This is a genomic window from Gordonibacter pamelaeae (assembly GCF_003340385.1).
Lineage (GTDB): Bacteria > Actinomycetota > Coriobacteriia > Coriobacteriales > Eggerthellaceae > Gordonibacter > Gordonibacter pamelaeae.
The window spans coordinates 226,922-283,002 of record NZ_PPTS01000005.1; the positions used below are offsets into that span (position 1 = coordinate 226,922).

Sequence of the window (56,081 nt, forward strand, 5' to 3'; positions counted from 1 at the left end):
CGCTCTCGTGCGGCTGCGGCGTCGTGCTCTTGAGCACCTGCTTCTGCGTAGCCTCCCCGGGCGTGCTCGCGTGGATCCGCGGGCTGGCCATCGCGGACGCCGTGTTCATCGTGCTCGAGGCGCTCTCGGCGGCAGCATGCGCGGTGACGGTGAACGCCGCGAGCGCCGGCCGGCCGTTCGACGCGCTGCTTGCGGGGGAGCAGTCCTGCGTGTTTTGGCTCGGCTTCGTAGGATGCGGTATACTGGCGCCTCTGGCTATCGAAGCATCTGCGTTGGCCGCCCGACGCAGCCATCGGAGCAGCGTCGTCGCCGTGTTGGCGGTGCTCGTCCTGGTCGGTGGCCTGAGCCTGCGGTTCGTGCTCGTGAACGCCGGCGTCCAAACCGCAGTGTGAGAAACGACGGGACCGATGGCAACGAAGGACATACCCCCCTTTACCTTGAGCGACCAGAGCGACCTGCCGTTGTGGGTGCAGCTGCGCGACCGTATGGCGTACCTCATAAACTCGGGGTTCTACCAGCCGGGCGAGAAGCTGCCCACCGTGCGCAAATACGCCGCCAACCTGCATATAGCCTACAACACGGTGAGCAAGGCCTACATGGGCCTGGAGCGCGACGGCTACGTGACCACGGTTCGCGGCAGCGGCGTGTTCGTGAGCGACCCGGGCGCGTTCCCCCGGGAGGGCGGCCAGGCGGACCTGCTGGTCGAGGAGTTCGTGAAAAGCTGCCTTGAAGAGGGGATGGCCTACGACGACATTCCCAAGCTCGTGTCGAAGCACATACGGAAGATGAAGAGGGAGCATGAAGAGAAGTAGCAAAGAGCGCATCGCGCGGGACGAGCGGGACTCCTATCGCCGTTCGGAGATGGAGTTCGGCGTCGCCGCCGACGCCTATCGTTCCGATCCCAGCAGGAAGGCCACGCGCAACGGGGCCGTGATGGTGACGGTGGTGCTCGCGCTGGCCGCCTTCCTCGCGGTGCTGGCGCTGTGGTACGCGGTTGCGGGCGGCTTGAGCCTTGTCGGCATCGCCGTCGCGCTCATCGTGGGACTCGGGGTGCTGTCCTCGGTCCACGTGTGCCTCGAATGGGAGCGTGCGGTGATCATGCGCCTGGGCCGGTTCAACCGCCTGGCGGGCCCCGGCATCTTCTTCAGCATCCCGCTCATCGAGTTCAGCACGCTGCGCGTCGACCAGCGCACGACGGCCACCCCCTTCGGGGCGGAGGAGGCGCTGACCAGCGACCTGGTGCCGCTCGACGTGGATGCCGTGCTGTTCTGGATGATATGGGACCCCGAGAAGGCCTGCATGGAGGTGGAGGACTGCCGCTTCGCCGTGGCGCTGACCGCCCAGACGGCGCTGCGCGACGCCATCGGTCGCGCGTCGGTGTCCAACGTGGTGATGCGGCGCCACCAGCTTGACCAGGAGCTGCAGGAGGCGGTGGAGGCGAAGGTCACCGATTGGGGCATCGCGGTGCTCTCGGTGGAGATCCGCGACATCATCATCCCGAAGGAGCTGCAGGGGGTCATGTCCCTCGAGGCCCAGGCCGAATGCCGCAAGAACGCGCGCATCACGCTCATGGAGGCCGAGCGCGACGTGTCCGCCATCTTGCAGGAGGTCGCGGAAACCTACTCCCACGACGAGATAGCGCTCTCGCTGCGCAAGATCCACCTGGTGTACGAGGGCATGCAGGACAACGAGGGAACCGTCGTGGTGCCGAGCGCCTACAGCGAGGGCTTCACGCTCGACCCGAACAAGGACGCCCCGAAGGCTAACGGAAACCCCGCGACTTAGTTATACCTAAAATAGTATAAAGACAGCAAAAATTGTCGTGCGACACTCTTGATTGTCGCACGACAATTTTCCATAATAGGCGACAGAGGGATCGGCCGATTTCCTGCAAACACGCATCCGAGCGATCGCTGCGCCCACGCCCCCTTCCCAGGAGGCGGTGCGCCCGAGAGGCTTGGGCGAGGCGTGCGCCATCGCGGCGCGCGCCGCTAAGCGGACGCCTGCAGAGGGCAGGCGTATGGGAAGAGGAGGCTTGAGTATGGGGCTTGAATCTTTGTATCTGTTCACTATGCTGGGGGGTATGGCCGCCGGCGCGTACGCGTTCGACGCCGGTCTGCGCCGCACGCGCGAGGGCAGCCGTCCCTGGCTGGTTCCCCTGGTCGTCGTGGCGCTGTTCGCCGTGGGCATGATTGCGGCAACCACGCACGTGCACAGCATCCCGCGTGCGGTCGAATCGGTGTTCGGCGGCACGGTCAACTTCGGGTCCGGCATGATCCAGGAGGTCGCCGTTGCCGGATGCTTCTTCGTGCTGGCGATCATCGACCTGGTGGTCACGCTGGTTCGGAAGGGCAGCCCCTACGCGCTGCGCGTGGTGGGCGCCGTGGTGGGCGTGATTTGCCTGGTCATGATGGGCGTTGCCTATATCGATGTCTACGGGAACCCTGTCTGGTGCAACGCGCCGGCGACCATCCTCGCGTTCGTCGCGGGCGACCTGGCCATGGGCCTGGCGCTGTTCGCCCTGCTGGCCTCGGCAGACTACGCGGGCAAGCCGCTGCGCTTGGCGGCCTACATCGTGAACGCCGTGCTGGCCGTGGGCCTCGTGCTGGAGGCCGTCGCGTTCTCGGGCGAGGGCTTCAGCCCGATCACCCAGATCGCGGGACTCGTTATCGCACCGGTCGTCTCCGTCGTGCTCGTGGCGCTGTCGTCGAAGATCAACAACAAGAAGGCGCTTGCGATTGCCATCTGCGTCGCCTCGATCGTCGGCGTCGCCATCGCGCGCTACGCGTTTTACGCAACCTGCACGGTGGCGTAGGGAAGCAAAGGGGGATTCATCGTGAGCATTCAATCCAAGAACATTTCTCGTCGCGGCTTTCTGGGGGCCTCGGCGGCGGTGGCGGCGAGCGCTGCCCTGCTGTCGGCCACGGGCTGCTCCGCGGAGGCGAGCCTCGACGCCGCCGACAAGCACGAGCTGCCCGTCGACCCGGCTGAAGGCGGCGAGTGGGTGGCGGCCGCGTGCTGGCACAACTGCGGCGGGCGCTGCATGAACAAGGTCATGGTCAAGGACGGCGCCGTCGTGCGCCAGAAGACCGACGACACGCACGAGGACTCGCCGGACTACCCGCAGCAGCGCGGCTGCGTGCGCGGCAAGGCCCAGCAACAGCAGTGCTTCGGGGCGGATCGCCTGAAATACCCCATGAAGCGCAAGAGCTGGTCGCCAGAGAACCCGAACGGCGAGCTGCGCGGCAAAGACGAATGGGAGCGCATCAGCTGGGACGAGGCCATCGACTATATCGCCGACCAGTTCAAGACCATCAAGGAGAAGTACGGCAACCAGGCCTTCCTCATCGGCAGCTACGGCTCGCGCTATGCGTTCTCTCCGCTTCTGGCTTATGGCGGGCACACCTCCGTGGCGGACTCCACGTCCCACGGCGCCTACCTGCTGAACACGGCCGACACCATCGGTATCCCGAAAACCGATGCGGGCGTGTGCAACGACCGCACCGACATGTTGAATGCGGAGACCATCGTTTTCTACGCGTCCAACCCTGCCTGGTCGGCCGCCGGCACGCCGAGCTACCACTACATCCGCGCCAAGGAGGCGGGCGTCAAGTTCATCACGGTCGACCCCATCTACACGGCGTCGGCCCAGATTCTCGACGCATACTGGATACCCGTCCGCACCGGTACGGACACGGCGTTCATGCTGGGCGTGGCCTCCGAGATGCTGCGCCTGGACAAAGAGGAGGGCAACGTCGTCGACTGGGACTTCCTGGACAAGTGCACGGTGGGCTTCGATGCCGACCACAAGCCGGCCGACCTCAAGGAGGACGTGAACTTCCTCGACTACCTGAACGGCGTCTACGACGGCGAACCCAAGACGGCCGAGTGGGCCTCGAAGATCTGCGGCGTGCCGGTGGAGAAGATCACCTACTTCGCGCGCGAGATCGGCAAGGAGCATGACGTGTGGATGCTCCACAACTTCGCCGCCGCCCGCTGCAACGGGTCCGAGAACGTGCCCCAGCTGTTCATGACGCTGTCTGCCATGGGTGGCCACTACGGCAAGCCGGGCAACTGCTCCGCCAACAACTACCATGCCAACGCCGGCAATGGCGGCCCGGCACTGGTGAAGGCCGGCTCTTCCGGCCTGCCGAGCCTCAAGAACCCCATCGAGGGCGTCATCCCCGGCCCGCAGGTGTGGGAGGCGTGCTTCACGGGCAAGTACCGCAACGTGGGCGACTGGTACAGCGGCAAGGGCGCCCAGGCAGGCGTCGACGAGACGTGCGACATCCACTGCATCATCCACGACGAGAACGCCTACCTGCAGACCGGCCCCAACATGAAGCGCGGCATCGAGGCGCATCGCAAGATGGACTTCGTGCTGTCGAAGGCCCAGTTCCTCACCACCCAGGCGCTCTACTCCGACATCGTGCTGCCCGTGACGACGCAGTGGGAGGTTCCCGGCGGCCTCGCTTCCTCGAACCGCGAGTTCCTTTTCTGTTTCTCCCAGGTCACGGAGCCGCTGTACGAGGCCAAGACCGATGCCCAGATCAACACGCTCATCATGGAGGCGCTGGGGCTCGACCCGTCAACCGTCTACCCCATCAGCGAGAAGCAGGCGTTCTTCAACCAGATCGCCGGTGCCACGGTGATAAAGGAGGACGGCTCGGGCAAGTACGAGCCTCTCGTCACCATCACCGATGCCGACCTGAAGGAGTGGGGCGTTTCCGGCAAGCCGCAGACGGGCCGCGTGGGCCTCAAGGAGTTCATCGACAACGGCGGCTACCAGGTGGAGCGCAAGCTGGGCGATGCCTACAGCTCGTTCATCGGCTATGCCGACTACATCAAAGACCCCGCCGCCAACCCGCTGAAGACCAAGAGCGGCAAGCTGGAGATCACCTGCCAGGCCAAGGCGGACCTGTTCAACAGCATCGGTCTCATCGACCAGGAGTACCAGCCGTATCCCGAGTACCTCGTGCCCACCGTGGGCTACGAGACCACGTTCAAGGATGGCAAGATCGACGGCGAGGCAGGCGAGTACCCGTACCTCATGTTCAACCCGCACTACTTCAGACGCTCCCACAGCGTGTTCAACAACTGCCCATGGTTGCGTGAGGCGTGGGCGAACCCGGTGTTCCTGAACGCGAGCGACGCGGAGGCGAAGGGCATCGCGGACGGCGACACCGTGCGCGTATGGACGAAGTACGGCGAGGTGCTGCGCAAGGCCTGCTGCATGGAGAACATGCGGCCCGGCGAGGTGGGCATTCCCCACGGCGCCTGGGTACGCGTTGACGAGGAGACGGGCATCGACCACGGCGGTGCGGACAACTACCTCATTGGCAACGATATTTCCGGCGGCGGTTTGACCAGTTACAACAACAATAACTGCAACTTCGAGAAGTACGAGGGCACACCGCTGGAAGACGACTGCGACACTGACAAGCGCATCATCGAGCTTGGCTAGGGAAGGAGGAGCAACCATGGCTGTTGGATTTTACCTTGATATGACGCGCTGCATCGGCTGCCGCGCGTGCCAGGTGGCCTGCAAGGACAAGAACCGGCTCGAGGTGGGCACGCTGTACCGCGAAGTGCACAGCTACACGGTGGGGACGTTCCCCGAGGTGGACGGCTACAGCTACTCGTTCGGCTGCAACCATTGCGAGGAGCCTATCTGCTTGAAGAACTGCCCGACGGGGGCCATCTACCGGGCGCCCGACGGGACGGTCGTGCAGGACCAGAGCAAGTGCATCGGGTGCCGCATGTGCGTCATGTCGTGCCCGTACGGCCAGCCGAAGTACTTCCCAGACGAGGGCGTGTCCGGCAAGTGCGACGGCTGCTACGGCCTGCGCGAGGCCGGCGGCGAGCCGGCGTGCGTGGCGGGATGCCCCAACCGCGCGCTCAAGTTCGGCGAGATGGACGAGCTGCGCGCCGAGTTCGGCCCCGACCTGAACGAGGGCAGCATCGCCGTGCTGCCGTCCCCGGACGAGACGCACCCGAACATCCTCATCAAGGCGAAGGACTGTGCCCAAGATGCAGGATACCGGGAGCTTACCTGGTAACCTACCCCCTTTCTTGCCGCGTCGCAGATCCCTCCCTGCGGCGCGGCAACCATGTTTGCCGGAGCACCCGCCAACCTGCCCGCGGGCTGCCACGAGAGACGGGAGACCGCTATGCCGAACGAGGAGCGCGAGAGCGCGATAGCGATGGGGCTGGCCCGTCGCACGTACCTGTACCGCCTGTTCCATGTGGTGTTCGGAAGCCGCCCGACCGGCGAGGGCGTCGCGAAGGTGCTCGGCGGCGAGACGCCGGCCCTGCTCGGCTCTGTGGGCGAGGCGCTGGCCCGGGACGGCTTCGCCGATCTGGCGGGCCGGACGCTCGGCCCGTCCGGGCGCAGCCTTGCCGCCTGCGCCGAAGACGCCCGTGCCTGGGCCGAGCGGGCGCAGGGCGAAACGGCCGACCCGGAGCGCGCCGAGGCTCTCGCCGCGCGCCTGCGCGCCTCCTACGACCGGCTGTTCCAGGTGCCCGGCGAGCATTACGTGCATCCCTGGGAATCGCCGTACACGGGCAAGGAGTCCGTGGTGTTCCAAGAGAGCACGCTCGACGTCCGGTCGTTCTACCATGCGGCAGGCTTCAAGCTGCGAGCGGAGAAGCGATTCCCCGACGACCACATCGCTGCTATGATGGACTACCTGGGCGCTTTGAGCCAGCGTGCGTACGAGGCGTTCGCCGACGGCCGCGACGACGAGGCGGCCCGGACGCTCGCGACGCAGCGGCAGTTCGTCGACCGGCACCTGCTGAACTGGGTCGACCAATTCGCAGCCAAGGTCATCGAGCACGATGCGCAGGGGTGCTATGGTGTACTCGCGGGCGGCATGGCGGCGTTCGCCGCGCTCGACCGCGTGCTGTCCGAGCAGGTCGAGGCAGAGCTGGCCGAGCCGGAGTAGGCGGGGCCGATCGAGTCGGCCGCCCGCGCAGCAGGGCCGACGTTTCTACAGGAGGGTACCGTGGATCTTCAGGGCTACAGGCAGGCGTTCGACGAGGCGGAGCGCGACTTCGAGGCTGCGGTGGAGGAGTACGGCCTGGCGTTCGAGCGCGAGGAGGCCTCCCCGCGCGAGGCGCGCGTGCGCACGGCGGCATCGTGCGGGTGCCGCTGCGAGAACGGCGCCTCGTCGTTGTGGCGCAACTGGATATCGCCTGCGTGCCTGGCCTGCCGCACCGGCGACGAGACGGCCACGTTCTTCGTCGATTTGCGGTGCGTCAAGAAGTGCTACTTCTGCTTCAACCCGAACCAGGACCACTACGAGCACTTCCTCTCCCATGAGCGCGACATCGTGGCGGAGCTCGAGCAGGCGCATGCCATGGGCGCGCGGTTCCGCTGCCTGGCCATCACGGGCGGCGAGCCGCTGCTGCACCCCGAGCAGGTGAACGCCTTTCTCCGGCATGCCGGCCAACTTTACCCGGACGCCCACACGCGCCTGTACACGTGCGGCGACCTGCTTGACGAGCGCAGCCTGCAGGAGCTTGCCGAAAGCGGCCTGGACGAGATCCGCTTCAGCATCAAGCCGCCCGACGCGGGCGACGGCCAGGACCGCGTGTACGAGCTCATGGAGCAGGCGGTGGGCACGATCCCGGCCGTGGTGGTGGAGGTGCCCGTGATACCGGGCTCGCTCGGGCAGATGAAGGACCTGCTGGTGCGGTCGGATGCCCTCGGCATCAGCGGGGTTAACCTGCTGGAGTTCTGCTTTCCGCTGCACAACGCCGCAGAGTTCGCGAAACGCGGCTTCCAGCTGCGCAAGCATCCCTTCAAGTACCTCTACAACTACTGGTACGGCGGCGGGGTGCCGGTGGCCGGCAGCGAGGCCGAGGCCTTGGAGCTGCTGGCGTTCGCCGAGCGCGAGGGCCTGCGGCTGGGAATCCACTACTGCAGCTCGGACAACAAGAACACCGGCCAGATATACCAGCAGAACAAGGCGTTCTTCGCGGACCCGGCGCTGCGGGATGCCCACCCGTGGATGCGCGCGGACGAGGGCGACCGGTTCCTGAAGTGTGCGAAGGCCTTCGGGGAGGATGCGCGCCGGGCGAGGGAATGGGCCGAGGGCGCCGGCGTGGCCTGCGGCTACGACCCGGACGTGCCGAGCCTCGCGCTTGCGGACGACGACGCCGCGGCGCTGGAGGAGGCCTGCCCGTCCATCGTCCTGGCCGAGAGCGTGAACGTGGTGGAGGAGCGCGAGCCGGACGGCGCGCCCGGGCCGGGACGCGCCGGCGCGCGCCCCGAACTCTACCTGCGGGAGGTGGCCGTCGAGCCTAGAGCTTGACGTGCCCGAACGTGACGATGGAATAGATGAGCCCGGCAATGCCCAGCGCCACCACCACGGCCACGATGACCTTGTCGGAGGTCTTGGCGAACAGCTTCGCCTTGGGGTCGTGCTGGCGCACGCCCACGATGTAGAGCGGCAGGCCGACGGCGTACACGATGCACGCCACCATGAGGTAGTTCAGCCCGGCGGCGTAGATGAGCCACAGGCCGTAGAGCGAGCCGGCCGCGCCGGTGAACACCGCCATGTTCCGGCTGGCGAAGATGCCCTTAGGGTACTCTTTCTTGATGGCGATCTTGAACAGGAAGAGCGTGCAGAACAGATAGCACGGCAGCGCCATGACGCTGGTGATGCTGATCATGGTGGTCCAGGCGTTGCTGCCGATGAAGAACGAGACAACGAGCACGATCTGCACGATGATGGTGGTCCACAAAAGCGCGGTGGAGGGCGAGCCCTTCTTGTTCTCCTTCACGAACGCCTTGGGGAAGATGCCGCTCTTCGAGGCGGCCAACGGCATCTCGCCCAGCATGAGCATCCACACGAGCCAGGAGCTCAGCACCGATACGATGACGCCGGCGTTCACCAGGATCTCGCCCCATTTCCCGAACTTGTCCAGCATGATGGCGGCCATGGACGGGTCGGCCATGGCGCCGACGTCGGCCTGCGAGTACACGCCGAGCGGCAGCAGCGACACGATGATGTAGAGCGCGAGCGTGACCAGAAAGCCGATGGTCGTGGCCTTGCGCACGGCGGCCTGCGACTTCGCCTTGCCGGACACCACGACGGCGCCCTCGATCCCCAGGAAGAGCCACAGCGTGACGAGCATGGTGGCCTGCACCTGCGGCATGACGTTGTCCCAGCTGAACGTCAGGTCGACGGCGCCCTTCATGCCCCAGAAGCCCTCCATGAACACCGAGAACTTGAACACGGTGGCCACGGCGATGATGAAGATGGCCACGGGCAGCAGCTTGCCGATGGTGCCGATGATGTTCAGGAAGCTCGTGGACTTCGCCCCCTGCAGGGCCAGCAGGTACATGATCCACGTGATGATGGAGCCGCCGATGATGGACGGGATGTTGTTGCCGCCCGAGAAGTCGGGCACGAAGTAGTTGAGCGTGGCCATGACCAGCACCGAGTACGCCACGAGGGCGAAACAGTTGCAGATCCAGTAGCCGTAGGCCACGAAGAAGCCGATGAGCTTGCCGAAGCCCTTCTCGGCGTACGTGTACAGGCCGTTCGTGAGCTCCGGGCGCGCGGCCGAGAGGATGCGGAACGTGTTCGCGATGAACCAGATGCCGATGCCCGTGACCACCCAGGCGATGATGATGGCTCCAGCGGAGGCGTCCGCGGCCATGTTCTGGGGGAGGTTGTAGATGCCTCCGCCGATCATGGCGCTGATGACGATGCCGACGAGGCCGATCAGCCCTACCTTCTTAGAGCTGTCGGATGCCTTGGCGGCGCTTCCGCTGGAACCGGTCGAGGTATTGTCTGCCATGATTCCAGTCCTTGTCATGAGAGGCGCGCCCGCTGGGAGGCGGGCGCGCGGCGATCTTCGTTGCGGCGGGGGCAACGGGCGCCCGCCGTCATGCGATAGGGGAGCTCCGCGCTACTTCGCGAGGTTCGTGAGCGACTCGAAGTCCATTTCCTTCAGCCAGTCGGAGAGGTTCAGGTCGTTCAGCGAGGTGAAGCCCGTGGTGGGCACGGCGTTGCGGGCAAGCGTGACGTAGGGGCCCACGGTGATGGCGTTGCCGATCTCGCCCGGCTTCATCATGCGGTGCGCGAAGCCCACGTACGTGCGGTCGAACAGCACGTTGGAGTCGCGGCCGCACTCCACCACGGACCAGACGATCTCCTTGCGGTGCTGCTCGAGGAAGGCCATCATGTCGTCCTCGTTGTCGTTCTCGGTCCATACACCGGCGTCCTCGATGAACAGGTCGGCCGAGAAGTCGCGGTCGGCGGACAGCGAGATGGCGATGAACGACCAGATGCCGTAGGCCTCGCCGGCCTTGAGCGGGCGGTCCTCCTTCGGTCGGTAGGCGGTGACGCCCTTGTTGGCGCAGATGGTGTGCGCGCCGGGGATGGGGTGGTAGCGGCGGTTGTTCTCGGTGCCGAACAGCTCGATGCCGGCATCCAGCAGAGGCGCGGCGTCGAACACCTTGAGCTCGGAGCCGTCGAACTGCTTCTCGGTGAACAGCGGCTGGCTCTTGCCCGACGTGATGTCGTCGTGGCGAGCCAGGTCGTAGCCCCATACCTGTCCGGCCATGCCGCAGAACGAGGAGGCCGTGAGCATGTTGATCTGGCCGATGTAGGCGTCGGCCGTCTCCGCCTTGTCGTAGGTGACGATGGTGTCGATGAGCGCGTCGTTGGTCTTCTCCACCGTGCCGGCCGACACCTTCAGCACGGACACGTAGCCGTTGCCGTAGGCGCCCGGCATGCCGTAGCCGTCGCAGTAATCGTCATAAGGGCTGATGGCCGTCTTGTCGATGTGCGGCGCGCGCATGCTCGCGTGGTAGTTCGCCTCGCGGGCGATGGTGCGGTTGCGGCGTTCCTCGATGTTCTTCATGAACGGTTCTCCTTTCGCAGGTGTTCGATTCAGCGCCGATTGTAGGGCCCGAGCCGCGCGTTTGATTTCGCATAACGGTTCCGAAAGGGAGCCGTGCCTTTCCCGATGGCGGCCCGTTGGGGAGGTGAAACGGAGGCGTTTCCAAAAGCGTCCCGCCCATCCATTGGCGTCCCGTCCTGCCCACCCATGGGCACCCCCCCCCTTTTTTTTCCTTTTTTGGCATCCCGCCCCGCCTCTTCCCTTGACCGATGGGCGCGAGCTTGTTATATTACGAATGTAATATAACAAGTGTTATGTGAAGGAGGCGGCCATGCCGGAGCAGCGGGTGACCAGGGAGGCAGTGCTCGACGCGGCGCTTGCCGTCGTGCGCGAGCAGGGCGAGGCGGCGCTGAGCGCGCGGTCGGTGGCGCAGCGGGCGGGATGCTCGGTGCAGCCGATCTACAGCCTGTTCGGCGACATGGGGGAGCTGGTGCGGCAGCTGTACGGCCACGCCCGCGCCTGGGTCGCGGCGTACAACCGCGAGCACGAGCACGACGGGTGCAACGCCTTCGAGTCCAACGGCCTCGCGCACCTGCGGCTCGCGCGCGAGGAGCGGCCGCTGTTCCACTTCCTGTACCTGTCGCCCCATATGGAGGCGACGGGCTTCAAGGAGGTGTACGAGAGCGTCGCCGTCGACGGCGTGCAGGCGTGCATCGAGGAGCTGGGGAACCTGTCGCCCGAGGCGGCGCGCGAGCTGTACCTCGACATGATCGTCTACGTGCACGGCATGGCCGCGATGCTGGCCACGGGCGCGCAGCTCTCCGACGAGGAGCTGCGCGAGCGCATGGACCGCGCGTTCCGAGGCTTCGTCGCGCTGGTGCGCGCATGAGCGCCCGGGATGGCGGCGGGCCGAATATCCGCGAGCAGACGATCCGTGCAGATGTTTCACGTGAAACATCTGCGGATACGGAACGAATGTTTTATATGAAGCATACGGACGGGGATACGGGGGAGCCCGGCCGGGAGCCCGGCCGCGTCGCGCTGTCTGGCAGTGCGGGGGAGGCCGGTCGTGCAGCGGCGTCCGCGGCGCGCGAGCGGCGCGAGCGGGGCCAGAGGCGGCAGCGGGCGCGGCGGTTGCTGCTGCTTGCGACGTTCCTGCTGTTCCCCATCATCATCTTCTACTTCTCGCCGGTGCTCATCATCGAAGGGGCGCTCTCGGGCGTCGTGGCGGCCAGCATGCTCGTGTTCGGCCTGCAGTTCCTGACGGCCATCGTGCTGCGCCGCGCGTGGTGCGGGTGGCTGTGCGCGGCGGGCGGGCTGCAGGAGCTTGCCGCCACCGCGGTGGGCAAGCCGTCGAGGCCGGCGTGGCTCAAGCGCGTGAAGTACGTCATCTGGGTGCCGTGGGTGCTCTCCATCGCCGCGTGCGCCTGGGTGGCGGGCGGCTTCACGGTGGTGGACCCGCTGTACGGCATCCCGGGCGGCGTATCGATGAACAACCCGTTGGGCCTGCCCATCTACTTCGGCATCGTGGCGCTGTTCTTCGTCCCGAACCTGTTCCTCGGCCGGCGCGCCATGTGCCACGGAATCTGCTGGATGGCGCCGTTCATGGTGCTGGGCGAGAAGCTGGGCGCGGCTTTGCGCCTGCCGCAGCTGCACGTGGGCGCCGAGGCCGACCGCTGCATCGGCTGCGGGAAGTGCGACCGCGCCTGCCCGATGAGCCTGCCGGTGGAGCGCCTCCTGCGCGCGGGGGCGATCGAGGACGCCGAGTGCATCCAGTGCGCCGCCTGCGCCGACGCCTGCCCGAAGGACGTGCTGAAGTTGCGGATGAGCCGCGTGCGGTGAACGGGCGGCCAGCACTGTGTTCCGCGATGCGGCGCAGCTAGCCCGGCAGATCGACAAGGGCGTAGGTGTCGATGCTCTGTCGCTGGTGCAGAACGCGGTACACGGTGAGCGTCGTGTCGTCGAAACGGTAGTACACGGTGTAGGGGTTCGCGTGCACGGTGCGGCACTCCTTGGCGTCCAGGCCCTCCATGCGGAAGCGGCCGCCGGCGTCGGGCAGGGCGCGCGCACGCTCGACGGCCGCGTCGATGCACTGGACGGCTGCGAGCGCGGCAGGCGGATTGCCGCATTCGACCCCCAGGTAGATGGCGATGGACTCGCGGTCGAGATGGGCGCGGGGCCTCCAGGCGAGGTCGAGCATGGCTAGCTCGCGCTCGGCTGGTAGTCGAGCCCCCAGAGGGCGAATATCTCGCGCATCTTCGCGTCTGACTCCGCGGCGGGCACGGCCTCGGGACGGTAGCGCTCCTCGATCTCGGCCTCGCGCAGGGCCAGGTAGACGCGGTTGCGGCGCTCGGCCGTCTCGTAGGCGCCGCTGTCCATGAGCACGTAGGACGCCGTGCCGTTCTTCGTGAGCACGACCGGCTCCTGGGTGGCGGTCGCCTGCGTGCACACGTCGTTGAGCTGCGTGCGCAGGTCGGTGATGGGCCTGATGATGGGAAGCGGCGCGGCAAGGGCTGGCATAATGCTCCTTTCGTCATGCTTAATTCAGTACATAATATCATCTATAATAAAGTATTTGAAGAGACGGAAACAATCGGCGGTTATTCTCGCTTGACCCTCACGCAACGTGAGGGTGTAGGCTATCGGTGCGATCGCGAAAGGAAGGAGGCGCCCATGGAGCGCGAGCGGGCGGAGCGCGGCTACACGGTGCACGAGCTGGCGGCGTTGTCGGGGTGCACGGTGCGCACGCTGCACCATTACGACGAGCTGGGGCTGGTGCGGGCCGGGCGCGCGGCGAACGGGTGCCGTCGCTACGGACCCGCCGAGGTGGACCGGCTGCAGCAGGTGCTGCTGTACCGCGAGGCCGAGATGCCGCTGGCGGACATCAAGCGGCTGCTGGACGACCCGGCGTTCGACGCGCGCGAAGCGCTGGCCGGGCATCTGCGCGAGCTGCACGCGCGCAAGGAGCGCCTTGACAGATTGATCGCGAGCGTGGAGAAGACGCTCGCCAGCATGGAAGGAGATGACCCGATGAAGGACGAGGAGAAGTTCGAGGCGTTCAAGCAAGGCCTCGTGGACGAGAACGAGAAGAAGTACGGCAAGGAGGTGCGCGAGCGCTGGGGGGACGATGCCGCCGACGCGAGCAACGCGAAGCTTATGGGCATGACCGAAGAGCAGTACCGCGCCACGCAGAAGCTGGAGCGGGAGATCAGGGACGCCCTCGTGGCGGCGATGGAGACGGGCGACCCGGCAAGCGAGGAAGCGCACCGTGCGGCCGACCTGCACCGCCAGTGGCTGTGCCGTTTCTGGAAGGACGGCACGTACTCGAAGGCCGCGCATGCGGGCCTCGCCGAGATGTACGTGGCCGACGAGCGCTTCAAGGCCTACTACGAGGCATGGGCCCCCGGCGCCGCCGAGTTCCTCCGCGACGCCATCAAGGCTTTCTAAGGCAACTGCGGCCCATTCGTTGCTTGTGCCTGCAGGCTGGCCATCCTACACTGCTGTCCATGAGCAGATTCGCAACGTCCATGAAGTCCTCGTTGCGCGCTCCGGCGCGGCGCCTCGTCGCCTGGGTGCGCGCGCCGTTCGCCAGCCTGTACCGGGTTGCGGCGGCGGTCCTCGCCGCAGGGGCGGTGTGCCTCGCGCTGCCACCTTGGGTTGGCTTGCTGCTGTTCGCCCCGGTGGCGGCCGTCGTCGGGGTTAAGGTCGCGCATGCCGTGCGCGCCGTTGCCTCGCTGTGCTACGTGGGTGTGGCGGAGAACCGCGAGGGGCATCCCTCGCTCGACGTGCGCCGCGACCTGCTGCAGCGATCCCGTGCGCTCGGCGCGGCCTCGGTCGCTGCGGGCGTGGCCGTGCTGCTTGCCGTGCGGGCGGCCTTGGCCGTGTTCCCGGGTCTTGCCGAGGACGGCGTGCTCGCTCCCTACCTGGCGTTCACGGCGGTGCTGCTGGGCGGCTTCCTGCTGTTCTACACCCTGGCGCTGCGGTTCGACTCCTCAGTGCTGCGCGGCCTCACCAGCATCGCCGTCACGCTGCCGGTGTTCTTCATCGTGGTGGCGGTGGCCAGCATCCTGCTGTCGTGGGCCATGGACGTGCTCGCAGGGCTGGGCGTGCCGGCCGAGGGCCTGCTGCAGGGCGGCTTCGCCTGGCTCTACGAGATGCAGCGACTCCTGGGCGCGGCCGTCGGCTACTTCCTTAGGCAGGACACCCTCATCGTCGGCGTGTCCATCGTGGCGGCGGCGCTGCTGTTGCTGCTGTACACCTACTCGGTGCCGCTCTATTGGCTGCGCAGCGTGTCGCGCTGGCTCAAGGGCATCGGCGTGGCCGCGGCGGCGTTCGGTGCGGCGGTCATCGTGTTCGCGGGCGTGTGGCTGGCAGACGTGCAGCATCTGGCCGAGCAGGGGGCGGCGGGGCACCTGGGCGCGGGCCTCGACGCCGGCGTGGCCAGCAGCCAGGCGCAGGCCATCGCGCAGTACCGCTCGGACGACCTCGTTGCGCTCATCAAGGCGTTCGTGCTGCCCTACACGGTGGGCGTGTTCGTGGCGAACGGCGTGGTGGCCTGGCGCAAGGGCCGCGCCAAGCAGACGGCCGACGGCATCCTCGACGGCTTTGCCGCCGCGGGACATGTGGACGAGGCGGCGCTTTCCGGGCAGCGCAAGCGCTACCTCTACTGCGGCGGCAGTCCCACGCTTTGGGATATCGCCCTGCGCTCCATCGGCCACGATGTGCCCCTTCCGCACCCCTTCGCCCCGCGCAAGCTCACGCTCAAGGAGCGCCTGACCGGCGTGTTGGAGGACCCGCCGCCCGAGAGGGCGCCCGACCCGCCACCAGAGCGGCCGCCCGACCAGCCGGCCGAGCAGCCAGCCGACCCGTCGCTTTCGTCCGCTTCTTCCGGCCTGCCAGACGAAGTCGGCATGCACGCCGACTTCAAGGCCGATCATGCCGAGGGCCGCACCAAGAGGAACGAACCAAGGCGGGCTCTGCGGTAGCACAGTTTTTACCAGATTTCTGCAAAAGGAGGAGTTCGAGGGACGATTGTACGCCTCGACGGCATCGCGGTGCCTTCCGTTGGCGTCGTTTTCCCTGATCGCGAAAAGGCCGACGATGCAAAAGTCCCCGCAAGCGCTCCAAGCATGTATAAAACTGGTAAAAACTGTGCAGAAAGGTCCGTGGGAGGGGGCGCCCGAGCTCGAAGAAGCTGCGCAGGCTGTCTGCTCCCGGCATGCCGGCGCCGTGTGATGTGTTTCTTGTCTGACGGGACGGCAACGCGCCCGTCCCGCCTCGCGCCCCGCCGTTGCCGTTTTGTATAGTGGCCCCATGAAGAAATCCGAAGCGCTCAAAACCCTGGGGCTGGCCGACGGCGCCACCGACGACGAGGTCAAGCAGGCCCACCGCAAGCTGGTGATCGCGCATCACCCGGACAAGTTCGCCCTGGACTCGCCGGAGCGCGCCGAGGCCGAGGAGCTCACGAAGCGCATCAACGAGGCCCGCGACGTGCTGCTGAACCGCTCGTGGACCCCCGAGTTCGACCCCCGCCGCGACCCGCGTCCCTATGCCAACAACCCCTACGCGCATCCCGGCCGTCCCGGCTCGTCCGCTGCGCCCGGCCAGGACCCGTTCGCCGGCTGGCCCTTCGCGGGAGGCCAGGGCTCGCCGTTCGGCCAGGGAACGGGCACGGGCCCCGCGCCCGGCCGCACCACCTACGTATGGACGTCCTGGGACGGCACCCGCACGGCTACCGGCGGCCCCGGCGCCGGCGGGCCCTTCGACCCGTTCGACCCCTTCGCGCCCTTCCGCGCCGCCGAGCCGCGCAAGACCCCGCAGCAGGTGCTGGCCGAGGCCGTGCGCTCGCTGCGCAGCGAGGCGCTGGCCGTGGCGGGCAAGGCGGCCGTGCTCGCCGTGGCCGCGCTGCTGGGCTCGGTGGCAACCGGCCTGTTCTTCTACGTGATGATATCGCTCGTCTGGGGCCTGTGGAAGCGGCTGGGCAGCTGCCTCATCGGCTTCATCGTCCCCATCGCGCTTCTGGGCGCCCCCTTCGTGTTCCTCATCGCGCCGCGCCAGGGCGCTGTGACCGTCGGCCTGGTCGTCTTCTTCCTCGCGGCCGTGCTGTTCGACGTGAAGAACCTGCGCAACGCCCTGCGCGCCTACCGCGCCGCCAAACGTGCCGCCCGGGCGTAGCGCCTCCCCTCCACGACCTCGTGCTATACTAACCGCTTCCAGGTAACGTTCGCAGGAAGGGTCCGGTTGAAGAAAGCGCTGCTGCTCGTCCTCGGCATTGTCGCGGTGTGCTTCCTCATCGCGAACGCCGACTACCTGGCGAGCTTCCTCGCCACGCTCCAGACCGGCGCGCTCGTGCCGCTCGTGGTGGCGTGCGCGCTCATGCTGGCCCGCCACTTGGTGCAGGCAGCCTCCTACGATGCGGCCTTCGAGGCCGTGGGCCATAAGACCGGCTTCTGGCACAACGTCGTGCTCATCTTCTCGCTCGTGTTCATCAACACGTTCTGCCTGTTCTCGGGCGCCACGGGCGTGGCGTTCATCATCGACGACGCGCACCGGAGGGGCTGCGACGCGGGCCAGTCCACCTCGGGGGCCATCCTCTCGCAGATCGGCTACTTCGCCGCCATCCTCGTGATCTCGGTCATCGGCTTCGTCACCATGCTCGTGTCCGGCTCCATGAACACGCTCTTCCTCGTGGGGGGCCTCGCGCTCGCGGCGGTGCTGGCCGTGCTGTCCAGCATGTTCGTGGCGGGCTACCGCAAGCCGCGCATCCTGTTCCGGCTGTTCTTGGGCCTCGAGTCGCTCATCAACAAGGCGCTCGGCCTGCTGAAAAGGCACCTCAAGCCCGGATGGGGCCGCAAGACGGCCGGCTCGTTCATCTCGTCGGCGTCCATCCTGGCGAAGAACCCCCAGGGCACGCTCGTCACCGTGGCCTATGCGTCGTTCTCCGCCATCCTCAACATGGCGTGCCTCGTGGCCATCGGCTACGCGTTCGGCTTCACCCACGTCACCGCGCTCGTGGCGGCGTTCGCCGTGGCGGCCATCTCGGTGATACTCAGCCCCACGCCGCAGGGCGTGGGCGTGGTGGAGGCCGCCATCGCGGCCATCCTCACGGCGCATGGGTGCTCGCTCGCCACGGCCACGGCCATCGCGCTCGTGTACCGCGGCATCATGTTCTGGATGCCCTTCTGCATCGGCGCCGTGCTGCTGTCCCAATCCGGCTTCTTCGCCGACAAGAAGAACCCCTCCGAAGAGCAGCGCGCGAAGGACCTCGCTTGGATATCCGGCACGCTCGTGCTGCTGGTGGGCCTGGTGAACCTGGGCTTGGCCCTCATCCCCAAGTCGTTCGAGCCGTTCACCGTGCTCACGGAGTGGGTAAACATCGGCGGCGTGCTCATCGGCCCGGCGCTCATCGTGGGAAGCGCGGTGCTCGTCGTGCTGGCGGTGGGCCTCATCTTGCGCTTCCGCACGGCGTGGGCGCTCACCATCGGCGCGCTCGTGCTGCTGGCCGGCGCCGAGTTCCTTTACGTGAACACGTGGCAGGTGGCCGTGGCCGCCGTCGTGCTGGTGGTGTGGCTGTTCTGGAAGCGCTCCGCGTTCGACCGGCCCGTGGTGCTCAAGGGCGACGCCGCGCGCATCGCCCGCGAGTTCGGCGAGAACGTGGCCCGGTTCCGCCGTTGGCGCGCCGAGCGCCGCGCCCGCCGCGACGCCGCGGCCGGCGCGCCCGATGCCGGATCGGACGACCTCGACGAGCTTGCCGGCGCCCGCGCGGGCGCGCCGGGCGGCCCGGGGTCCCGCCTGCGCAACGCCGCGCCAGCCGAGCGCCGCGCGCGCGGCGAGAAGGCGGCCGAGCCGCCGCGCAAAACAAGTTGGGAACAGCAGGCCGAAAAGGGCGCGCTGCTCATGCGGCAGGTGGAGCAGGAGGGTATACTGGCAGACGAACCGTCTGCGAAGGAGGAGCTGCGCCCATGATAGTGCTCGACGAGCCGTACGTATCCGATCCCCTGGTCGACTGGCTGGAGCAGTCGCAGCATCCCGTGCTGGACAACGCCGTGGCCGCCGCGCTCGCCACGGAGGGCCGCCGCCTCAACCTGGTGGGCGAGGACGAGGCCTCCCGCCGCATCGAAGCGGGCGAGCGCGTGTACACGAACTCCGAGAACGCGCTGGCGTGGGTCGTGGACCATGCGGGCAACGCGCCGCTCGCGCGCGCCATCGACCTGTTCAAGGACAAGGCGGCCATGCGCCGCGCGCTGGCCGGGCTCGACCCCGACCTGTTCTTCAAGACGTGCTCCATCGACGAGCTGTTCAAGCTGGACTTCGCCCGCCTGCCCGCCCCGTTCGTGCTCAAGCCCTCCGTGGGCTTCTGCAGCGTGGGCGTGTACGCCGTGGCCGACCGCGAGGACTGGGAGCGCGCGCTGGCCGATATCCAGAAGAATGCCGCGAGCTGGCACGACCTCTACCCCGAGAGCGTCATCGGCGCCGGATCGTTCATCCTGGAGGGCTACATCGACGGCACGGAGTACGCGCTCGACGCCTACTTCGACGAGCAGGGCCGCGCGCGCATCCTGAACGTGCTGCGCCACGACTTCGCCTCGGCCGAGGACACGTCCGACCGCATGTACGTGACGAGCGCCGCCATCGTGCGCGACAACGCCCCGGCCTTCGCCGCCTGGCTCGACAAGGTGAACGCGCTCGTGGGCGCCCGCAACTTCCCCGTGCACGTGGAGGTGCGCGTGGACGAGGGCCACGTGTGCCCCATCGAGTTCAACCCGCTGCGCTTCGCCGGCCTGGGCGGCACGGACGTCAGCTGGTACGCGTACGGCTACCGCACCTACGAGGCGTTCCTCGAGGGCGTCCAGCCCGACTTCGGCGCGGCGTTCGCCGGCAAGGAGGGCAAGGTGTACTCCATGTCGCTGCTCAACGCGCCCGACGACGCGACGGGCGACGAGCGCTTCGACTACGAGGCGCTGCGCGACCGCTTCTCGCAGGTGCTCGCGCTGCGCCCGTTCGACGTGCGCCGCACCGGCACCTACGGCTTCCTGTTCCTGGAGACGGATGCCGAGACGGCCGACGAGCTGGACTTCCTGAAAAACACGGATCTGAAGGAGTTCCTCCGCTAGCGGCGGGGGAGCCATGGGACGGAACGGGGGCGGGCTGTGAAGCTGAGCGTGCGCAACCTGCTCATCGGGCTCGTCATCGTCATCGTGCTGGCCGTGGTGCTGCTGCGCGGCGACCAGCTGGTGGAGCTCGTGGAGACCATCAAGAAGGGGTCGGTCATCCCGCTTGTCGCCGCCCTGTGCACGCAGCTGGGCAAGTACTTCGCGCAGAGCTTCGCCTACTCGTTCGCGTTCGAGGCCGTGGGCGAGCGCATGGACCCGCGCTCCACGCTGCCGCTCGTGTTCGGCACGTTCTTCATGAACACCATCGCCCCCTCGCTCAACCTCGCCGGCACCACGCTCGTGGTGGACGACGCGCGCCGCCGCGGCATCCCGCCGGGGCGGGCCACGAGCGCGGCCCTGCTCATGCAGATCACCGTGGACTCGGGCTTCGCCACCATCATGCTCGTGGGCTTCGCCATCCTCGCGTTCACCGTGGGGCTCTCGCCGCTGTGGTTCCTGCTGGGCCTGCTGGTCATCGCGCTGGTCACGGTCATGGTGCTCATCTTGGTGCTCGGCCGCAAGCGCCCGGCGCTCGTGCTGCGCGCGCTGCGCCCCATCGAGCGCTTGGTGGACCGCATCCGCGTGCGCTTCAAGAAGCCGCCGCTGGACTCGTGGGTCGAGCGCACGGTGGGCTCGTTCTCCGACGCGGCCGGCCTCATCGCCCACAACCCGAAGGCCACCGCCAAGGCGTTCGGCTGCTCCGTGGTGGCCTCCCTGTGCGAGCTCGCGTGCTTCTCGCTGGTGGGCGTGGGGTTCGGCGTGACCATACCCGAGGCGCTCATCTGCGGATACGTGGTGGCCACGCTGTTCGCCATGATTTCGATCACCCCGCAGGGCGTGGGCGTGGTGGAGGCGGCCGTGGTGGTGGCGTTCACGTCGTTCGGCGAGTCGAGCGCGGCGGGTCTGTCCATCGCGCTCGTGTACCGCGGCATCGTGTTCTGGTTCCCGTTTCTGGTGGGCGCCATCCTCATCCAGACCACGAAGTCCTTCAAGCAGGAGGCGAAGAAGACCGTGCGCACCGCCCGCAAGTCCGACCGCATGCGCACCGTCGAGGGCCAGGCCAAGCGCTTGGACGAGGCGAAAGCGCAGGACGCGCCCTCGGCGGGCACCGGCCGCCCGACGCAGGAGCGGCACGCCGGCACGCCGGCCCCCTCCTCCGATCCAGGTGATCGCTGACCGCCGCCCGCGGCGCTCCGCACGTTATCCAACCTCAAAAACTGAGTCAATCAAGGGTTTCCGCCATACGGGGGTTTCCCATGCTATAGAATAGCGGGATGGTAGCATATCGTGGGCCGCAGGCCCGCTTGCAGAACGGGGGCAGTATGAAACGTGGGAGGATATTCGGCGCCGTTGCGACGTTCGCGCTGGCAGGGGCCTTGGCTTGCGCGGGATGCGCGGGCGGCGGCCAAGGGGCGTCGACCGATGCCGGGAAGGCGTCCGTGCTCGACCCGGCCGATCCGGTGCAGGTGGAGCTCTGGACCTATTACAACGGCACGCAGCAGCAGGCGTTCGAGGATCTGGTCAAGGAGTTCAACGCCGGCCGCGGCAAGGATACGGGCGTCGTGGTCACCAGCTCCAGCCAGGGCGGCGTGAACGACCTGGCCGCCGCCGTCACTGACTCGGCGCAGGAGCTCGTGGGCTCCGAGGCCATGCCCGACGCGTTCCTCTCGTACTCCGACACCGCGTCGGTCATCGACGAGCTCGGCCGCGTGGCAGACCTGTCGCCCTACCTGACGGATGACGAGAAGGCCCAGTACGTCGACAGCTTCATCGAGGAGGGCGACATCAACGGCGACGGCAGCCTCAAGGTGTTCCCCGTGGGTAAGTCCACCGAGACCCTGCAGATCAACCTGACCGACTGGCAGAAATTCGCCGACGCCACCGGGTCCACGCTCGAGGAGCTCTCCACCATCGAGGGCATCACGGCCGTGGCGCAGCGCTACTACGAGTGGACCGACGCCCAGACGCCGGACGCCGCCGGCGACGGGCGTCCGTTCTTCGGCCGCGACGCCATGGCGAACTACCTGATAATGGGCTCGCGCCAGCTGGGACACGATGTGTTCGACATCGAGGGCGGCGCCTGCTCGCTCGACCTCGACCGCACCACCATGAAGAAGCTCTGGGACAACTACTACGTGCCCATGGTGCAGGGCTGGTTCTCCGCCGAGGGCAAGTTCCGCTCCGACGCCGTGAAGACGGGCGACCTCGTCTGCTATGTGGGCTCGTCCTCGTCGGTGGTGTACTTCCCCAAGACCGTGACGGTCGACGACAACACGAGCTACCCCATCGAGCTGGCCGCGCTGTCGAACCCCACGTTCAAGGACGGCAAGCCGTGCGCGCCCCAGCAGGGCGCCGGCTTCGTGGTGGCGAAGTCCGACGAGAAGAAGGAAGCCGCCTGCGTGGAGTTCCTGAAGTGGTTCACCGACAAGGAGCAGAACACGGCCTTCTCCATCAGCGCCGGCTACGTGCCCGTGAAGAAGGATGCGCTCACGCTCGACAACCTGCAGAAGGCGGCCGAGTCCGTGGAGGGCACGTCCGAGAACTACCTGGTGAACCTGCCGGCCACGCTCGATACCATCGAGGCGGGCGTGTACGCCAACCCGCCGTTCAAGGGAGGCGTGGAGGCGCGCGCCGTGCTTGAGAAGGCGCTGTCCGACAAGGCTGTGGCCGACCGCGCCGCCGTGGCGGCCGCCGTCGAGGGCGGCGCGACCCCCGAGGAGGCTGTGGCGCCGTACCTGGAGGACGCCGTGTTCGACGCCTGGCTCGCCGACCTGACCGCAAAGCTCGAAGCGGCGATAGCCTAGCCGAATCGCTTCCGGGCGAGGGCTGGGGAAGGAAGGCGACGGCGGCATGGGCCTGGGTACGGGAAAAAAGCGGGGCGCGCGGCGTGGGCTGACGTTCAAGGTCCTTGTCGTGGTGCCCTTCTGCATCGCCCTCGCCATCCAGGGCATCATGTGCGTGGCCGTGCTCGCGCGCAGCGAGACGCTCGAGCAGATGGAGACGGACGCCTACGACCTGTTCTCCGAGCGCGTTTCCAGCCGGGCGGGCTACCTTGAGAACGACATGATTTTCCGCTGGTCCGACTTCGACGTGGTCGTGGAGCATGTGGGCGACGACATCGATGCCGCCCTCGCCGCGCACGGTGCGTCGGCGGCCGATATCGTCACCGGATCCGACCTCTCGCTTGCCGTTATCGACGCATCGGCCGACGACCTGCTGTCGTTCGCCCGCCGCGCCGAGGTGGATGGCGCCTACCTCGTGCTCACGGACGGCACGACCGCCTCTTCCGCCGAGGGCGAAGGGCACCCGGCGCTCTATATCCGCGACGCCAACCCCAAGGTGGATGTGGCGAACGGCTCCGACCTCCAGCTGGCGGCATGTCCCATCAGCGTGGCACGCCGGCTCGACATCGCGCTCGACAGCCAGTGGTCGGCCACGTTCCCGCTGGCCGCCGAGGGCGAGGGCCAGAGCGCTTTCTACTATCGCCCCCTGCGCGCGGCCCAGCAGTACCCCGATGCCGATACGAGCGACCTGGGCTACTGGGGGCGCCCCGTCGACCTGGGATGGACGGGCACGCAGTCCGTCACGTACAGCAAGCCGGTGAGAGACGCCGCAGGCAACGTCGTGGGCGTGCTGGGCGTGGAGGTCCGGCTCGATCGCATAGCCTCCTTCTTCCCGTACCTCGACCTCAACGAGGAGGGCAACGGCTCCTACCTGCTGGCCGTCACGGGCGAGGAAGGCGGCTTCGCGCGCGACGGCGGGGCAGCGCCGGCGGCCGGGCAGCCGCGCGTCTACGAGGTGCTCACGGCCACGGGCGCGTCCCAGAGCCTCTATGTGGAGGACGGCTCGTTCGAATCGTTCCTCGACGATAAGGGGCGCATGACGGTGGAGCCGTCGGAAGCCGCATCGTCGGACGCGCTGGCAGCTGCCAGCGCGTCCGAGATCAAGCTCTACGACAGCACGTCGCCGTTCGCTTCCGAACATTGGGTGCTCGTGGGGCTCGAGCGCGAGGACGAGCTGTTTTCCGCCGTCCATCTGCTGTCCGAGAACCTTCTGAAGGTGTTCGTGGCCTCCATCGTGGTGGGCATCGTCGTCGCCGTTCTCACGGCATGGCTTTCGTCGTCCCGCCTGCGCCACCTCATGGGGGAGGTGCGCGCCGCGAGCCCCGAGCAGCCCATCTCGTTCACGCCCACCGGCATCGTGGAGGTGGACGAGCTGTCCGAGTCCATCGAGATGCTGGGCTCCGAGGTGGCCTCGGACAGCTCGCGCCTGTCGCAGATACTCAAGCTTTCCGACCGCTCCATTGCCGCGTTCGAATGCAACCTTGCCTCGTCTACGGCCACGTACACGGACGGCTTCTTCGACGCGATGGGCCTCGTGCTCCCGCCGGGCACGGGCGAGCAGGGCGCCGCGCGCGAGGGCTCGCTCGGCGGCGCGCTGCCGCTCGCGGCGTTCGAGCAGCTGTTCCAGTCGCTGCGCCCCCGCTACGAGCAGGAGCCCGACGGCCGCTGGATCGTTTCTGACGCCGACGGCCGGCGCTGGGTGCGCATCGTCACGGTGGAGAGCGACGACCGCACGCGGGTGTTCGGCCTGGTTGAGGATGTGACCGACGAGATAGCCACGCGCCGCCGCATCGAGCACGAACGCGACCACGACGTGCTCACGGGCCTCTTGAACCGCCGTGCGTTCGAGCAGGCCGTCACCGAGCGCCTGGCCGACGATCCGCCGGCGTTCGGCGTCATGCTCATGCTCGACCTGGACAACCTGAAGTACATCAACGACACGTACGGCCACGACTGGGGCGACCACTACATCAAGGCCGCGGCCAGCGTCATCGAGCGCACGTTCGAGGGGGAGGGCTTCTTCGCGCGCATCTCGGGCGACGAGTTCCTCGTGTTCGTCGACCGCTGCGCTGATGCGGACGGGGCGTACCGCCTGTTCGACGCGTTCATGCGCGCTCTCGACACGAGCGTGCTCGAGGCGCCCGACGCCACGGTGCTCAAGGTGCGCGCCTCCGTGGGCGTGGCGTTCTATCCCGAGGACGCCGTGGACTTCTCCCACCTGCGCGAATATGCCGACTTCGCCATGTACGAGGCGAAGAACCACCGCAAGGGCGCGCTTTTGCGCTTCGACCCCAAGAGCCACGAGCGGGGGGCGTTCATCCTCAACAACAAGGAGGACCTGAACCGCCTGCTCGACGAGAACCTCATCGATTACCACTTCCAGCCCATCGTGGACGCCCGCATGGGCGAGGCGGTGGCCTACGAGGCGCTCATGCGACCGCAGCTTCCCTCCATCGCCACGCCGGACCGCGTGCTGCTGCTCGCGCGCTCGCAGTCGAAGCTCTACCGGGTGGAGCACCTCACGTTCTTCGGCGCCCTTGAGGCGTTCGCCAAGCACGAGGACGCCGCCTGCGCGGCCACCCTGTTCGTGAACAGCATCGCCACGCAGCGCCTGTCCTCCGACGACGAGGTGGAGCTGCAGAAGCGGTTCGGCCCCCTGCTCAGGCGCCTAGTCATCGAGATCACGGAGAGCGACTACAGCCGCGAGATGTCGCTGTACAAGGAGGGCCTGGCTCGGCGTTGGGGCGCGCGGCTCGCCATCGACGACTTCGGCAGCGGCTACAACGGCGAGACGTCGCTGCTCGACTACCACGCCGACTTCGTGAAGCTGGACATGGGCATCGTGAGCGGCATCGACGTGGCGCGCGACCACCAGGACATCGCCCGCAACCTCATAGGCTACGCGCACGACCGCGGCATACGCGTGATAGCCGAGGGCGTGGAGACGCCCTCGGAGCTCAAGGCCGTCATCGAGCTGGGCGTGGACTACCTGCAAGGCTACCTCATTGGCAAGCCCGCCGCCCAACCGCCCTCCGTGCCTGCCGATATCCAGGAACTCATCCGCACGCTTGCCGGCACGTCCTGCTAGAAGGAGCACCATGGCCCTCACCGAAACGCTGCACATCGACACCGTCTCTGCCGGCAGGCGCCACGTGGAGGCGGTCATGCCCATCACCTCCGACGTGCTCCAGCCGCACGGCTACCTGCACGGCGGCGCGACCATCGCGCTCTTGGAGACGGTGGCCAGCATCGGCGCCGAGCAGAGCACCGATTTCGAACGCGAGCGCCCCTTCGGCGTCGATGTGCGGGTGCGCCATCGCAAGGGCGGCAAGAAGGGCCTGCTGCGGGGTGTGGCCGACCTCGACCGCGAAGAAGTCTCGGAGCGCACCGGCGCCGTGAAGCAGTACTGGAACGTGGCGGCCTACGATGACGCCGGCGACGTGGTGTCCGACGGCGTGATCATGACCAAGATCGTTCCCCTCGTGCACCTGGAGGCGAAAGGCGAAGCCGGGGTGTGAGCCGCCGTCTCCGTCTCCCTGCCTTGCTCGAGGCGGATGCTTTGTCGTCCAGGGCGCATCCGCCGGCCTCTCCAACGGGGGAAATCGGCCTCGGCCACTGGTGAAGAAGACGTGGAGGGGGAAATATTGCCACATTTTCTTTTACCTTCGATTACATTGTGCTATCATATCCGTCGCTGCAACAAGCAGCTTACGGGTTGTGGCTCAGCTTGGTAGAGCGCTGCGTTCGGGACGCAGAGGCCGCAGGTTCAAATCCTGTCAACCCGACCAGGGAGCTAAAGGGATGTAACTTTCAAGGAGCATCCCTTTTTTGCATAGTGTGTGCTACTCTGATGGCGTTGGAGTGGGCGGGACGCGCTGCGGTGGCGGCCCGTAAGACAAGCTTGGAGGAATGTATGAAAATCCTGGGTATGGGCATGCCGGAGCTGCTGATCATCCTGGCAGTCATCCTGCTGATCTTCGGGCCGAAGAACCTTCCGAAGCTCGGCGGCGCCATCGGCAAGACCGTCAAGAACCTGCGCGAGGGCATGGGCGGCGGCAAGGCCATCGAGGAAGCCGAGGACGAGGACGAGGAAGTCATCGAAGAGGTCGAGGAAGAGAAGCCGGCCCCCAAGAAGACCACCACGACTGCGAAGAGGACCACGGCGGCGAAGAAGAAGGCCGAATAGCCCGGCGCTAGCGAATTGGTTCGCGGTATGTGCAGACGGCTCGGCCGGGCACATACCGCTTTTTTGTATATCGACCGACACTCCGTCGGGAACTCACGTACAGAGAGTCAAACCGCACGTCCGGAAACCGGACGTGCCTGTTGTAGGTATCGGACAGGTGAGAAGCATGGCAAACGACAACTTCATCCTCACGCAGGAGGGCAAGGACAAGCTCGAGGAGGAGCTGCACTACCTCGAGACCGAGAAGCGCGCCGAGATCGGCGAGCGCATCAAGGTGGCGCGCGAGTTCGGCGACATCTCGGAGAACTCCGAGTACGACGATGCCAAGAACGAGCAGGGCATGATGGAGGCGCGCATCGCCGAGATCAGCCGCATCCTCTCCGAGGCCACCGTCGTGAACACGCCGAAGCGTTCCAGCAAGGTGAACATCGGCTCCATGGTCACGGTTGACATGGGCGGCAAGGAGCGCGTGTTCACCATCGTGGGAGGCGCCGAGAGCGATGCGGCCGCCGGCAAGATCAGCAACGAGTCGCCGGTGGGCGCTGCGCTGCTGGGCCACAAGAAGGGCGACAAAGTGGAGACCACGGGCCCGACCGGCCGCGACATCTCCATGGTTATTCTGAAGATCGAGCATTAGGAAGTTCCGTCGGCCTGACGGCCGCCGGAACTCGCCGACGCTGCGGACCGCCCTCGCACCCGATCTTCGCGCGATGCCGCGGGCTTGCGTACCCAAGGTACGCGGCGCCCGCGCCATCCCCCGAATCTCGGGCACGAGGGCGGGCCTCGCTGACTTACTACGCCAACCTGCGCGGTTGGTTTTCGCGCTTCGCGCGAAGGGCTCGGCCCGTGCGGGCGAGCCCGCTCTGCGAGCTGGACGAGATTGAGGGGCACCGAACTATGAGCGACACCAACGACACGACGGGCAACGGGCAGGTCGTCGAGGACGATCCCATCGCGGTGCGCCGCGCGAAGCGCGAGGCGCTCATCGCGGCGGGACGCGACCCGTACGGGCACGCATTCGCGTACTCGCACCACCTGGCTGACCTGGCCGCCCAGTACGAGGGCCTGGAGGACGGCGCGTCCACCTCAGACGAGGTGAAGGTGGCCGGCCGCATCATGGCCAAGCGCGACCAGGGCAAGCTCGCCTTCCTCGAGCTGCGCGATTCTTCGGGCGACATGCAGCTGTTCTGCCGCATCAACGCGCTGGGCGAGGACGCCTTCGCCGAGCTCAAGGATCTCGACGTGGGCGACTGGATCGGCGTGCGCGGCACGATGATGCGCACGAAGCGCGGCCAGCTGTCCGTGGCCGTGGACTCGTTCGAGCTTCTGTCCAAGAGCCTACGCCCCTTGCCCGAGAAGTTCCACGGCCTGGCCGACAAGGAGACCCGTTACCGCCAGCGCTACGTGGACCTCGTCATGAACCCCGAGGTGAAAAGCACGTTCGAGAAGCGCTTCAAGATCGTGGCCGCCATCCGCCGCTACATGGAGGATCACGGCTACTACGAGGTGGAGACGCCCATCCTGCATCCCATCCTCGGCGGCGCGAACGCGCGGCCCTTCGTCACGCACCACAACGCGCTCGACAAGGACTTCTATCTGCGCATCGCCACCGAGCTGCACCTGAAGCGCCTCATCGTGGGCGGCTTCGAGAAGGTGTTCGAGATCGGCCGCCAGTTCCGCAACGAGGGCATGGACCCCTACCACAACCCCGAGTTCACCACCATGGAGTTCTACCAGGCGTTCAGCGACCTCGAGGGCATGATGGAGCTCACGCAGGGCGTCGTGCAGGCCGCGGCGATGGCCGCGTGCGGCACCACGCAGGTGGAGTACCAGGGCCAGCAGGTCGATCTCGGCGGCACGTGGCGCCGCGCCACGATGATCGAGCTGGCCAGCGAGGGCGCGGGCGAGGACGTGAGCTTCGCGCGCACCCGCGACGAGCTGGTGGCCATCCTCGAGCGCAACGGCGGCCACGCGGAGGACGCGTGGGGCAAGGGCAAGCTCATCGCCGAGATATTCGAGGCCGTGGCCGAGGAGAAGCTCATCCAGCCGACGTTCGTGACCGAGCATCCCCTGGAGGTGTCCCCGCTCGCCAAGAAGAAGGCCGGCGAGCCCGAGCTTACCGAGCGCTTCGAGCTGTTCATCTGCGGGCACGAGTACGCCAACGCCTTCGGCGAGCTGAACGACCCCATCGACCAGGCCGAGCGCTTCCGCAAGCAGGTGGAGGCGAAGGACCTGGGCGACGACGAGGCCATGGGCTACGACGACGACTACGTGCGCGCCCTGGAGTACGGCATGCCCCCGGCGGGCGGCTGCGGCATCGGCATCGACCGCTTGGCCATGCTGCTCACCGACGCGCCGTCCATCCGCGACGTGCTGCTTTTTCCTCACATGAGGGATGAGACGCCAGCCGGCGGTCACCCGCGTGTCGCGGCGCAGGCTGCCACTGCCGCCGCTGCGCCGACAGCTTCCGCCGAGACCCCTGCCCCCATCGACTTCTCGAAGGTGGTCGTCGAGCCCCTGTTCGAGGACGAGGTGGACTTCGACACGTTCAGCAAGTCGGACTTCCGCGCCGTGAAGGTGAAGGAGTGCGTCGCCGTGCCCAAGTCCAAGAAGCTCTTGCAGTTCACGCTCGACGACGGCACGGGCGTCGACCGCGTGATCCTGTCCGGCATCCACGCCTACTACGAGCCGGAGGAGCTGGCAGGCCGCACGCTCATCGCCATCACCAACCTGCCGCCGCGCAAGATGATGGGCATCGAATCGTGCGGCATGCTGCTCTCGGCCATCCACGAGGAGCCCGGCGAGGACGGCGAGCCCGAGGAGCGCCTGAACCTGCTGATGGTGGACGACCGCATCCCCGCCGGCGCGAAGCTGTACTAGCGCGTCCGCAGAACCGACCGCATCGAAGGCCGCCCGCGCACCGTCGCGCGGGCGGCCTTTTTCGCGCACGTGTCAGAACCTCGTCAGACGTGCGCACTTTTGGAGGCATCGGGAGGCACGGCGGCGTGCCGGGAGAGGTCGTGATAGGATGGACGGGTCGCCGCCGCCTGCGCTTGTGGAGCGAGCGTGTGCGGCTATATGCGGCATTGGCACTCTCAATACAAGAGTGCTAAGATGGCACGGAACCATACGATAGACTCTGCGAGAATAGAGGCTAGCATGTCATTTGAGAAGTTTACGGACAAAGCGCGCAAGGTGCTCGTCCTGGCGCAGGACGAGGCCCGCTCGCTCCATCAGCCCTACGTGGGCACCGAGCACATCCTGCTCGGCCTCATACAAGAGAAGGACGGCCTGGCCGCCCAAGCCCTCGACCGCAAGGGCGTGAAGTACGACGCCGTGGTGCAGGCCATCCGCCAGATGGTCGCCATCGACGAGGACACCGACGTGTCCGGCCACCTGTCGTTCACCCCGCGCGTCAAGCGCGTGCTGGAGAACAGCCTGCGCGAGGCCATGCAGATGGGCCAATCCTATATCTCCACCGAGCACCTGCTGCTCGGCATCGTGCGCGAGGGCGACGGCACGGCGCTCGAGGTGCTCACGCGCCTGGGCGTCTCCGGCGACGACATCCGCAGCGCGCTCAACGACCTGGTGGGGCAGAGCCCCGTCTACGCCGGGCGCAACGCGTTCGACCCCCAGGGCCAAGGCTCCGACAGCGTGCTCAAGGAGTTCGGCACCGACCTCACGCAGAAGGCGCGCGACGGCAAGCTCGACCCGGTCATCGGCCGTGCGGGCGAGATCGAGCGCGTCATGCAGGTGCTCAGCCGCCGCCAGAAGAACAACCCGCTGCTCATCGGCGAGCCGGGCGTGGGCAAGACCGCCGTGGCCGAGGGCCTGGCGCAGCTCATCGTGTCGAACCAGGTGCCGGACATCCTGCGCGACAAGCGCCTGTTCACGCTCGACGTGAGCGCGCTCGTGGCCGGGTCCAAGTACCGCGGCGAGTTCGAGGAGCGTCTGAAGAAGTGCATCAAGGAGGTCATGGACGCGGGCGACATCATCCTGTTCATCGACGAGATGCACACGCTCATCGGCGCGGGCTCGGCCGAGGGTTCCATCGATGCCGCCGCCATCCTGAAGCCGCCGCTGTCCCGCGGCGAGATCCAGGTGATCGGCGCCACCACCATCGACGAGTACCGCAAGCACCTTGAGAAGGACTCCGCGCTTGAGCGCCGCTTCCAGCCCATCACCGTGGGCGAGCCGAACGAGGAGCAGGCGCTGCGCATCATGGAGGGCCTGCGCGACCGCTACGAGGCGCATCACCAGGTGCACTTCACCGACGAGGCGCTGCAGGCGGCCGTGACGCTGGCCGACCGCTACATCCAGGACCGCTTCCTGCCCGACAAGGCCATCGACGTGCTCGACGAGGCCGGCGCCCGCATGCGCATCCGCAACATGACGCTGCCGAAGGAGCTGCGCGACCTGGACGAGGAGCTGCGCAAGCTCCGCGCCGAGAAGGACGGCGCCATCGCCGCCCAGGACTTCGAGCGCGCCGCCCAGCTGCGCGACGAGGAGGCCCAGCTCAAGGACAAGCGCGTCCAGGCCGAGAAGGACTGGGAGGAGAACGCCCAGAAGACCATCCAGCAGGTGACGGTGGAGGATATCGCCGACGTGGTGTCCATGACCACCGGCGTGCCGGTGTCCAACCTCACCGAGGCCGAGACCGAGAAGCTGCTGCGCATGGAGAGCGTGCTGCACGAGCGCGTCGTGGGCCAGGAAGAGGCCGTGACGGCGCTTTCGAAGGCCATCCGCCGCTCGCGCTCGGGCCTCAAGGACCCGAAGCGCCCCGCCGGCTCGTTCATCTTCCTGGGCCCCTCGGGCGTGGGCAAGACGGAGCTGTCCAAGGCGCTGGCCGAGTTCCTGTTCAACTCCGAGGACGCGCTCCTGTCCTTCGACATGTCCGAGTACATGGAGAAGCATAGCGTGAGCCGCCTGGTGGGCAGCCCTCCGGGCTACGTGGGCTTCGACGAGGGCGGCCAGCTGACGAAGGCCGTGCGCCAGCGCCCCTACTCGGTGGTGCTGTTCGACGAGATCGAGAAGGCGCACCCCGACGTGTTCAACATCCTGCTCCAGATTTTGGAGGAGGGCCGCTTGACGGACGCGCAGGGCCGCACGGTTGACTTCCGCAACACGGTCATCATCATGACGTCGAACGTGGGCGCGCGCGAGATCGCGCAGCCGACGACGCTCGGCTTCTCCACCGAGGAGCACGCGGGCCTCTCCGACAAGGAGATCAAGAGCCGCGTCATGTCCGAGATGAAGAAGCTGTTCCGTCCCGAGTTCCTGAACCGCATCGACGAGATCATCGTGTTCAAGAGCCTGAACGACGAGCAGATCGCCGAGATCGTGAAGCTCATGGTGGCCGATTTGCGCGAGCGCCTTATCGCGCAGAACATGTCCATCAACCTGACCGACACGGCGTGCAAGCTCATCGCCAAGGAGGGCACCGACGCCACGTTCGGCGCGCGCCCGCTGCGCCGTGCCATCCAGCGCTTGCTGGAGGACCCGCTGTCCGAGGAGATCCTCGAGGGCAAGTGGTCCACGGGGTCGATCATCGATGTGGACGCGGTGGACGGCGAGCTCGTGTTCACCCAGGGCTCGGGCGTTGTTCCGGAGCCGCGGAAGCGCGACAGCATCGCGCGGGACGCCGAGCTCTTGCTGACGAACTACGACCTGGGCCACGCCGGCGTGCGCGGCGGCGGGTCGATGTCGGGCGGCGCGGCGGACTAGCGCTCCCCTGAAAAGCTCCCCTGTTCCCTGGGCTCGCAGCCGACGCCCGGGGAGCAGGGGTTTCTTGCGTTCTGGGCCCGTAATTGTCGTATACTGGGGAAACGCCGCGTTGACGGCATGTTCCCAGCGCGCCGCCAAGCCGACCGACCACAGGAGGTTCTATGTTCGGAGACAACCTCGATCGCATCGTGAAGGGCATCGAGAAGAACTACGAGGCCGACGAGATATTCTTCACGAAGCCCGGACGGCAGTTTCCCAGCCGCTCGGCCGTGAAGGGAGTTCTCAAGGACTTGCGTCGGGTGCTGTTTCCGGGCTACTTCGGCGACGAGATGCTCACGCCGTCCACCAGCCCCGAGTACTTCATCGGCGAGACGCTCATCCAGATCGAGCGGTCGCTGCGCGAGCAGATCGTCCTCGCGCTGGCCTACACGTCCGACGACCGCGACGCCGGGGAGGCCGACCCGGCCCGGTCGCTGTGCGGCGGCACGCCCGAGCACATCTGCGAGCGCGCCTCCGAGGTGTGCACGGTGTTCTTCGACGAGCTGCCCAGCATCCAGCGGGTGCTGCTCACCGACGTGCAGGCGCTCTACGACGGCGACCCGGCGGCGGGCTCGAAGGAGGAGGTCATCTTCTCGTACCCGGGCCTGTACGCCATCTACGTGTACCGCATCGCGCACGTGCTCTACCAGCAGGACGTGCCCATCATCCCGCGCATTATGACCGAGCTCGCGCACAGCGGCACGGGCATCGACATCGGCGCGGGCGCCCAGATCGGCGAGTACTTCTTCATCGACCACGGCACGGGCGTGGTGATAGGCGAGACCACGGTCATCGGCGACCACGTGAAGCTCTACCAGGGCGTCACGCTGGGCGCGCTGTCCACGCGCGGCGGGCAGCGGCTCGCCGGGGTGCGGCGCCATCCCACCATCGAGGACGACGTGACCATCTACTCCAACGCCTCGGTGCTCGGCGGCGAGACGGTGATCGGGAAGGGGTCGGTCATCGCCGGCTCCGCGTTCGTCACCTCGTCCATCCCTCCGCATTCCCGCGTGTCGCTGAAGGCGCAGGAGATCACCGTGCGCCAGCCGGGCGAGCGGGATTAGGCCCGCGGGCGCAGCGGGTAGGGCGGAAACGGAACAGCGCAAGGCGGAGAGGAAGATTCCATGACCAAGACAATCGATCCCGTGTTCTCGTCGGAGGTGCTGCGCGCGCCGGAGCTGGCGTGCGACAGCCTGGACATCGACACGATCGCGCAGTCGCTGCACGGGCTGAAGGGCGAGGTCGACAAGAACCCGCAGACCGCGGCCATCATACTGGCCGGCGGAACGGGGGAGCGCTTCGGCAAGGAGGGCGGCAAGCAGCTCGTGGAGATAGCGGGCAAGCCCATCCTCACCTGGTCGGCCGAGGCGTTCGACGCGGTGGGCGACATCGGGCTCATCGTCATCGTGTGCCCCGAGGACCGCTGCTCCGAGTACCTCAAGCGCGCCGTGGACCCGTTCCCGTTCGTCACGCCCATCGTGGTGGCTCCCTCGGGCCCCAGCCGCCAGGAGTCGGCGTTCTCGGGCCTGGAGTTCGTGCCGGACGACTACGAGTACGTCATCCTGCACGACGGCGCCCGCCCGCTCATCAGCCCCGACCTCATCGCGCACACCATCGCCACGCTCAAGGGCAACATCGACTGCGACGGCGCCGTGGTGGCGCATCCGGCCGTCGACACGCTCAAGGTGGTGGAGAACGGCGTGATCGTGGGCACGCCCGACCGCCGCGTGTTCTGGAACGCGCAGACCCCGCAGGTGTTCCGCGCCGGCATCTACCGTCGCGCGCATGCCTCGGCGCTATCCGACGGCTTCATGGGCACCGACGACTCGTCGCTCATCGAGCGCTTGGGCGGCCGCGTGCTCGTGGTGGAGGGCAAGCGCGACAACATCAAGCTCACCGTGCCCGAGGACTACCTCATGCTGGCCGCCGCCGTGCGCACCAACTACATGAAGGGAGCGGAGGAATGACGGGCTCGTTCGATCCGTCCTCTCTGCGCATCGGGCAGGGCTACGACGTGCACGCGTTCGCTGAGGGGAGAAGGCTCGTCCTGGGCGGCGTGGACATACCGCATGCGCGCGGGCTCCTGGGGCACTCGGATGCCGACGTGCTCGCGCACGCCATCGCCGATGCCCTGCTCGGCGGCATCCGCGGCGGCGACATAGGGAAGCTCTTCCCCGACACCGACCCGGCCTTCAAGGACGCTGACTCGCTCAAGCTCTTGGCCGCCGTGGCCGACAAGGTGCGCGCGGAGGGCTACGCCATCCTCGACGTGGACTCCGTCATCGCCGCGCAGGCGCCGAAGCTCTCGCCGCACCGCGACGCCATGCGCGCGAACCTGGCCGCTGCCATGGGCATTCCCGTGGAGAACGTGGGCGTGAAGGCCACCACCACCGAGCACCTGGGCTTCGAGGGCCGCGAGGAGGGCATCTCCGCCACGGCCGCGTGCCTGCTCTGCCGATGTAGCTAGAAGGTCGGTTCCTCCGGGAAGCCGGCCGGATCGGCCCGCTGTGCTAGAATTTCAGGTTGACGTGCGCCCGCTCGGGCGTGCGCTCGGACAGGCAGGATGCGAGGACAATTCCATGATCAGGCTCTACAACACCAAGACCCGCGAGAAGGCGGACTTCGAGACCATCGAGCGCGGCAAGGTCGGCATGTACGTGTGCGGCCCCACCGTGTACAACTACATCCACGTGGGCAACGCGCGCACGTTCATCAGCTTCGACAACATCCGCCGCTACCTCATGTGGCGCGGTTTCGACGTGAAGTTCGTGCAGAACGTCACCGACGTGGACGACAAGATCATCGCGAAGTCGCTCGAGGAGGGGCGCAGCGCTGCCGAGGTGGCCGCCGAGTACACCGAGGCGTTCATCGAGGACATGCGCCGCGCGAACGTGCTCGATCCCGACGTGCGCCCGAAGGCCACCGAGGAGATCCCCGAGATGATCGAGCTCATCGGCGAGCTCGTGGACGGCGGCCACGCCTACGAGGTGGAGGGCGACGTGTACTTCAGCGTGCGCTCGTTCTCGGACTATGGGGCGCTCTCGGGCCGCAACGTCGACGAGATGGAGGCCGGCCACCGCGAGCTGCGCGCCGACGGCAAGGGCATCGAGGATCGCAAGCGCGACCCGCTCGACTTCGCGCTGTGGAAGGCCGCCAAGCCCGGCGAGCCGGCGTGGGATTCGCCGTGGGGGCAGGGCCGCCCGGGCTGGCACATCGAGTGCTCGGCCATGTCGCGCAAGTACCTGGGGCTGCCCTTCGACATCCACGGCGGCGGCGGCGACCTCGTGTTCCCGCACCACGAGAACGAGCGCGCCCAGAGCGAGGCCGCGTGCGGCTGCACGTTCGCGAACCACTGGATGCACGGCGGCATGCTGCAGATCAACTCCGAGAAGATGAGCAAGTCGCTGGGGAACTTCAAGCTGCTGCGCGAGGTGCTGGAGGTGACGCGCCCCGAGGTGCTGCGCTTCCTCATGCTGCAGACGCACTACCGCAGCCCGCTGGACTTCTCCAATGAGCGCCTGGCCGAGGCGGCATCGGCGCTCTGCCGCATCGAGAACGCGGTGAAGAACCTGGACTGGCTGCTGGACAACGCCGAGGACATCCCCTCGCCGCTCGACCTGCGCGCGCTCATCGAGCGCACGCGCGCGGCCAAGATGGGCTTCATCCTGGCCATGGACGACGACTTCAACACGTGCAAGGCGCTCGGCGAGGTGTTCGACTTCATCGCCGACGTGAACGCGCAGACGGCGGGCAAGACGCTGTCGCTGTCCGACGTGCCGCCCGTGCGCGACGTCCGCGCGCTCATCGTGGAGCTGATGGGCGTGTTCGGCATCGACGTGGAGGCCGCCGCCGACGCTGCCGACGGCGCGTGCGCCTACCCGGCCGAGGTCGTGGCGCTGGCCGCCGACATCGCCGGCTACGAGGGCGCCGACGCCGCCGAGGCCGTGGACGCGCTCCTGGCCGCCCGCGCCGACGCCCGCGCTGCCAAGGACTGGGCCTGCGCCGACGCCGTCCGCGACGGCTTATGCGGCTTGGGATTCGTTATCGAGGACACCCCGCAAGGCGCCCGCGTGACCTACGAGGGGTAGGGCGTCAAGCATTGCGCGCATCGAGAAGGGACGGCCCGGTGGGTCGTCCCTTTTTTGTCGAAGTTTTCCAAGTGCCAACCGGAAAACTTTCAAAAAGAAGGAGTTTTCCGGTTGGCACTTGGAAAACTCGCGAAAGTGACGCCTTCTTCCGTGCTCGGGGCTTTAGCGATGGGTTCCGGCACCGCTGTCCTGCGCTACAATACGGCGCATGCGAAATCAGACGGCACATACCCCCGAACTCCTCGCGCCGGCCGGCGGGCGGGCGCAGCTGGAGGCGGCGGTGCGCTTCGGGGCGGACGCGGTGTACTTCGCCTGCGACCGCTTCGGGCTGCGCCAGCGTGCCGCGAACTTCGCGCTCGATGACATGCCCGACGCCGTGGCCTGCGCTCATGCGGCCGGCGCGAAGGCCTACGTGGCCGTGAACGCGCTCATGGGCGCCGACGATGTGGCCGCGCTGCCGGCGTACCTGGAGGCGCTCGACGCGGCGGATGCCGACGCGCTCATCGTGAGCGACCTCGGCGCCTTCTCGCTCGCGCGTCGGCACGCGCCGCATGTCGAGCTGCACGTGAGCACGCAGGCCGGCGTCATGAACGCCGAGGCGGCCCGCATGTGGCACGAGCTGGGCGCGAGCCGCGTGGTGTGCGCCCGCGAGATGAGCGTGGCCGACATCGCCCGCATGCGCGCCGACGCGCCGCGCGAGCTGGAGCTGGAGGCCTTCGTGCACGGGGCCATGTGCATGGCCGTGTCCGGACGCTGCCTGTTGAGCTCGGCCATGGCCGGCCGCTCGGGCAACAAGGGGCACTGCGCCCAGCCCTGCCGGTGGAGCTACGCGCTCGTGGAGGAGCAGCGTCCCGGCGAGTTCTACCCCGTGGAGGAGGACGTGCGCGGCACCTACGTCATGAACGCGCAGGACCTGTGCATGGTGGAGCACCTGGACGATCTGGCCGCAGCTGGCGTGGACTCGCTCAAGATAGAGGGGCGCAACAAGAAGGCGTTCTACGTGGCGTCGGTCGTGCATGCCTACCGCCGCGTGCTCGACGGGGCCGACCCGGCCGAGGGCGCGGCCGAGCTCGCGTGCGTGTCGCACCGGCCGTACTCCACCGGCTTCTACTACGGGCCCGCCGAGCAGTCGCCCGAGCGCGACGGCTACGTGAGGGAGTGCCTGCACGCGGCCGACGTGCGTGCATGCGCCCCCGCGGGGGACGGCGCCTGGCGCGTGGAGGCCGTGTGCCGCAACCGCTTCTGCGAGGGCGACGAGCTGGAGGCCGTCGCCCCCGGCCGTGCATCCTTCGGCGTGCGGGTGCGCGACCTGGCCTGGCTGCCGCGGCCCGATGCGGACGACCCGTGTCCCGCGCCCGTGCTCGTCGCCGTGGCGAACCGCTCCGCCGAGGCGTATGCGTTCACGGTCGCCGAAGAGCTCGCGCCAGGAGACTTCCTGCGCATAAGGACACCGTAGGCGATCCTTTCGTCATCCCATCAGCCGGCCGAGTGCTCGCGTGCTAGGGGGCTGTCCGGCGCATACGGCAATCCCCGAGGTTGACCGCATGCGCCGGGGCGGCCGCCTTTGCTCGCATGGTTTCGGCCGGCTGATATGAGGGAGGGCCTCCGGCTGGCGCGGGAAGGGCGGCATCTTCGTCATCGTTGAGCTTTGCGCCCCTCATCTGCGCCGAAGCGATGGATACCTGCCATGTGGCCGTAACGGCCCGGCCTCGGCGCCGCGCTACACTGGGCTGCACCAATCGAATCGAGGGCGCTTTCCGCGCCCCTTGGGAAAGCGAGGTGCATCATGCCCAACCATGCCTACCATGCCACGGCGGCGCCGGGCGTCGTGCAACGTGCCCGCAGCACGAAAACCGGCCGCAAGCTCGAACGCGGCGGCTACCTGACCGTCGAGACGGTGACGATGTGGATCGTCTACGCGCTCACCCTCGTGGGCAACGCTGTCATCGAGGGCGGACAGGTGGGAGGCAACACGTCGGCCACGGTGGCCTACGGCGTGTACACGTGGTTCACGCCGGCCGGCTACGTGTTCTCCATCTGGTCGCTCATCTACGTGGCGCTCATCGGGTGGCTCGTGGCCTACACGCGCGAGGCGCCCCTGCGCGCCAAGCGCTTCACGCCCGTGTCCGTGCTGTTCATCGGCAGCTGCGTGCTGAACGTGCTGTGGCTGGCGCTGTGGCACTTCGAGCTGGTGGGCATCTCGTTCATCGTCATCCTGGCCGAGTGGGCGGTGCTCGCGGCCCTGTACCTGAACGTGCGCCGGTCGGCGAAGTCGGGCTGGGGCTGGGTGCCCATCTCCATCTACACGGCCTGGGTCACGGTGGCTGCGCTGGCGAACATGGCCATCCTCGTGACGCGCGCGCTGGACGGCGGCATCGCGTTCTTCAACGGGCTGTCGGTGGTGGCGCTCACGGCGGGCGTGCTCGCGCTCGGCTACGTCATGCGCAAGATGTACGATGACGTGGCGTTCCCGCTCGTGTTCCTGTGGGCCCTCATCGGCGTGGGCATCCACGTGGCGGAGGCATCGTGGCTCGTGTCCTCCCTCGTGTTCATCCTCGTCATCGCGGGCGCGGTGCTCACGTTCGTGCCGCTGGGCAAGCTGCGCTCCGCCGTGCGGGGGTAGGCGGGCTTCCGGCGCGAGGGTGTTCGTCCGAGGCCTCGCAGGTGCTCCGGCGCCCTTCTTGGCGGGTGCCTGCGAAGGCTCGGGGCCGGCGCCGCCGATAACGCCCCTTCCGGCGCGCCCGGGCTGCGCGGGTTTGCCGCGGCCCGGGCGCTTCCGTATAATGACCCCCATGAGAAGCGTTGCAGACATATACGCGGCCGCCCGTGCGGCGGGCCGCCAGCCGGTCTCGTTCGAGATATTCCCGCCGAAGGGCGATCTCACGCTTGAGGCGGCGCACGAGGTGGCGGCCGAGCTGGCCGACCTGCTGCCCGATTTCGTGAGCGTGACGTACTCGGCGGGCGGCAGCGGCAACCGGCAGGCCACGGCCGACGTGGCCGCCATGATCCACGACGACTTCGACATCCCCACGGTGGCGCACCTCACCTGCCTGGGCGCCACGGAGGAGTCCATCTCGCGCGCCATCGACGACCTGAAGCGCAAGGGAATAGCCAGCGTGCTCGCGCTGCGCGGCGACCGCACGGCCGACGCGCCGGCGGCGGAAGGGCCGTTCCGTTTCGCGAAGGACCTGGTCATGCGCCTGGCAGACGAGGGATTCTGCGTGGGGGCGGCGGCGTATCCCGAAGGGCACATCGAATGCACGGACTTCCGCGCATCGGTGGCGCACCTCAAGCAGAAGCAGGACGCGGGCGCGTGCTTCTTCGTCACGCAGCTGTTCTTCGACAACTCGTACTACTACCGTTTCCGCGAGGCGGCCGACGCGGCGGGCATCGCCGTGCCCATCGCGTGCGGCGTCATGCCGTTTCTGGGGAAGGCGCAGATCCAGCGCATGGTGTTCATGTGCGGAGCCTCGCTGCCATCGCCCATCATCAAGCTTCTGGCCAAGTACGAGGACGACCCGGGCTCGCTGCGCGCGGCGGGCATCGAGTACGCATGCGCCCAGCTGACGGACCTGCAGCAGCACGGCGCGGACGGCCTGCACGTGTACACCATGAATCAGCCCGACATCGCACGGGCCTGCGCGGGCGCGCTGCGCGCGTCGTGGCGCCCGGCGGGCGAGGCGGCCGTGCGCGGCGCCGGGGAGCCTGCCGGCGGGCGCGCCTGATGGTGACGGAGGGCCTGCGCGTCGATAGGGACGAGGCGCTGCGCTACCTGGGCTACGACGGGCAAAAGCTCGATGCCGACCTCGCGCGCCGCTTCGACGAGGCCGTGGTCGCCTGCGAGCGCCTGCGCCCGCGCTGCCTCCATGCCGCGTTTCCCGTGGATCATGCAGCCTCGGATGCCGGGCACGTGGCGCTGGCGGGGTGCGGCCTCGTGCTGGAAGGGCGCGACATCGCGCGTCATCTGGACGGCGCCTGCGAGGCAGTGCTCATGGCGTGCACGCTGGGTGCCGAGAGCGAGCGGGCGCTGCGCCTTCGCACGGCCACGAGCCCCACGGACGCGCTCCTGTACGGGGCTGCCGCATCGGCGCTCGTGGAGGCGGCGGCCGACGCGGAGGAGTCCCGCATCGTGGCCGAGGCCGCCGCGCGCGGCCTGCGCACGAACTTCCGCTACAGCCCCGGCTTCGGCGACCTGCCGCTTGCCGTGCAGCCCGCGTTCCTTGCGGCGCTCGATGCGCCGCGCCGCATCGGCCTCGCCGCCACCGCGGGCAACCTGCTCGTGCCCACGAAGAGCGTCACGGCCGTCGTGGGCCTGTTCGAGGGCGAGCCGTCGAACGCTTCGGCACGCTCGACGTGCGCTTCGTGCGCGCTGGCCGGACGCTGCGCGCTCAGAGACCAGGGAAGGACCTGCCATGGATGAGAACATGCCCGCTGCCCGCACCTTTGTCGCCGCCCCTGCTGGCGCCGGCCTGCCCGACCCGCTCGCGGGGCTGCGCATCGCCGACGCGCACCTCGAGCGCGTGCTGCGCGGGCAGGACTACCTCGTGCAGGACGGCGCCATGGGCACGCTCCTGCAGGAACGCGGCCTCACGGCGCACGGCGAGCTGCCCGACCTGCTGAACTTCAGCGACCCGGACGCCATCGCGGACATCCATGTCGGCTATGTGCGCGTCGGAGCCGAGATGATCACCACGAACACGTTCAGCGCCAACGCGCACAAGCTGGAGGGCCGCGCGACGGTGGCCGACGTCTACCGCGCGGCGGCGGCCAACGCCCGCGCGGCCGGCGCCCGCTACGTGGCGGGCGGTCTCGGCCCCATCGGCATGCTGCTGGAGCCCTTGGGCACGCTGCCGTTCGAGGAGGCCTACGAGATATTCGCCGAGCAGGTGCGCGCGGTGGTGGACGCCGGGTGCGACATCGTGCTCATCGAGACCATGACAGATCTGCGCGAGGCGAAGGCGGCGGTGCTGGCGGCGAAGGACTTCTCCAACCTGCCCATCTTCGCCTCCATGACGTTCGGCGAGGACGGGCGCACGTTCCTCGGCACGCCCCCGGGCGTGGCGGCGGCCGTGCTGTCGTCGCTGGGCGCGCACGTGGTGGGCGTGAACTGCTCGCTGGGGCCTGCGGAGCTGGAACCGGTGGCCCGCGAGCTGGTGCGCTGCTCGCGCTGCCCCGTGGTGGTGCGACCGAACGCCGGGCTGCCGCACATCGTGGAGGGACGAACCGTGTACGACGTGGAGCCCGCAGAGTTCGCCGCCGTCATGGAGCGCATCGTGGAGGCGGGCGCGAGCGTGGTGGGCGGCTGCTGCGGCACGAACCCGGCCTTCACCGCGGCGCTGGCGGCCCTCGTGGCGGGCCGCACGCCGGCGCCGCGCACGCCGCCGTCCGCTTTCACGGTGACGAGCGCCCAGGAGGCCGTGGAGCTGACGGAGGGGCGCGCGGACGCCGTCGTCATCGGCGAGCGCATCAACCCCACGGGCAAGCCGAAGCTGAAGGCGGCCCTGCGCGCGGGCGATTACGACTACCTGGTGGGCGAGGCCGTGGCCCAGCAGGAGGCGGGCGCCGCCATCCTCGACGTGAACGTGGGCCTGCCGGAGCTGGACGAGCCCGCCGTGCTCGCGGCGGCCGTTGGGCGCCTGCAGGCCACGGTGACGGCGCCTTTGCAGGTGGATTCGAGCGATCCGGCGGCCATCGAGGCGGCCGTGCGCGGGTATGCCGGCAAACCGCTCGTGAACAGCGTGAACGGCAAGCGTGCGAATCTGGACGCCGTGCTGCCCGTGGTGGCGCGCTACGGCTGCGCGGTGGTGGGCCTCACGCTCGACGAGGACGGCATCCCGCCCACGGCCGAGGGGCGGCTCGCCGTGGCCGAGCGCATCGTGGCGGCCGCGGAGGCCCACGGCATCCCGCGCTGCGACGTGGCCATCGACTGCCTGGTCATGGCGGCGGCCACGAACCAGGACGAGGTGCGTGAGATCCTGCGCGCCGTGCGGCTGGTGAAGGAGCGCCTGGGCGTGCGCACGGTGCTCGGCGTGTCGAACGTGAGCTTCGGCCTGCCGCAGCGCGGCCTCGTGAACGCCACGTTCCTGGCTGCGGCGCTCGCGGCGGGGCTCGACCTGCCGATCCTGAACCCGCTGGACGCCCGCTGCCGCGACACCGTGGAGGCATGGCGCGTGCTGAGCGGACAGGACCGCGGGGCGGCGGCCTACGTGGAACACTATGCCGGGGCGCCCGACCCGTATGCGGCGCGGACTGCGTCCAGGGCTTCTGGGGGCGTTGCGGATGCCGGGGCCGCGGCGCCGGACGGGGCGCGCACCGGTGCGGCAGAAGGGGGCGCAGGCGGCGCGGCGGGCATGCCGGCGCCGCCCGCCCTCGCGGACGCCGCCGACGAGGTGCGCGCCATGGAGCGCCTCATCCTCACCGGGCGCGCCACTCCCATGGTCGCTGCGACCGAGCGGCTGCTGGAGGGCCACGACGCGCTCGACGTCATCGACGGCGTGTTCATCCCGGCGCTCGATGCCGTGGGGGAGCGCTTCGAGCGCGGCGAGTTCTTCCTTCCGCAGCTCATGGCCTCGGCGGAGGCGGTAAAGGCCGGCTTCGACGTGGTGCGCTCGCGCCAGGGGGAGGCCGTTCCCACCGACGACGGCACGGCCATCGTGCTGGCCACCGTGCAGGGCGACATCCACGACATCGGCAAGAACATCGTGCGCATGCTCTTGGAGAACTACGGCTACCGGGTGATCGACCTGGGCCGCGACGTGGCGCCCGAGCGCGTGGTGCAGGCGGTGCGCGAGCATGGGGCGCGGCTCGTGGGCCTCTCGGCGCTCATGACCACCACGGTGCGTGCCATGGAGCAGACCATCGCGCTTTTGCACGAGCAGGTACCGGGCACGGCGGTGTTCGTGGGCGGTGCCGTGCTCACGGCCGACTACGCGCGCGAGATCGGCGCGGACTACTACGGCAAGGACGCTGCCGAGGCCGCGCGCATTGCTGAGCGGTTTTTCGCCGCGCACCCGGCAATATGAAAACGAGATGCTTTTGCGGGTGCAACCGGCAGGAGTTCTTGCTATGATGTGTGCCAAGGCTTATTCCCGAGGAAAGGGGTCCGCTATGGGTGTGAAATCGGCGGAGGCGCTCGACGTTTCGTTCGACGAGCTGCCGAACTACCTGCACGCCAAGCATTCGGTGTACATGGAGGTCGGCGGCGCAACGTACTACCTGACCGACGTGAACGACCGCTACTGGCGCGCACAGGACACGGCCCAGTTCAACGACAAGGGCCACTACGTGGACGCGAGCGAGCTGGTGCCCACGGTGAGCGAGTTCATGACGCTTCCCTTCGTGGACGGCAAGTCGATTGGGGATGTGTTCGAGGAAGCAACCTTCTACGCCTCGGAGAAAACCGAATAGAGAAAACAAGGACGGCCGCGCAAGCGGCCGTCCTCCGTTTGGGGGCGTGACAAAGGGACGGGGATAATGTCACGTTCTCGGGCGTTTTGCAGCCCCGCGCCTCAACGAGGAACGTGACATTATCCCCGTCCCTTTGTCACGCCTGCATCCCGCGCGCCACCCATGCGGCGCTCGGGACTTCATGCGCCTACGCCGGGCGGATGACGAGCTCCTTGATCAGGCTGTCATCCAGGCTGCACACGCCGTCGTTGCAGTTCTCGATCTGTGCGAGGGCGTGGATGATGGTGCCGTTGTAGTCGGCGTAGAAGTTCACGGTGCGCTCGTTCACGATCCGCGGGTCGCGCATGGTGAAGCCTCCGAACATGAACTTGTTGTGGAACGACATCTCGATGGCGTTGCGCCCGTACAGGAACGTGTTCTGCCGCTTCACCATGGAGGGGCAGTAGTCTACGAGGCGGCAGTCCTCGGTGAAGCATGCCGCGAGGCCCTTGTGGTCCTTGCCCTGCATCGCGGTGACGAAATCGTTGATGACCATGTGCGCCTCCTAGTAGACTTTCTCGGAATTGAGCAGGGCGTCGGTACCGCCGTCCACGAACAGCACCACGCCGTTGATGCCGCTGGCCTCGGGACTGGCGATGAACGCCATGGCGTTCGCTATCTCGATAGGCTCCATGAGCGGCTCCTCGCCGAAGTGGGTCGGCACGGGGATGGCCTCCATGGCCGCGCGCTGCTCGGGCAGCATGTTCGCGGTCATGGCCGTGCGCACGTTGCCCGGTGCGATGGCGTTTAGGCGCACGCCGCGCGAGCCCCAGTCGGGGCTCATGCGCCGCACCCAGCGGGCGAGCGCGTACTTCGTGGAGGCGTAGTACACGTGCCCGACGGCAGGATCGACGTCCTTCACGAGCTCCAGGATGCGGTCCTCGTCGGCCTGGTTGTTCAGCATGCCGGCCACGTCCATGCGCGCCGCGCCCTGGGCGATGGAGTTCGACGACGTGATGACGCAGCTGCCGCCCTTCTTCTCCAAAAGGTCGCGCACGCCCTTGGCCATCTCGGTGGCGCCGAAGTAGTTGAGCGAGATGATGAGCGAGATGGGCACCTTGCCGCCCGACACGCCCGCGTTGCAGATCATGGCGTCGATGCCCTCGGGATAGCGCTCGTGCAGCTCGGCGATGGCGCCCGCGCGGCCCTCCTTCGTGGCCAGGTTCGCCTCGATGTCGCCGTCCTTGAGGTCGATGTTGACCACCTCGTGGCCGCGTTCGCGCAGGATCTCGGCCGTCTTCGCGCCGATGCCGCTCGACGCGCCGGTGATGACGTAGATGCCCATGCGTCCTTCCTTTCATGCGGGGCCGCGCGCGGCGCCGCCCTTATCGATACGCATTACTATTACGAGGTAAATCATATACCATGGCTCCCGGCGGCCCGCCTGCGCCGGGGCCAACGGTAGCCGAGGCGTCATCCGCGGCGGCTCCCTTTCGGCAGGCGGCCTCGGCGGCTGTCTAAACCGTTGGAGGGGCAACAGCTGCGGGGCGGGCGGGCGCTTCGGGGGCGTGGGGCGAACCGGTGGCTGGCAAGCTTCCCCAACTGGCGTGATAAATTAGGAACATAAGTTCTTAAATTCCCGATCATAAGCTTGAAATCCATGCTATACTGCCCCTAGCCGCCCCTTGATTATTGGAGGATGCCCATGGTTGCCTGGCACGAGCTGTTCCCCGTAGACCGCGAGCCGTCGATGGAGGATATCGCCGCCCACATCGACAACCCCCTATGGGATGCGTTCACCGTGTTCGTCGACGAGACGTACGGCGCCCAACCGCGCATCGAGTACAGCCGCTGCGGCGGGGCGCCCGGCTGGAACGTGAAGTACAAGGCGCGCGGGCGCGCGCTCTGCACGGTGTACCCGCGCGACGGCTTCTTCATCTGCATGGTGTCGGTGGGCTCGAAGGAGAAAGACGAAGCCGAGGCGCTGCTGCCCGCGTGCGACCCGTACGTGCGCGTGCTGTACGAGCGCTCGGCCGACAGCAGCATGGGTCGCTGGCTCATGATCGAGGTGACGAGCGAGGCCATCCTGCGCGATGCCGAGGCGCTCATGATGCTGCGCGCCGCGCCGAAGAAGAAGGCGCGCTCATGATGCGCGATCCCGAGCAGACCATCGGCAACCTCATCGACCACCAGAACGCGTCGTTTATCGGCTCGGTGGACGGGGATGGCTTCCCCGAGATAAAGGCGATGCTCCCGCCGCGCCGCCGCGAGGGCATCCGCACGTTCTACTTCACCACGAACACCTCGTCGATGCGGGTGCGGCACTATCGCGCGCACCCGCAGGCGTGCCTCTACTTCATGGACCGGCGGTTCTTCCGGGGCGTCATGCTCAAGGGCACGATGGAGGTGCTCGAGGACGCGTGGGCGAAGGAGCTCATCTGGCAGGACGGCGACACGACGTACTATCCGCTGGGCGTGGCCGACCCCGACTACTGCGTGCTGCGCTTCACGGCCGATGCGGGGCGCTTCTATCAGAACTTCGGGTCGGAGGACTTCGCCGTGTCGGGGCCGGCTGGCGAGGAGCCGGGCGCACCGGAGGCGTGACGCGCGGGTCGCTTGACCCACCAGGTTGCGGCCACGCTGAACAGGAGCGTCTGCGCGAGTATCTCGAGCGTGCCGCCGATGCTGATGCCCAGGGGCGCGTCTGTGGGGGCGAGGTAGATGAAGCCCTCGATGGAGTCGGGCGAAGGCGCCGGCGTATTGAAGATGCCTATGATGGCTATGACCGCCCACACGACGAGCCAGCCGTGCTTGCGCCCCATGAACGCAGGGCGGATGAGCCAGAGCACGAGGGAGAACAGCGCGCCGCGCACGATCTGGAACACGGGGGCCAGCCCGACGATGGGGTCGTCCAGGGGGCGCATGCCGATGGCCTCCACCGAGGATTGGTAGTCGAACAGGAACAGGGCCGCAAAGCCGCACAGGGTGTAGGTGAGGACGTGCGCGACCATGACCTTCGTGCCGAAGGCGAGCTTCTCTTTCATGGGTATGCCTTTCTGTGGGGTGAGAGACGGACGGGGGCAGGCGGCCGCTTAGCGGCGGTTCTTCTCGCGATAGCGGGCGAGGGCCTGGTCGTAGCCGCCGGCGGTCTTCTTGAAGTAGATGGTGTAGCCTGCCGTGACGCCCGCGAGGATGAACAGGTACACGAGGGCGAAGGCTGCCCAGACGCCGGGATCGTCGAGCGGGAACCACGGGCCCGCCCACGCGCAGAGTGCCAGCACGGGCAGGCCGCATGCGCCGAAGCCCGCTATGCGCGCCGGGTAGGCGAGCTTCCTGAACACGGCGCCGGTGAACCAGAGCGCCTGGAGCGCCGCCATCCCGAGGGCGGCGCCGAACACGCTCATGGTGAGGTTGAGCCCGTAGCTCGGCCCGGCGAACAGGTAGCCCATGCCCGTGAACCACAGCATGACGATGGTGAACATGATGCACGCGGCAGAGGCGGCTTGGACGATGATCTTCTTCATGGCGAACTCCTTCGAAACGAGACTCGGGGACGGGATTGACGTCTCACACGGCGGTTACAGCCCGAGCTTCCGCTTGATGACGGGCGCGTATTGGCGCGACACGATGACGGCCTCGCCGTTGTCCAGCATGAGCTGCAGGCGCGCGTTCAGGGCGGGCCGGATGGACGCGACGTGGTCGAAGTTCACGAGCATCTGCTTCGATGCGCGCACGAACTCGGTGCCTGCCAGCCGCTCCTCCAGCTCGTAGAGCTTGAGCGGCGTCTGGTACACGGCGTCGGCCGTGTAGAGGAACGTCTTGCCGTCCACGGTCTCGGCATAGCAGACGTCGTCGACGTCGAGCCGGTACGTCGCCCCGTCGCGCTCGCCGACAAGCGCGCGGTCGAAGGCCCCGAGTGCGGACACGATGCGCTGCACGCGCTCGTCGATGCGCGGGCACGCGACGGACACCTCGATGTCGTCGAGCGCGGGGTTCTCGGTGATGGTCACGTTCATGGTGCGCGCCTTCCGTCGTCAGGTTGCGGTGGTTGGCCAACGCCGCCAGTATGCCCGACCAAACGGGGCCGGCGCAAGGCCGTTGAGATCCAGTTGCATGCGGGGCCGCGCAAGTTGCACGGACGCCCGTATGGTATGCTCGGAAGGCAAGGCGAGGCAGGCGAACGGGAGGGCGCATGGACGTTGAGGCGAGCGTGGATCTGGGCCGGTTCGAGGCGGCCGTGAAGGTGGTGGACGTGCACGTGGCCGGGGAGCCCTGCCGGGTGGCCGTGGGAGGCTTCCCGGAGCCTGCGGGTTCCACGATGATCGAGAAGCGCCGCTGGATGGAACGGCACGCCGACGACCTGCGGCGGGCCCTCATGCTGGAGCCGCGCGGCCACCACGACATGTTCGGCGCGTTCCTGTGCCGGCCGGTCGACCCGCGGGCCGACGTGGGCGTGCTGTTCATGGACACGGGCGGCTACCTCAATATGTGCGGGCACGGCGCCATCGCCGTGGTCACGGCTGTGCTGGAGGCCGGGATCGTGGAGGCGCGCGCGGGCGGGAACGAAGTCGTGCTCGAGGCGCCCGTCGGGCTTATCCGCGCCACGGCCGCGGTACGCGGCGGCGCGGTGGAGTCCGTGTCGTTCGAGAACGTGCCGTCGTTCGTCTACCGGGACGATGTCGCGGTGCAGGTGGAAGGGCGCACCGTGCCGCTGACCATCGCCTTCGGCGGCAGCTTCTTCGCACTTGCGGACGCCGACGGCCTGGGCCTCGGCGACATCGGCCCCGAGACGGCTCCCGCCTACGCACGCCTCGGCATGCTCGTGCGCGACGAGGTGAACCGCACGGTGGCCGTGAGCCATCCGACGCTCGATATCGACACGGTGGACCTCGTGGAGTTCTCGGCGTCAAAGGCGCCCAAGGCAACCGATGCCCCGGCGGCGCTGCGCCATGTGGTGGTGTTCGGCGCCGGCCAGGTGGACCGCTCGCCGTGCGGCACGGGCCTGAGCGCCAAGTTCGCCGCGCTCCACCGTGCAGGCAAGGTCGCCGTGGGGGAGCCGGTGGTCTGCGAGAGCGTGATCGGCACCCGCTTCACCGGCACCATCGACCGGACGACGCAGGTTGGCGGCCATGCGGCCGTCATCCCGCGCATAACCGGCAGCGCCTACCTCACCGGCCTCGGCACCTGCCTCGTCGATCCGAGCGACCCGCTGGGCCACGGCTTCCTGTCGGCGCGCTGACGTGTTCGCGCCGTCTGCCGGTCAGAACAGGCTGCCCTGCGCGCCGAGGGGCTGGGCGGGCTTGTACGCCTTGATGATGTCGGACATGCGCCAAAGAAGCCCGTGCCGCTTGCACAGCGCGCGGAACAAGGCGCGGTTCTCGGACGTGCGCGGGCTGTTGCAGAAGTAACGCTCGCCGTATGCGGCGCGGTAGCGCTCGGGCAGTTCGGGGTCGACGGCTGCGATGCGGTCGAGGAAGTGATCGCGCTGGCGGTCGCGCATCGTGACGCCCGTCATATGGAAGACGAACCGCGCGTCGGCCGCAGCCGCGTCCTCGACGACGCCTCGCACCGTGGCGTCGTCGTCGGTCACCCACGGCAGCGTCGGGGTGAACAGCACGCCGCAGAACACGCCGGCATCCGCCAGCTCGGCGAGCGCCGCGAAACGCTCGCTCGGCGAGGGCGCGTGCGGTTCGATGATGCGCGCCAGCTCGTCGTCGGCCGTGGTGACGGTGATCTTCGCGATGGCGCCGCCCTGTCGGCCGATGGCGCCCAGCAGGTCGGCATCGCGCGTGACGAGCGTGCTCTTCGTGTCCACCGACACGCCGAAGCCGAACTCCTCCACCAGTTCGAGCGCACCGCGCGTGACGCGCAGCTGGCGCTCGAAGGGGTTGTAGGTGTCGGACATGGCGCCGATGCCCACGATGCCGCGGATGCGGCGGCTGCGCAGTTCGCGCCGCAGGATGGCCAGCGCGTCGAACTTGACGCTCACCCGGTCGAAGTCGTCGATGCGGTAGCATTCGCTTCGGCTGTCGCAGTAGATGCACCCGTGGCAGCAGCCGCGGTAGAGGTTCATGTTGTAGTCGATGCCGAACCATTCGTCGCCGTTGTAGCGCACCTTCTGGAGGATCGAGCGCGCACGGACGACGGGGCAGGGGCAGGGCGCGGCGTCGCTCATGCGGAGGCGGGCTGAACGGGGTGACGCAGCACGGTGCGCAGGTTCTCGGGTTTCGTCCGGCGCGGATCGCCCAGGTAGATCTCGTGGTGCAGGCGCACCGGGGGAACGCCGCCGTCCGCGTCGAGCGCGTCCATCAGCGCCTCGGGGCTTGCAGGGTCGGTGATGCCGCTTTCGAGGCCGGACGCGCGGACGAACTCCTCGAGCGCGGCGACCGTGGCGGGCTCGTCGTCGTAGGGCCCCTTGTGCATGATCTGCGCGCAGGGGCCTTCGGCGAAGCGCACGAGCCGGGCGCGGCCGACGTCGAGCTCGGGCTTCTTGGCGGCAACCTGCTCGCGCGCCCAGCGATGCACCTCCGGCGTGACGAAGTCGGGCTGGCGGATCATCGACACCCAGTTGAGCGCGTCCTTGTCCTCGATGCGCGTCCCGTCGAACCCGCCTCCCCACCACAGCCCCTCGAGCGGCGGCACGACGTAGTCGAAGTAGCCGTCCGGCTGCCAGTCGCCCTTTTTCGCCATCTTGACGGTGAACGAGAAGGCGTAGAGCAGTCCGAGCGCCTCGGCGTAGTCGCCGTTGTCCTCGTTGGGGTTGCCCGAGCCGGCTACTGCGACGAACGTCATCGTCGGCACGTCGATGAGCATCGGCAACGCCCGCGGCAGGTACAGGTCCTTGTATTCCTTCTTGAAATCGAACGCGGCAGCCATGCGGTCCTCCGTCGGTCGTCGGGGATGGTGGGGATGTCAGTCGCTCGCGGCGCCCTTCCAGCGGTCGAGCGTTGGCAGCAGCGCCTCCATATAGGCGCGCGCCTCGTCCTCGGTGAAGGGCGCATCGGGGCCGGTCATGTTCGCCACGCAGATGCCCACCATGTCCTCCATGGTGCATGCGCCCAGGTAATCGCCGTTCGCATAGCACCACTTGCAATGGTGCTCGCTCGGCGAGCCGTCCGCTTCCGTGCCCAGCAGGCTCGGATCGGACAACGGCATGCCGCAGCTTTGGCACACGGCCTGCAAGGGCATGTCGAGCAGCTTCTCGATGGGCACGTGGAACTCTGCGGCGATCAGCTTGAGCGCGTCGATGCCCGGCTGTGTGTCGCCGCACTCCCAGCGCGACACGGCTTGCCTCGTGACGAACAGGCGCTCTGCCATCTCGGCTTGCGTGAGGCCGTTGCGCTCCCTGATCTCTATGAGTGTGTCCTTGATCGCCATGAAGGGCTCCTTTTCCCGGTGTCGATACTCAGGTTCCATGGAACCATGGCGCACGCGGCCCCGTCAAGCAACAGCCGGTTGCCCGACGGGGCCGCGCGTTCGGCGCGGGCGTTATCGCAGGGCCACGTACACGTCGATGTCGGCGCAGGACATGTCCTCGCCCGGCAAGTACGCCTCGAAGTCCACCGTGTACGCGCGTTTCGCCGTCAGCTCCTCGTCGGCCCAGATCTCCTCCCAGGCCTTGGCCACGCTTGCCACGCAGTCGCCGCCGCGGATGGCGATCTTCGCGTAGCGGCCTGCTGCGATGGTCTGGGTTTCCATGCCCTCGGGTGCGTCTGCGGACGTCTCGCAGCCCACGAGCATCGTGTAGCCCATGTCGCTCATGTCGTAGTCGTAGTACAGCCCGAAGCAGCCGTACGGCTCGACGCGCGTCTCGGGGATGGTGCGATCCATGCCCTCGCCCATGAAGCGTTCCCACAGCTGGCCGATCGCGGCCACTTCCTCGGGGGAGTTGTTCGACGTGCGGATGGTGGGGCCCACGATGGTGCGCCCGGGAAGCTCGACGATTTCGTACTGCATGGTTCGTGTCCTTTCGAAGCGATGAATGTTGACAAGGAGCACGATACCGAACATAACCGGACAGGGCGTGTCCGGTTATGCGGGAAAGTTTGGAAATCGGAAGACAAGGGGACGGTTCTCTTGTCTTGCTCGGCGATTTCAACTCCGTCTTGGATTCGAGGACGCTATAATTAAAATGATGCAAAGCATCATCTTCTTCATTCAGGGAAGGGAGATGCGCATGCCGAGACAAGCACGTAGGAAAAGCGAATCGGGCCTGCACCACGTGATGGTACGCGGGATAAACCAGACGCAGCTCTTCTACGACGATGAGGACCGGCGGGCGTTCATGGAGCGACTCCGCCGCTACAAGCGCGAATGCGGCTTTCTGCTGCATGCATGGTGTTTGATGGGGAATCATGTCCATCTTCTTGTCGAGGAGGGGAGGATCGATCTGTCCTCGATGATGAAGAAGATCCTTCTGAGCTATTCGCACTACTTCAACAGGAAATACGATCGAAGGGGCTATCTTTTCCAAGATCGTTACAAAAGCAAACCGATCGAGGGAGACGAATATCTCCTGTCCGTTGTTCGCTACATACACAGGAATCCGCTCGAGGTGGGGCAGACGACGGCGTACTGGACGAGCTTCGACGAGTATATGGAGACGCCCCGACTTGCCGACACAGAGCGCGTGCTCGAAATGCTTGACGCTGATCCGAGCAAGGCCAAGTCGGCTTTCAGGCTTCTCGTGGAAAGCGAATCGGATGGCGGCCTGCCGCCTTGCGGGATCGACAACCCGGCGCGGCTGAGCGATCGGGAGGCGATAATGCTCATTCGGGAGATTGCCGGCGTATCGGAATGCGCCGAAGTATGCTCGCTCGACAAGGCAAGGCGAGAGGAGGCAGTGCTTCTTTTGCGGGTGCGCGGTCTCTCCATCAGGCAGATTTCTCGACTTACGGGGTTGAGCAAGGGGATCGTCGAGCGAGCGAGAGCAGGAAAAGGCCAACTTCCTAGCGGCTAGCTGGAACAGGCGAAAAGGACAAGCAGGACAAGAGAACCGTCCCCTTGTCTTGCCCTTGCCGAGCTGCGCGAGAGCTGTTAGGCACCGGCACCGGGATCGGCGTCGGGCTCGTCTTCGGCGTAGCGCCGGGCGACGGCTTCGCCCTGCTTGCGCAGCCAGGCGCGCACGTCGGCGGGTTCGAGCACTTCGAGCAGCGGGCCGAACGATAGCAGGTAGGAGCGCGTGCGCTCGCCGATGTCGCAGGCGAGGGTCACGCGCCAGCTGCCGTCCGCCTCGCGCTCTATCGTCTCGGGCGCGAACTCCTCGCGCACGCGGGATTCCGCTTCGGGAGCGAAGCGCATGACCAGCCGGTCGGTGCCCCTCATGTGGCCGCCCTCGTCGAATGCGGGCATCGGGCGCGCCTCGAACGTGTCGGGCGCGACGCTGATCGTCTCCCAGTCGATGCGGAACAGCTTGAACGTGCGCCAGGCCTCGCGCTCGCGGCACCAGGCGCGCACGTACCACGACGATTCCTTGAACACAAGCTGCGCGGGCTCCACCGTGCGCTCGGTGCGGTTGCCCGCGGCGTCGAAGTACGCGAACGACAGCGGGTGCCGGCCGATCGTGGCGTTGCGGATGGCGTCGAATGCGGCGCGGTAGTTCGGCGGCGCGCCCCAGAACGAGAAGTCCATGTCGAGCCAGTCGACGTTCTCGCGCTGGAACAGCCTGCCGAGGCGTGCGGCCGTCTCGTCGCTCGCCTCGCCGGAGGCGCCGGTGCGGTTGAGCGCCGAAAGCGCCGCCATGATGTCGCTCTGCTCGCGCTCGCTCAGCACCGAACGGTCCAGCACGTAGCCGTCCATGAGGTGCACGCCGCCGCCCTTGCCGCGCGTCATGTACACGGGCACGCCCGCCGCCGACAGCGCGTCCACGTCGCGGCGCACCGTGCGCTCGGACACTTCCAGCCGAGCCGCCAGCTCCGCCGTGGTGGAGGTTCCGCGGTCCATCAGGAGGTAGACGATCTCGAACAGGCGTTGGGGCTGCATGGCTGGTTCCTAAGCGCGCTGACGCTGCGCGGCGGCCGCGGCGTTCGCGCGGTCCAGCACGCCGTCCACGGCGGCGGCGTCGCGGCACAGCAGGGCGGGGAACGGGACGGGCGCCTCGGGTGCGGGGTCGAAGGCCGCCAGGGGCAGGGAGAGCCAGGCCACGTCGCGCCAGGCGCCGCAGGTGTAGCCGGCGTTGCGCTGGATGCCCATGAGCTGGAAGCCGAACGCCTCGTGCAGGCGCTCGCTGGCCGCGTTCGGCAACGTGACGCGCGCGTAGGCGCATTTCATGCCCTGCAGGCGCACGAGCTCGATCAGGGCTCCGTAAAGCGCGCTACCCAGCCCGGCACCTTGGGCCCCGGGGGCCAGGTACACCGACAGCTCGGCGTTCCAGGCGTAGGCCGCCCGCTCGGCCTGGGCGTGCGCGTAGGCATAGCCCATCACGCATCCGTCCTGCTCGGCCACGAGGTACGGGTAGCCGGCGAGCACGCCTGCGACCCGCTCGCGGAACGCTTCGGCCGAGGGCGTCTCTTCCTCGAACGTGACGGGCGTGTCCACGAAGGGCGCGTACACGGCGAGGATGGCGTCCGCGTCGTCGGCGGTTGCAAGGCGTATGCGGGCGGGAGCGGGTCTCACGTGATGCCTTTCCGGTGGGGCGGGAGGGGGCATTGTCCTGCCTATACTACCACGGAGCCGTTGCCGTCGCCCATGGCAGGGCGGTGCAGGTGCCGGCCAAGAGGGGCCGCCCTCTCTCGGAAGCGCCTTCGCGAGGGAGCGAAAGCGCTGGTGATGACAAGCGTTTAACCCCCTTTTCCCCTCGGGGAGACCATGCGAACAGACCGTGGCGCTGTTGTGTTGTTCGGTTGCGTCGTCTTGTCGTTGCCCGGCTGTTACGGAATACTCGGTGGGGAAAACGGCAGAAAAGCCGTCACGGAAAGCGCGCGTTCGAAGCGCGGCCGGGGTTGCGGCAGAAAGAATGCGGAACGGCGAGGCGATGGGGAAGGGCTCGGGCATACGGCGGCTGCGCCGACGGATAAGGCACCTGCCGACGTGGTCGAAGGCGGCCGCGCTCGCGCTCGTGGGCGTCGTGGCCTTCTTCGGCGTGGCGATCGGGATGGGGGCCGCCGCCGAGCGCCCCGAGGAACCGGTCGCGTCGCTGGACGTTGCCGACGCCGCTCCGGACCTTCCCGTCGCCGTGGCGGACGAAGCGGCCCAGCCGCCCGACACGGCGTCGGCGTCGGCGCCCGCGGCGGGCGCCGTGGCGCCGGCGGTGCTCGATGGGGCGTCCGGCACGGCGGACGTCAACCTCTTCGACGCCTCGGGGGCCCAGCGTGCCGTCGACCCGTCCGAGGTGCCCGCCGTGGCCGCGGCGCTCGAGGCGTTCCGCAGCGCGGGCTGCAACGCCGGCTTCGTCGTGTACGATTTCGCCTCCCAGCGCGGCCTTGGCTGCAACGCCGACGCAGCCTTCTCCTCGGCGAGCACCATCAAGGCGCCGTTCGTCACGTACGTGGCCCAGGCCCTGGTCGACGAGGGAGGGGCGGCGCTCGACGACGAGGTCTTCGAGGACACGGTCACGGAGGGCACGGGCATCATGGCCTCAGACGGCCAGAGCACCTACGACCTGGCCACGGTGCTCACGGATACCATCGTCTACTCCGACAACACCGGCTATGCGCTGCTCCGCAACCGATACAGCGAGGGCTTCGAGGCGTGGGCGGCGGCGGCCGGCGTGGACGCTGCGGCCTGGGGTGGCGAGTGGTATCCCTCCTACACGCCGCGCGAGCTGGCGAAACTCTGGCTTGGTGTGGGCGGGTACCTTAGGAGCGGG

53 protein-coding genes and 1 tRNA gene (2 of these 54 running past the window's edge) are annotated in these 56,081 nt (G+C 67.7%); 39 read left to right on the forward strand and 15 right to left on the reverse strand.

The features are described 5' to 3' along the window. From nrfD to C1877_RS09565, 8 genes are all read left to right on the forward strand, one after another. Positions 1-392: the final stretch of an NrfD/PsrC family molybdoenzyme membrane anchor subunit gene (gene nrfD / locus C1877_RS09530; RefSeq protein ID WP_157780544.1), read on the forward strand. 535 nt of this gene lie to the left of the window's left edge; 392 of the gene's 927 nt are visible here — the last part of the coding sequence; the start codon falls outside the window, past its left edge; the stop codon is at positions 390-392. Positions 393-407: 15 nt separating this feature from the next. Then, a complete protein-coding gene (locus C1877_RS09535; RefSeq protein WP_114569033.1) occupies positions 408-812 on the forward strand; it encodes a GntR family transcriptional regulator in 405 nt (134 codons plus the stop codon). Continuing rightward, positions 799-1,785: an SPFH domain-containing protein gene (locus tag C1877_RS09540; protein ID WP_227155513.1), complete on the forward strand. Its 987-nt coding sequence runs from the start codon at positions 799-801 to the stop codon at positions 1,783-1,785. The genes C1877_RS09535 and C1877_RS09540 overlap by 14 nt, the downstream gene beginning before the upstream one ends. A 256-nt stretch (positions 1,786-2,041) precedes the next feature. Continuing rightward, positions 2,042-2,815 carry a DmsC/YnfH family molybdoenzyme membrane anchor subunit gene (locus C1877_RS09545; RefSeq protein ID WP_114569034.1) on the forward strand — a complete coding sequence of 258 codons (774 nt, stop codon included), beginning with the start codon at positions 2,042-2,044 and terminating at the stop codon, positions 2,813-2,815. Positions 2,816-2,836: 21 nt separating this feature from the next. Next, on the forward strand, positions 2,837-5,464 hold the full coding sequence (locus tag C1877_RS09550; protein ID WP_227155511.1) for a molybdopterin-dependent oxidoreductase: 2,628 nt from the start codon (positions 2,837-2,839) through the stop codon (positions 5,462-5,464). 16 nt (positions 5,465-5,480) lie between these two features. After that, on the forward strand, positions 5,481-6,059 hold the full coding sequence (locus C1877_RS09555; RefSeq protein ID WP_041238948.1) for a 4Fe-4S dicluster domain-containing protein: 579 nt from the start codon (positions 5,481-5,483) through the stop codon (positions 6,057-6,059). Positions 6,060-6,170: 111 nt separating this feature from the next. Beyond that, on the forward strand, positions 6,171-6,944 hold the full coding sequence (locus tag C1877_RS09560) for a TorD/DmsD family molecular chaperone (RefSeq protein WP_181813827.1): 774 nt from the start codon (positions 6,171-6,173) through the stop codon (positions 6,942-6,944). A 60-nt stretch (positions 6,945-7,004) separates the two neighbouring features. Then, positions 7,005-8,315: a radical SAM protein gene (locus C1877_RS09565; RefSeq protein WP_114569036.1), complete on the forward strand. Its 1,311-nt coding sequence runs from the start codon at positions 7,005-7,007 to the stop codon at positions 8,313-8,315. Here the strand turns inward: C1877_RS09565 and C1877_RS09570 are convergent. Next, complete coding sequence (locus C1877_RS09570) at positions 8,305-9,810, reverse strand: basic amino acid/polyamine antiporter (protein WP_015538941.1); 1,506 nt, start codon at positions 9,808-9,810, stop codon at positions 8,305-8,307. The two genes, C1877_RS09565 and C1877_RS09570, sit on opposite strands and share 11 nt — an antisense overlap. Positions 9,811-9,921: 111 nt before the next feature. Beyond that, entirely contained in the window at positions 9,922-10,878 is a 957-nt protein-coding gene (hdcA, locus tag C1877_RS09575) for a histidine decarboxylase, pyruvoyl type (protein ID WP_015538940.1), read from the reverse strand. 310 nt (positions 10,879-11,188) lie between these two features. Here hdcA and C1877_RS09580 point away from each other — a divergent pair, with 310 nt between their 5' ends. Together C1877_RS09580 and C1877_RS09585 are read left to right on the forward strand one after the other, a co-directional pair. After that, positions 11,189-11,746: a TetR/AcrR family transcriptional regulator gene (locus tag C1877_RS09580; RefSeq protein WP_041238942.1), complete on the forward strand. Its 558-nt coding sequence runs from the start codon at positions 11,189-11,191 to the stop codon at positions 11,744-11,746. Between the two features lie 95 nt (positions 11,747-11,841). Further along, positions 11,842-12,699 (forward strand): 4Fe-4S binding protein, encoded by an 858-nt coding sequence (locus C1877_RS09585; protein WP_227155801.1) that lies wholly within the window; start codon positions 11,842-11,844, stop codon positions 12,697-12,699. 37 nt (positions 12,700-12,736) lie between these two features. On the opposite strand, the gene C1877_RS09590 is transcribed toward C1877_RS09585, so the two are convergent. Further along, complete coding sequence (locus C1877_RS09590) at positions 12,737-13,057, reverse strand: type II toxin-antitoxin system RelE/ParE family toxin (protein WP_015538939.1); 321 nt, start codon at positions 13,055-13,057, stop codon at positions 12,737-12,739. Positions 13,058-13,059: 2 nt separating this feature from the next. Continuing rightward, complete coding sequence (locus C1877_RS09595) at positions 13,060-13,377, reverse strand: type II toxin-antitoxin system Phd/YefM family antitoxin (protein WP_015538938.1); 318 nt, start codon at positions 13,375-13,377, stop codon at positions 13,060-13,062. Positions 13,378-13,530: 153 nt separating this feature from the next. On the opposite strand from C1877_RS09595, the gene C1877_RS09600 reads away from it, so the two are divergent. From C1877_RS09600 to C1877_RS09715, 24 genes are all read left to right on the forward strand, one after another. Next, positions 13,531-14,304 (forward strand): MerR family transcriptional regulator, encoded by a 774-nt coding sequence (locus C1877_RS09600; protein WP_114569038.1) that lies wholly within the window; start codon positions 13,531-13,533, stop codon positions 14,302-14,304. Between the two features lie 59 nt (positions 14,305-14,363). Then, positions 14,364-15,842 (forward strand): hypothetical protein, encoded by a 1,479-nt coding sequence (locus tag C1877_RS09605; protein WP_227155799.1) that lies wholly within the window; start codon positions 14,364-14,366, stop codon positions 15,840-15,842. 328 nt (positions 15,843-16,170) lie between these two features. Further along, positions 16,171-17,031, forward strand: a complete 861-nt coding sequence (locus C1877_RS09610; RefSeq protein ID WP_114569040.1) for a J domain-containing protein — start codon at positions 16,171-16,173, stop codon at positions 17,029-17,031. 66 nt (positions 17,032-17,097) lie between these two features. Next, entirely contained in the window at positions 17,098-18,822 is a 1,725-nt protein-coding gene (locus C1877_RS09615) for a lysylphosphatidylglycerol synthase transmembrane domain-containing protein (RefSeq protein ID WP_227155797.1), read from the forward strand. Further along, positions 18,819-19,970, forward strand: a complete 1,152-nt coding sequence (locus C1877_RS09620; protein ID WP_015538935.1) for an ATP-grasp domain-containing protein — start codon at positions 18,819-18,821, stop codon at positions 19,968-19,970. Before C1877_RS09615 ends, C1877_RS09620 begins: the two co-directional genes overlap by 4 nt. A gap of 36 nt (positions 19,971-20,006) precedes the next feature. Then, a complete protein-coding gene (locus C1877_RS09625; RefSeq protein WP_114569041.1) occupies positions 20,007-21,185 on the forward strand; it encodes a lysylphosphatidylglycerol synthase transmembrane domain-containing protein in 1,179 nt (392 codons plus the stop codon). 146 nt (positions 21,186-21,331) lie between these two features. Next, positions 21,332-22,813, forward strand: coding sequence for an extracellular solute-binding protein (locus tag C1877_RS09630; protein ID WP_114569042.1), 1,482 nt, complete (start codon positions 21,332-21,334; stop codon positions 22,811-22,813). Positions 22,814-22,859: 46 nt separating this feature from the next. Then, positions 22,860-25,940: a bifunctional diguanylate cyclase/phosphodiesterase gene (locus C1877_RS09635; RefSeq protein ID WP_244909843.1), complete on the forward strand. Its 3,081-nt coding sequence runs from the start codon at positions 22,860-22,862 to the stop codon at positions 25,938-25,940. A 10-nt stretch (positions 25,941-25,950) separates the two neighbouring features. Next, entirely contained in the window at positions 25,951-26,370 is a 420-nt protein-coding gene (locus C1877_RS09640) for a PaaI family thioesterase (RefSeq protein WP_015538933.1), read from the forward strand. Positions 26,371-26,563: 193 nt separating this feature from the next. Next, positions 26,564-26,640 (forward strand) — tRNA-Pro (locus C1877_RS09645). A 125-nt stretch (positions 26,641-26,765) separates the two neighbouring features. After that, a complete protein-coding gene (gene tatA / locus C1877_RS09650; protein ID WP_015538932.1) occupies positions 26,766-27,038 on the forward strand; it encodes a twin-arginine translocase TatA/TatE family subunit in 273 nt (90 codons plus the stop codon). 166 nt (positions 27,039-27,204) lie between these two features. After that, on the forward strand, positions 27,205-27,675 hold the full coding sequence (gene greA, locus C1877_RS09655; protein ID WP_015538931.1) for a transcription elongation factor GreA: 471 nt from the start codon (positions 27,205-27,207) through the stop codon (positions 27,673-27,675). 260 nt (positions 27,676-27,935) lie between these two features. Beyond that, positions 27,936-29,918, forward strand: coding sequence for a lysine--tRNA ligase (gene lysS, locus C1877_RS09660; RefSeq protein ID WP_015538930.1), 1,983 nt, complete (start codon positions 27,936-27,938; stop codon positions 29,916-29,918). A gap of 279 nt (positions 29,919-30,197) precedes the next feature. After that, a complete protein-coding gene (locus C1877_RS09665) occupies positions 30,198-32,762 on the forward strand; it encodes an ATP-dependent Clp protease ATP-binding subunit (protein ID WP_114569043.1) in 2,565 nt (854 codons plus the stop codon). Positions 32,763-32,923: 161 nt separating this feature from the next. Further along, positions 32,924-33,865: a serine O-acetyltransferase gene (locus C1877_RS09670; RefSeq protein WP_015538928.1), complete on the forward strand. Its 942-nt coding sequence runs from the start codon at positions 32,924-32,926 to the stop codon at positions 33,863-33,865. Between the two features lie 60 nt (positions 33,866-33,925). Continuing rightward, positions 33,926-34,768 carry a 2-C-methyl-D-erythritol 4-phosphate cytidylyltransferase gene (ispD, locus tag C1877_RS09675; protein ID WP_015538927.1) on the forward strand — a complete coding sequence of 281 codons (843 nt, stop codon included), beginning with the start codon at positions 33,926-33,928 and terminating at the stop codon, positions 34,766-34,768. Further along, complete coding sequence (ispF, locus tag C1877_RS09680) at positions 34,765-35,268, forward strand: 2-C-methyl-D-erythritol 2,4-cyclodiphosphate synthase (RefSeq protein ID WP_015538926.1); 504 nt, start codon at positions 34,765-34,767, stop codon at positions 35,266-35,268. The genes ispD and ispF overlap by 4 nt, the downstream gene beginning before the upstream one ends. 112 nt (positions 35,269-35,380) lie before the next feature. Next, entirely contained in the window at positions 35,381-36,889 is a 1,509-nt protein-coding gene (gene cysS / locus C1877_RS09685) for a cysteine--tRNA ligase (protein ID WP_114569044.1), read from the forward strand. A 208-nt stretch (positions 36,890-37,097) separates the two neighbouring features. Beyond that, positions 37,098-38,345 (forward strand): U32 family peptidase, encoded by a 1,248-nt coding sequence (locus tag C1877_RS09690; protein ID WP_114569045.1) that lies wholly within the window; start codon positions 37,098-37,100, stop codon positions 38,343-38,345. A gap of 330 nt (positions 38,346-38,675) precedes the next feature. Beyond that, positions 38,676-39,512 carry a TspO/MBR family protein gene (locus C1877_RS09695; RefSeq protein WP_015538925.1) on the forward strand — a complete coding sequence of 279 codons (837 nt, stop codon included), beginning with the start codon at positions 38,676-38,678 and terminating at the stop codon, positions 39,510-39,512. 169 nt (positions 39,513-39,681) lie between these two features. Next, a complete protein-coding gene (locus C1877_RS09700; RefSeq protein WP_114569046.1) occupies positions 39,682-40,614 on the forward strand; it encodes a methylenetetrahydrofolate reductase in 933 nt (310 codons plus the stop codon). Further along, positions 40,614-41,309, forward strand: a complete 696-nt coding sequence (locus C1877_RS09705; RefSeq protein WP_114569047.1) for a vitamin B12 dependent methionine synthase — start codon at positions 40,614-40,616, stop codon at positions 41,307-41,309. The genes C1877_RS09700 and C1877_RS09705 overlap by 1 nt, the downstream gene beginning before the upstream one ends. Further along, positions 41,302-43,911, forward strand: coding sequence for a homocysteine S-methyltransferase family protein (locus C1877_RS09710; protein ID WP_244909844.1), 2,610 nt, complete (start codon positions 41,302-41,304; stop codon positions 43,909-43,911). Before C1877_RS09705 ends, C1877_RS09710 begins: the two co-directional genes overlap by 8 nt. Before the next feature lie 85 nt (positions 43,912-43,996). Then, on the forward strand, positions 43,997-44,296 hold the full coding sequence (locus C1877_RS09715; protein ID WP_015538660.1) for a hypothetical protein: 300 nt from the start codon (positions 43,997-43,999) through the stop codon (positions 44,294-44,296). Between the two features lie 187 nt (positions 44,297-44,483). On the opposite strand, the gene C1877_RS09720 is transcribed toward C1877_RS09715, so the two are convergent. Continuing rightward, a complete protein-coding gene (locus C1877_RS09720; protein WP_015538659.1) occupies positions 44,484-44,831 on the reverse strand; it encodes a nuclear transport factor 2-like protein in 348 nt (115 codons plus the stop codon). Between the two features lie 9 nt (positions 44,832-44,840). After that, positions 44,841-45,620 (reverse strand): SDR family oxidoreductase, encoded by a 780-nt coding sequence (locus C1877_RS09725; RefSeq protein WP_114569048.1) that lies wholly within the window; start codon positions 45,618-45,620, stop codon positions 44,841-44,843. A 360-nt stretch (positions 45,621-45,980) separates the two neighbouring features. On the opposite strand from C1877_RS09725, the gene C1877_RS09730 reads away from it, so the two are divergent. Together C1877_RS09730 and C1877_RS09735 are read left to right on the forward strand one after the other, a co-directional pair. Then, positions 45,981-46,424 (forward strand): DUF3788 domain-containing protein, encoded by a 444-nt coding sequence (locus tag C1877_RS09730; RefSeq protein WP_114569049.1) that lies wholly within the window; start codon positions 45,981-45,983, stop codon positions 46,422-46,424. Beyond that, complete coding sequence (locus tag C1877_RS09735; protein WP_114569050.1) at positions 46,421-46,879, forward strand: pyridoxamine 5'-phosphate oxidase family protein; 459 nt, start codon at positions 46,421-46,423, stop codon at positions 46,877-46,879. Before C1877_RS09730 ends, C1877_RS09735 begins: the two co-directional genes overlap by 4 nt. Here the strand turns inward: C1877_RS09735 and C1877_RS09740 are convergent. Genes C1877_RS09740 through C1877_RS09750 form a run of 3 tightly spaced genes read right to left on the reverse strand, consistent with a single transcriptional unit; the run spans position 46,807 to position 48,291 of the window. Then, positions 46,807-47,319, reverse strand: a complete 513-nt coding sequence (locus C1877_RS09740) for a hypothetical protein (RefSeq protein ID WP_114569051.1) — start codon at positions 47,317-47,319, stop codon at positions 46,807-46,809. The genes C1877_RS09735 and C1877_RS09740 overlap by 73 nt on opposite strands. A 48-nt stretch (positions 47,320-47,367) precedes the next feature. Continuing rightward, positions 47,368-47,799, reverse strand: a complete 432-nt coding sequence (locus tag C1877_RS09745) for a hypothetical protein (protein WP_015538654.1) — start codon at positions 47,797-47,799, stop codon at positions 47,368-47,370. Positions 47,800-47,853: 54 nt separating this feature from the next. Further along, positions 47,854-48,291, reverse strand: coding sequence for a LytTR family DNA-binding domain-containing protein (locus C1877_RS09750; protein WP_015538653.1), 438 nt, complete (start codon positions 48,289-48,291; stop codon positions 47,854-47,856). A gap of 176 nt (positions 48,292-48,467) precedes the next feature. On the opposite strand from C1877_RS09750, the gene C1877_RS09755 reads away from it, so the two are divergent. Continuing rightward, positions 48,468-49,514 carry a proline racemase family protein gene (locus C1877_RS09755; RefSeq protein WP_114569052.1) on the forward strand — a complete coding sequence of 349 codons (1,047 nt, stop codon included), beginning with the start codon at positions 48,468-48,470 and terminating at the stop codon, positions 49,512-49,514. 21 nt (positions 49,515-49,535) lie between these two features. Here the strand turns inward: C1877_RS09755 and C1877_RS09760 are convergent, their stop codons facing one another. The 4 genes from C1877_RS09760 to C1877_RS09775 form a co-directional block, all read right to left on the reverse strand. Next, positions 49,536-50,450, reverse strand: a complete 915-nt coding sequence (locus C1877_RS09760) for an SPL family radical SAM protein (protein WP_015538651.1) — start codon at positions 50,448-50,450, stop codon at positions 49,536-49,538. Beyond that, positions 50,447-51,151, reverse strand: coding sequence for a GyrI-like domain-containing protein (locus C1877_RS09765; protein WP_015538650.1), 705 nt, complete (start codon positions 51,149-51,151; stop codon positions 50,447-50,449). The genes C1877_RS09760 and C1877_RS09765 overlap by 4 nt, the downstream gene beginning before the upstream one ends. 36 nt (positions 51,152-51,187) lie before the next feature. Continuing rightward, positions 51,188-51,652 carry a zinc ribbon domain-containing protein gene (locus C1877_RS09770; RefSeq protein WP_015538649.1) on the reverse strand — a complete coding sequence of 155 codons (465 nt, stop codon included), beginning with the start codon at positions 51,650-51,652 and terminating at the stop codon, positions 51,188-51,190. A 111-nt stretch (positions 51,653-51,763) separates the two neighbouring features. Then, entirely contained in the window at positions 51,764-52,231 is a 468-nt protein-coding gene (locus tag C1877_RS09775; protein ID WP_041238691.1) for a GyrI-like domain-containing protein, read from the reverse strand. Positions 52,232-52,406: 175 nt separating this feature from the next. Between C1877_RS09775 and C1877_RS09780 the strand changes: the two genes are divergently transcribed. After that, complete coding sequence (locus C1877_RS09780; protein ID WP_015538647.1) at positions 52,407-53,234, forward strand: transposase; 828 nt, start codon at positions 52,407-52,409, stop codon at positions 53,232-53,234. Positions 53,235-53,311: 77 nt separating this feature from the next. Here C1877_RS09780 and C1877_RS09785 read toward each other — a convergent pair whose 3' ends face one another. Both C1877_RS09785 and C1877_RS09790 read right to left on the reverse strand, forming a co-directional pair. Next, a complete protein-coding gene (locus C1877_RS09785; RefSeq protein WP_114569053.1) occupies positions 53,312-54,256 on the reverse strand; it encodes a helix-turn-helix transcriptional regulator in 945 nt (314 codons plus the stop codon). A 9-nt stretch (positions 54,257-54,265) separates the two neighbouring features. Further along, complete coding sequence (locus C1877_RS09790; RefSeq protein WP_220149908.1) at positions 54,266-54,889, reverse strand: GNAT family N-acetyltransferase; 624 nt, start codon at positions 54,887-54,889, stop codon at positions 54,266-54,268. A gap of 358 nt (positions 54,890-55,247) precedes the next feature. Between C1877_RS09790 and C1877_RS09795 the strand changes: the two genes are divergently transcribed. After that, positions 55,248-56,081, forward strand: the 5' portion of a protein-coding gene (locus C1877_RS09795; RefSeq protein ID WP_114569055.1) for a serine hydrolase. 300 nt of this gene lie beyond the right edge of the window; the window shows 834 of its 1,134 coding nt (coding positions 1-834); it begins with the start codon at positions 55,248-55,250; its stop codon lies off the right edge, out of view.

What these genes read in the sequence shown, in the direction of transcription:
- C1877_RS09535 (WP_114569033.1), top strand. Translation starts at nt 408, where the DNA reads ATGGCAACGAAGGACATACCCCCCTTTACCTTGAGCGACCAGAGCGAC.
- C1877_RS09540 (WP_227155513.1), top strand. Translation starts at nt 799, where the DNA reads ATGAAGAGAAGTAGCAAAGAGCGCATCGCGCGGGACGAGCGGGACTCC.
- C1877_RS09545 (WP_114569034.1), top strand. Translation starts at nt 2,042, where the DNA reads ATGGGGCTTGAATCTTTGTATCTGTTCACTATGCTGGGGGGTATGGCC.
- C1877_RS09555 (WP_041238948.1), top strand. Translation starts at nt 5,481, where the DNA reads ATGGCTGTTGGATTTTACCTTGATATGACGCGCTGCATCGGCTGCCGC.
- C1877_RS09560 (WP_181813827.1), top strand. Translation starts at nt 6,171, where the DNA reads ATGCCGAACGAGGAGCGCGAGAGCGCGATAGCGATGGGGCTGGCCCGT.
- C1877_RS09570 (WP_015538941.1), bottom strand. Translation starts at nt 9,810, where the DNA reads ATGGCAGACAATACCTCGACCGGTTCCAGCGGAAGCGCCGCCAAGGCA.
- hdcA (WP_015538940.1), bottom strand. Translation starts at nt 10,878, where the DNA reads ATGAAGAACATCGAGGAACGCCGCAACCGCACCATCGCCCGCGAGGCG.
- C1877_RS09580 (WP_041238942.1), top strand. Translation starts at nt 11,189, where the DNA reads ATGCCGGAGCAGCGGGTGACCAGGGAGGCAGTGCTCGACGCGGCGCTT.
- C1877_RS09585 (WP_227155801.1), top strand. Translation starts at nt 11,842, where the DNA reads ATGAAGCATACGGACGGGGATACGGGGGAGCCCGGCCGGGAGCCCGGC.
- C1877_RS09590 (WP_015538939.1), bottom strand. Translation starts at nt 13,057, where the DNA reads ATGCTCGACCTCGCCTGGAGGCCCCGCGCCCATCTCGACCGCGAGTCC.
- C1877_RS09595 (WP_015538938.1), bottom strand. Translation starts at nt 13,377, where the DNA reads ATGCCAGCCCTTGCCGCGCCGCTTCCCATCATCAGGCCCATCACCGAC.
- C1877_RS09600 (WP_114569038.1), top strand. Translation starts at nt 13,531, where the DNA reads ATGGAGCGCGAGCGGGCGGAGCGCGGCTACACGGTGCACGAGCTGGCG.
- C1877_RS09605 (WP_227155799.1), top strand. Translation starts at nt 14,364, where the DNA reads ATGAGCAGATTCGCAACGTCCATGAAGTCCTCGTTGCGCGCTCCGGCG.
- C1877_RS09610 (WP_114569040.1), top strand. Translation starts at nt 16,171, where the DNA reads ATGAAGAAATCCGAAGCGCTCAAAACCCTGGGGCTGGCCGACGGCGCC.
- C1877_RS09620 (WP_015538935.1), top strand. Translation starts at nt 18,819, where the DNA reads ATGATAGTGCTCGACGAGCCGTACGTATCCGATCCCCTGGTCGACTGG.
- C1877_RS09630 (WP_114569042.1), top strand. Translation starts at nt 21,332, where the DNA reads ATGAAACGTGGGAGGATATTCGGCGCCGTTGCGACGTTCGCGCTGGCA.
- C1877_RS09635 (WP_244909843.1), top strand. Translation starts at nt 22,860, where the DNA reads ATGGGCCTGGGTACGGGAAAAAAGCGGGGCGCGCGGCGTGGGCTGACG.
- C1877_RS09640 (WP_015538933.1), top strand. Translation starts at nt 25,951, where the DNA reads ATGGCCCTCACCGAAACGCTGCACATCGACACCGTCTCTGCCGGCAGG.
- tatA (WP_015538932.1), top strand. Translation starts at nt 26,766, where the DNA reads ATGAAAATCCTGGGTATGGGCATGCCGGAGCTGCTGATCATCCTGGCA.
- greA (WP_015538931.1), top strand. Translation starts at nt 27,205, where the DNA reads ATGGCAAACGACAACTTCATCCTCACGCAGGAGGGCAAGGACAAGCTC.
- lysS (WP_015538930.1), top strand. Translation starts at nt 27,936, where the DNA reads ATGAGCGACACCAACGACACGACGGGCAACGGGCAGGTCGTCGAGGAC.
- C1877_RS09665 (WP_114569043.1), top strand. Translation starts at nt 30,198, where the DNA reads ATGTCATTTGAGAAGTTTACGGACAAAGCGCGCAAGGTGCTCGTCCTG.
- C1877_RS09670 (WP_015538928.1), top strand. Translation starts at nt 32,924, where the DNA reads ATGTTCGGAGACAACCTCGATCGCATCGTGAAGGGCATCGAGAAGAAC.
- ispD (WP_015538927.1), top strand. Translation starts at nt 33,926, where the DNA reads ATGACCAAGACAATCGATCCCGTGTTCTCGTCGGAGGTGCTGCGCGCG.
- ispF (WP_015538926.1), top strand. Translation starts at nt 34,765, where the DNA reads ATGACGGGCTCGTTCGATCCGTCCTCTCTGCGCATCGGGCAGGGCTAC.
- cysS (WP_114569044.1), top strand. Translation starts at nt 35,381, where the DNA reads ATGATCAGGCTCTACAACACCAAGACCCGCGAGAAGGCGGACTTCGAG.
- C1877_RS09690 (WP_114569045.1), top strand. Translation starts at nt 37,098, where the DNA reads ATGCGAAATCAGACGGCACATACCCCCGAACTCCTCGCGCCGGCCGGC.
- C1877_RS09695 (WP_015538925.1), top strand. Translation starts at nt 38,676, where the DNA reads ATGCCCAACCATGCCTACCATGCCACGGCGGCGCCGGGCGTCGTGCAA.
- C1877_RS09700 (WP_114569046.1), top strand. Translation starts at nt 39,682, where the DNA reads ATGAGAAGCGTTGCAGACATATACGCGGCCGCCCGTGCGGCGGGCCGC.
- C1877_RS09705 (WP_114569047.1), top strand. Translation starts at nt 40,614, where the DNA reads ATGGTGACGGAGGGCCTGCGCGTCGATAGGGACGAGGCGCTGCGCTAC.
- C1877_RS09710 (WP_244909844.1), top strand. Translation starts at nt 41,302, where the DNA reads ATGGATGAGAACATGCCCGCTGCCCGCACCTTTGTCGCCGCCCCTGCT.
- C1877_RS09715 (WP_015538660.1), top strand. Translation starts at nt 43,997, where the DNA reads ATGGGTGTGAAATCGGCGGAGGCGCTCGACGTTTCGTTCGACGAGCTG.
- C1877_RS09720 (WP_015538659.1), bottom strand. Translation starts at nt 44,831, where the DNA reads ATGGTCATCAACGATTTCGTCACCGCGATGCAGGGCAAGGACCACAAG.
- C1877_RS09725 (WP_114569048.1), bottom strand. Translation starts at nt 45,620, where the DNA reads ATGGGCATCTACGTCATCACCGGCGCGTCGAGCGGCATCGGCGCGAAG.
- C1877_RS09730 (WP_114569049.1), top strand. Translation starts at nt 45,981, where the DNA reads ATGGTTGCCTGGCACGAGCTGTTCCCCGTAGACCGCGAGCCGTCGATG.
- C1877_RS09735 (WP_114569050.1), top strand. Translation starts at nt 46,421, where the DNA reads ATGATGCGCGATCCCGAGCAGACCATCGGCAACCTCATCGACCACCAG.
- C1877_RS09740 (WP_114569051.1), bottom strand. Translation starts at nt 47,319, where the DNA reads ATGAAAGAGAAGCTCGCCTTCGGCACGAAGGTCATGGTCGCGCACGTC.
- C1877_RS09745 (WP_015538654.1), bottom strand. Translation starts at nt 47,799, where the DNA reads ATGAAGAAGATCATCGTCCAAGCCGCCTCTGCCGCGTGCATCATGTTC.
- C1877_RS09750 (WP_015538653.1), bottom strand. Translation starts at nt 48,291, where the DNA reads ATGAACGTGACCATCACCGAGAACCCCGCGCTCGACGACATCGAGGTG.
- C1877_RS09755 (WP_114569052.1), top strand. Translation starts at nt 48,468, where the DNA reads ATGGACGTTGAGGCGAGCGTGGATCTGGGCCGGTTCGAGGCGGCCGTG.
- C1877_RS09760 (WP_015538651.1), bottom strand. Translation starts at nt 50,450, where the DNA reads ATGAGCGACGCCGCGCCCTGCCCCTGCCCCGTCGTCCGTGCGCGCTCG.
- C1877_RS09765 (WP_015538650.1), bottom strand. Translation starts at nt 51,151, where the DNA reads ATGGCTGCCGCGTTCGATTTCAAGAAGGAATACAAGGACCTGTACCTG.
- C1877_RS09770 (WP_015538649.1), bottom strand. Translation starts at nt 51,652, where the DNA reads ATGGCGATCAAGGACACACTCATAGAGATCAGGGAGCGCAACGGCCTC.
- C1877_RS09775 (WP_041238691.1), bottom strand. Translation starts at nt 52,231, where the DNA reads ATGCAGTACGAAATCGTCGAGCTTCCCGGGCGCACCATCGTGGGCCCC.
- C1877_RS09780 (WP_015538647.1), top strand. Translation starts at nt 52,407, where the DNA reads ATGATGCAAAGCATCATCTTCTTCATTCAGGGAAGGGAGATGCGCATG.
- C1877_RS09785 (WP_114569053.1), bottom strand. Translation starts at nt 54,256, where the DNA reads ATGCAGCCCCAACGCCTGTTCGAGATCGTCTACCTCCTGATGGACCGC.